48 protein-coding genes and 2 pseudogenes (1 of these 50 running past the window's edge) are annotated in these 57,671 nt (G+C 65.8%); 30 read left to right on the plus strand and 20 right to left on the minus strand.

Annotated features, from left to right (window positions below):
- Positions 1–150, plus strand: a pseudogene (locus BN1263_RS20920) (adenine phosphoribosyltransferase); the annotation flags it as partial.
- 78 nt (positions 151–228) lie between these two features.
- On the opposite strand, the gene dbpA reads toward BN1263_RS20920, so the two are convergent.
- Complete coding sequence (dbpA, locus tag BN1263_RS15690) at positions 229–1,605, minus strand: ATP-dependent RNA helicase DbpA (RefSeq protein WP_058982420.1); 1,377 nt, start codon at positions 1,603–1,605, stop codon at positions 229–231.
- Between the two features lie 108 nt (positions 1,606–1,713).
- Complete coding sequence (locus BN1263_RS15695; RefSeq protein WP_058982421.1) at positions 1,714–2,793, minus strand: YeiH family protein; 1,080 nt, start codon at positions 2,791–2,793, stop codon at positions 1,714–1,716.
- Positions 2,794–2,895: 102 nt separating this feature from the next.
- On the opposite strand from BN1263_RS15695, the gene BN1263_RS15700 reads away from it, so the two are divergent.
- Together BN1263_RS15700 and BN1263_RS15705 are read left to right on the plus strand one after the other, a co-directional pair.
- A complete protein-coding gene (locus BN1263_RS15700) occupies positions 2,896–3,771 on the plus strand; it encodes a LysR family transcriptional regulator (protein WP_058982424.1) in 876 nt (291 codons plus the stop codon).
- Between the two features lie 437 nt (positions 3,772–4,208).
- Positions 4,209–6,086: an ATP-binding cassette domain-containing protein gene (locus BN1263_RS15705; RefSeq protein ID WP_058982426.1), complete on the plus strand. Its 1,878-nt coding sequence runs from the start codon at positions 4,209–4,211 to the stop codon at positions 6,084–6,086.
- A 153-nt stretch (positions 6,087–6,239) separates the two neighbouring features.
- Here BN1263_RS15705 and BN1263_RS15710 read toward each other — a convergent pair whose 3' ends face one another.
- Together BN1263_RS15710 and BN1263_RS15715 are read right to left on the minus strand one after the other, a co-directional pair.
- Entirely contained in the window at positions 6,240–6,701 is a 462-nt protein-coding gene (locus BN1263_RS15710) for a c-type cytochrome (protein WP_058982428.1), read from the minus strand.
- A 9-nt stretch (positions 6,702–6,710) separates the two neighbouring features.
- A complete protein-coding gene (locus BN1263_RS15715) occupies positions 6,711–7,100 on the minus strand; it encodes a c-type cytochrome (RefSeq protein WP_005413034.1) in 390 nt (129 codons plus the stop codon).
- Between the two features lie 205 nt (positions 7,101–7,305).
- Here BN1263_RS15715 and BN1263_RS15720 point away from each other — a divergent pair, with 205 nt between their 5' ends.
- From BN1263_RS15720 to BN1263_RS15730, 3 genes are read left to right on the plus strand one after another with little or no spacing between them, the layout of a single operon-like run.
- A complete protein-coding gene (locus BN1263_RS15720; protein WP_058982430.1) occupies positions 7,306–8,457 on the plus strand; it encodes an efflux RND transporter periplasmic adaptor subunit in 1,152 nt (383 codons plus the stop codon).
- Positions 8,454–11,975 (plus strand): efflux RND transporter permease subunit, encoded by a 3,522-nt coding sequence (locus tag BN1263_RS15725; protein ID WP_058982432.1) that lies wholly within the window; start codon positions 8,454–8,456, stop codon positions 11,973–11,975. Before BN1263_RS15720 ends, BN1263_RS15725 begins: the two co-directional genes overlap by 4 nt.
- Positions 11,972–15,052: an efflux RND transporter permease subunit gene (locus BN1263_RS15730; protein WP_058982433.1), complete on the plus strand. Its 3,081-nt coding sequence runs from the start codon at positions 11,972–11,974 to the stop codon at positions 15,050–15,052. The genes BN1263_RS15725 and BN1263_RS15730 overlap by 4 nt, the downstream gene beginning before the upstream one ends.
- A 336-nt stretch (positions 15,053–15,388) precedes the next feature.
- Here the strand turns inward: BN1263_RS15730 and BN1263_RS15735 are convergent, their stop codons facing one another.
- From BN1263_RS15735 to ykgO, 6 genes are all read right to left on the minus strand, one after another.
- On the minus strand, positions 15,389–16,609 hold the full coding sequence (locus tag BN1263_RS15735) for a TraB/GumN family protein (RefSeq protein WP_144435374.1): 1,221 nt from the start codon (positions 16,607–16,609) through the stop codon (positions 15,389–15,391).
- 4 nt (positions 16,610–16,613) lie between these two features.
- Positions 16,614–17,144, minus strand: coding sequence for a GNAT family N-acetyltransferase (locus BN1263_RS15740; protein ID WP_058982437.1), 531 nt, complete (start codon positions 17,142–17,144; stop codon positions 16,614–16,616).
- A gap of 13 nt (positions 17,145–17,157) precedes the next feature.
- Positions 17,158–18,045, minus strand: a complete 888-nt coding sequence (locus tag BN1263_RS15745; RefSeq protein WP_058982442.1) for a carbon-nitrogen hydrolase — start codon at positions 18,043–18,045, stop codon at positions 17,158–17,160.
- A gap of 161 nt (positions 18,046–18,206) precedes the next feature.
- Complete coding sequence (locus BN1263_RS15750; RefSeq protein WP_058982443.1) at positions 18,207–19,244, minus strand: agmatine deiminase family protein; 1,038 nt, start codon at positions 19,242–19,244, stop codon at positions 18,207–18,209.
- A 39-nt stretch (positions 19,245–19,283) separates the two neighbouring features.
- Complete coding sequence (locus tag BN1263_RS15755; RefSeq protein ID WP_227837998.1) at positions 19,284–19,583, minus strand: hypothetical protein; 300 nt, start codon at positions 19,581–19,583, stop codon at positions 19,284–19,286.
- Between the two features lie 175 nt (positions 19,584–19,758).
- Positions 19,759–19,884 carry a type B 50S ribosomal protein L36 gene (gene ykgO, locus BN1263_RS15760; RefSeq protein WP_005409283.1) on the minus strand — a complete coding sequence of 42 codons (126 nt, stop codon included), beginning with the start codon at positions 19,882–19,884 and terminating at the stop codon, positions 19,759–19,761.
- A 197-nt stretch (positions 19,885–20,081) separates the two neighbouring features.
- Here ykgO and cmk point away from each other — a divergent pair, with 197 nt between their 5' ends.
- From cmk to galU, 8 genes are all read left to right on the plus strand, one after another.
- A complete protein-coding gene (cmk, locus tag BN1263_RS15765) occupies positions 20,082–20,759 on the plus strand; it encodes a (d)CMP kinase (RefSeq protein ID WP_019661298.1) in 678 nt (225 codons plus the stop codon).
- A 198-nt stretch (positions 20,760–20,957) separates the two neighbouring features.
- Positions 20,958–22,643, plus strand: coding sequence for a 30S ribosomal protein S1 (gene rpsA, locus BN1263_RS15770; protein WP_058982445.1), 1,686 nt, complete (start codon positions 20,958–20,960; stop codon positions 22,641–22,643).
- A gap of 87 nt (positions 22,644–22,730) precedes the next feature.
- The gene (locus BN1263_RS15775; RefSeq protein ID WP_005409286.1) at positions 22,731–23,036 is read left to right on the plus strand and encodes an integration host factor subunit beta; all 306 of its coding nucleotides are present in this window, start codon (positions 22,731–22,733) and stop codon (positions 23,034–23,036) included.
- Between the two features lie 77 nt (positions 23,037–23,113).
- Positions 23,114–23,398 carry a LapA family protein gene (locus BN1263_RS15780; protein WP_019661299.1) on the plus strand — a complete coding sequence of 95 codons (285 nt, stop codon included), beginning with the start codon at positions 23,114–23,116 and terminating at the stop codon, positions 23,396–23,398.
- A gap of 6 nt (positions 23,399–23,404) precedes the next feature.
- A complete protein-coding gene (gene lapB, locus BN1263_RS15785; RefSeq protein WP_019661300.1) occupies positions 23,405–24,583 on the plus strand; it encodes a lipopolysaccharide assembly protein LapB in 1,179 nt (392 codons plus the stop codon).
- Positions 24,584–24,586: 3 nt separating this feature from the next.
- The gene (locus BN1263_RS15790; protein WP_058982447.1) at positions 24,587–25,576 is read left to right on the plus strand and encodes an MraY family glycosyltransferase; all 990 of its coding nucleotides are present in this window, start codon (positions 24,587–24,589) and stop codon (positions 25,574–25,576) included.
- Between the two features lie 3 nt (positions 25,577–25,579).
- Positions 25,580–27,493, plus strand: coding sequence for a polysaccharide biosynthesis protein (locus BN1263_RS15795; RefSeq protein ID WP_019661302.1), 1,914 nt, complete (start codon positions 25,580–25,582; stop codon positions 27,491–27,493).
- On the plus strand, positions 27,490–28,368 hold the full coding sequence (gene galU, locus BN1263_RS15800; RefSeq protein ID WP_019661303.1) for a UTP--glucose-1-phosphate uridylyltransferase GalU: 879 nt from the start codon (positions 27,490–27,492) through the stop codon (positions 28,366–28,368). Before BN1263_RS15795 ends, galU begins: the two co-directional genes overlap by 4 nt.
- Positions 28,369–28,931: 563 nt before the next feature.
- Here the strand turns inward: galU and BN1263_RS15805 are convergent.
- The 3 genes from BN1263_RS15805 to BN1263_RS15815 all read right to left on the minus strand — a co-directional run bounded on the left by BN1263_RS15805 (position 28,932) and on the right by BN1263_RS15815 (position 33,280).
- Positions 28,932–30,140 carry an acetyl-CoA C-acyltransferase gene (locus BN1263_RS15805; RefSeq protein ID WP_005409292.1) on the minus strand — a complete coding sequence of 403 codons (1,209 nt, stop codon included), beginning with the start codon at positions 30,138–30,140 and terminating at the stop codon, positions 28,932–28,934.
- Positions 30,141–30,214: 74 nt separating this feature from the next.
- The gene (locus tag BN1263_RS15810) at positions 30,215–32,587 is read right to left on the minus strand and encodes a 3-hydroxyacyl-CoA dehydrogenase/enoyl-CoA hydratase family protein (protein ID WP_058982449.1); all 2,373 of its coding nucleotides are present in this window, start codon (positions 32,585–32,587) and stop codon (positions 30,215–30,217) included.
- Between the two features lie 39 nt (positions 32,588–32,626).
- Entirely contained in the window at positions 32,627–33,280 is a 654-nt protein-coding gene (locus BN1263_RS15815) for a TetR/AcrR family transcriptional regulator (RefSeq protein WP_049453251.1), read from the minus strand.
- Between the two features lie 324 nt (positions 33,281–33,604).
- Here BN1263_RS15815 and ndk point away from each other — a divergent pair, with 324 nt between their 5' ends.
- The 7 genes from ndk (at position 33,605) to der (ending at position 40,234) form a co-directional block, all read left to right on the plus strand.
- On the plus strand, positions 33,605–34,030 hold the full coding sequence (ndk, locus tag BN1263_RS15820; protein WP_005409295.1) for a nucleoside-diphosphate kinase: 426 nt from the start codon (positions 33,605–33,607) through the stop codon (positions 34,028–34,030).
- Between the two features lie 10 nt (positions 34,031–34,040).
- Positions 34,041–35,246: a dual-specificity RNA methyltransferase RlmN gene (gene rlmN / locus BN1263_RS15825; protein WP_019661307.1), complete on the plus strand. Its 1,206-nt coding sequence runs from the start codon at positions 34,041–34,043 to the stop codon at positions 35,244–35,246.
- Positions 35,233–36,018 (plus strand): type IV pilus biogenesis/stability protein PilW, encoded by a 786-nt coding sequence (gene pilW / locus BN1263_RS15830; RefSeq protein WP_058982451.1) that lies wholly within the window; start codon positions 35,233–35,235, stop codon positions 36,016–36,018. The genes rlmN and pilW overlap by 14 nt, the downstream gene beginning before the upstream one ends.
- 18 nt (positions 36,019–36,036) lie before the next feature.
- Entirely contained in the window at positions 36,037–36,909 is an 873-nt protein-coding gene (locus BN1263_RS15835) for a RodZ domain-containing protein (protein ID WP_058982453.1), read from the plus strand.
- 65 nt (positions 36,910–36,974) lie between these two features.
- Positions 36,975–37,613 carry a YfgM family protein gene (locus tag BN1263_RS15840; protein ID WP_019661310.1) on the plus strand — a complete coding sequence of 213 codons (639 nt, stop codon included), beginning with the start codon at positions 36,975–36,977 and terminating at the stop codon, positions 37,611–37,613.
- Positions 37,613–38,821 carry an outer membrane protein assembly factor BamB gene (gene bamB / locus BN1263_RS15845; RefSeq protein ID WP_019661311.1) on the plus strand — a complete coding sequence of 403 codons (1,209 nt, stop codon included), beginning with the start codon at positions 37,613–37,615 and terminating at the stop codon, positions 38,819–38,821. The genes BN1263_RS15840 and bamB overlap by 1 nt, the downstream gene beginning before the upstream one ends.
- 15 nt (positions 38,822–38,836) lie before the next feature.
- A complete protein-coding gene (gene der / locus BN1263_RS15850; protein ID WP_058982456.1) occupies positions 38,837–40,234 on the plus strand; it encodes a ribosome biogenesis GTPase Der in 1,398 nt (465 codons plus the stop codon).
- 138 nt (positions 40,235–40,372) lie between these two features.
- On the opposite strand, the gene BN1263_RS15855 is transcribed toward der, so the two are convergent.
- From BN1263_RS15855 to BN1263_RS15865, 3 genes are all read right to left on the minus strand, one after another.
- Entirely contained in the window at positions 40,373–41,122 is a 750-nt protein-coding gene (locus BN1263_RS15855) for a hypothetical protein (protein ID WP_058982457.1), read from the minus strand.
- Between the two features lie 94 nt (positions 41,123–41,216).
- Complete coding sequence (locus BN1263_RS15860; RefSeq protein ID WP_058982459.1) at positions 41,217–41,852, minus strand: LysE family translocator; 636 nt, start codon at positions 41,850–41,852, stop codon at positions 41,217–41,219.
- A gap of 74 nt (positions 41,853–41,926) precedes the next feature.
- Positions 41,927–42,742 carry an AraC family transcriptional regulator gene (locus BN1263_RS15865; protein WP_058982461.1) on the minus strand — a complete coding sequence of 272 codons (816 nt, stop codon included), beginning with the start codon at positions 42,740–42,742 and terminating at the stop codon, positions 41,927–41,929.
- An 89-nt stretch (positions 42,743–42,831) separates the two neighbouring features.
- On the opposite strand from BN1263_RS15865, the gene moeB reads away from it, so the two are divergent.
- From moeB to BN1263_RS15905, 8 genes and pseudogenes are all read left to right on the plus strand, one after another.
- Positions 42,832–43,968 carry a molybdopterin-synthase adenylyltransferase MoeB gene (moeB, locus tag BN1263_RS15870; RefSeq protein ID WP_058982463.1) on the plus strand — a complete coding sequence of 379 codons (1,137 nt, stop codon included), beginning with the start codon at positions 42,832–42,834 and terminating at the stop codon, positions 43,966–43,968.
- Positions 43,969–44,271: 303 nt separating this feature from the next.
- On the plus strand, positions 44,272–46,104 hold the full coding sequence (locus BN1263_RS15875) for a monovalent cation:proton antiporter-2 (CPA2) family protein (RefSeq protein WP_058982465.1): 1,833 nt from the start codon (positions 44,272–44,274) through the stop codon (positions 46,102–46,104).
- 195 nt (positions 46,105–46,299) lie between these two features.
- Positions 46,300–47,178: a bifunctional methylenetetrahydrofolate dehydrogenase/methenyltetrahydrofolate cyclohydrolase FolD gene (gene folD, locus BN1263_RS15880; RefSeq protein WP_058982467.1), complete on the plus strand. Its 879-nt coding sequence runs from the start codon at positions 46,300–46,302 to the stop codon at positions 47,176–47,178.
- Positions 47,179–47,669: 491 nt separating this feature from the next.
- Positions 47,670–49,127 (plus strand): IMP dehydrogenase, encoded by a 1,458-nt coding sequence (guaB, locus tag BN1263_RS15885; RefSeq protein WP_005416248.1) that lies wholly within the window; start codon positions 47,670–47,672, stop codon positions 49,125–49,127.
- A gap of 103 nt (positions 49,128–49,230) precedes the next feature.
- A pseudogene (gene guaA, locus BN1263_RS15890) lies at positions 49,231–50,795 on the plus strand (glutamine-hydrolyzing GMP synthase).
- 301 nt (positions 50,796–51,096) lie between these two features.
- Entirely contained in the window at positions 51,097–52,353 is a 1,257-nt protein-coding gene (locus BN1263_RS15895; RefSeq protein ID WP_058982470.1) for a tyrosine-type recombinase/integrase, read from the plus strand.
- Between the two features lie 60 nt (positions 52,354–52,413).
- Complete coding sequence (locus BN1263_RS15900) at positions 52,414–52,689, plus strand: hypothetical protein (RefSeq protein ID WP_058982471.1); 276 nt, start codon at positions 52,414–52,416, stop codon at positions 52,687–52,689.
- Positions 52,690–52,693: 4 nt separating this feature from the next.
- Positions 52,694–53,218 carry a helix-turn-helix transcriptional regulator gene (locus BN1263_RS15905; RefSeq protein ID WP_058982473.1) on the plus strand — a complete coding sequence of 175 codons (525 nt, stop codon included), beginning with the start codon at positions 52,694–52,696 and terminating at the stop codon, positions 53,216–53,218.
- A 16-nt stretch (positions 53,219–53,234) separates the two neighbouring features.
- Here the strand turns inward: BN1263_RS15905 and BN1263_RS15910 are convergent, their stop codons facing one another.
- On the minus strand, positions 53,235–53,633 hold the full coding sequence (locus BN1263_RS15910) for a helix-turn-helix transcriptional regulator (protein ID WP_080398844.1): 399 nt from the start codon (positions 53,631–53,633) through the stop codon (positions 53,235–53,237).
- Between the two features lie 173 nt (positions 53,634–53,806).
- On the opposite strand from BN1263_RS15910, the gene BN1263_RS15915 reads away from it, so the two are divergent.
- Positions 53,807–54,613, plus strand: a complete 807-nt coding sequence (locus BN1263_RS15915; RefSeq protein ID WP_058982477.1) for a hypothetical protein — start codon at positions 53,807–53,809, stop codon at positions 54,611–54,613.
- 78 nt (positions 54,614–54,691) lie between these two features.
- Here the strand turns inward: BN1263_RS15915 and BN1263_RS15920 are convergent, their stop codons facing one another.
- The 3 genes in view from BN1263_RS15920 to BN1263_RS15930 are tightly spaced (at most 59 nt apart) and all read right to left on the minus strand, a layout consistent with a single transcriptional unit that may run on beyond the window.
- Positions 54,692–56,647, minus strand: coding sequence for a DUF3732 domain-containing protein (locus tag BN1263_RS15920; RefSeq protein ID WP_058982479.1), 1,956 nt, complete (start codon positions 56,645–56,647; stop codon positions 54,692–54,694).
- A complete protein-coding gene (locus BN1263_RS15925; protein WP_260832976.1) occupies positions 56,644–57,069 on the minus strand; it encodes a three component ABC system middle component in 426 nt (141 codons plus the stop codon). The genes BN1263_RS15920 and BN1263_RS15925 overlap by 4 nt, the downstream gene beginning before the upstream one ends.
- A 59-nt stretch (positions 57,070–57,128) precedes the next feature.
- A protein-coding gene (locus BN1263_RS15930) for an ABC-three component system protein (protein WP_260832977.1) crosses the window boundary here: on the minus strand, positions 57,129–57,671 show its end. It continues 738 nt past the right edge of the window; only the last 543 of its 1,281 coding nucleotides appear in the window; its start codon lies beyond the right edge, outside the window; its stop codon occupies positions 57,129–57,131.

Raw genomic sequence — 57,671 nt, forward strand, 5'->3', positions numbered from 1 at the left:
ACCGGCGGTACGCTGGTCGCTGCCTTGTCGCTGGTGCGCCGCCTGGGTGTCGAGGTGGTGGGTGCCGGCGTGTTGGTCGAACTGGACGGACTCGGCGGCCGCGCGCGCTGGGAAGCGGACCTGCCGCTGCACACCGAACTGGTGTTCTGAGCCTGTCGCCGGGCATGGCCCGGCGCTACGCACGGCATGCGGGTAGCGCCGGGCCACGCCCGGCGACCACCCTGTTCCTTACATCATCCGCACACGGAAACGACGGCCCTTGATCTTGCCGGCTTCCAGCCTGGCCACGGCCTTGTTGGCCTGCTCACGGGCGATCGCCACGTAGGAGCGGGTCGGGAAGATCGCGATCTTGCCGATGAACTTGGCTGACAGGCCGGCGTCGCCGGTCAGTGCGCCGAGGATGTCACCCGGGCGCAGCTTGTCGGTCTTGCCACCATCGATGCGCAGCGTACGCATCGCCGCCTGCGGCAGCTCGGCCGGGCGCGCCGTCGCCAGCGGCGTCTTCTGCCAATCCAGCGGTTGCCCCATCTGTGCTTCGATCGCTTCGGCGCGGGTCTTCTCGCGGCCGGCCACCAGGCTGATCGCCAGGCCACTGGCACCGGCACGGCCGGTACGGCCCACGCGGTGCTGGTAGCTCTCCACGTCGGTCGGCAGCTCGTAGTTGATCACCGCGGCCAGCTCTTCCACGTCCAGGCCGCGCGCGGCCACGTCGCTGGCGACCAGCACGTTGCAGCTGCGGTTGGCCAGCAGCAGCAGCACTTCCTCGCGGTCGCGCTGCTCCATGTCGCCGTGCAGGGCCAGTGCCGAGAAGCCGAACTGCTGCAGCGAGTTCGCCACTTCGGCCACGTCCTTGCGGGTGTTGCAGAACACCACCGCCGATTCCGGCGTGTACTTCAGCAGCAGGCCGGCCAGCGCCTTCTGCCGGTGCGCCGGTTCCACCTCGCAGAACATATGGCGGATGGCCGGAGCCTGGTCGGCACCTTCCACGGTCACTTCCACCGCGTCGCGCAGCAGGTCACGCGCCATGGCGCGGATGCTGTCGGGGAAGGTGGCCGAGAACAGCAGGCTCTGTCGATCCTTGTGGGTACGGCCGGCGATCTCGCGGATCGGTTCCTCGAAGCCCATGTCGAGCATGCGGTCGGCTTCGTCCAGCACCAGCGTGCGCACCGCGCCAAGATTCAGCGCGCGCTTGCGCGCCAGCTCCTGCACACGACCGGGCGTGCCGACCACCACGTGCGGGTCGTGGCCTTCCAGCGACGCCAGCTGCGGGCCCAGCGGCACGCCGCCCACCAGCAGCAACAGCTTCAGGTTGGGGATGCCGGTAGCCAGCTTGCGGATCTGCTTGCCGACCTGGTCGGCCAGTTCGCGGGTCGGGCACAGCACCAGCGCCTGCACGCGGATCAGGCTGGGGTCGATGGCCTGCAGAAGGCCCAGGCCGAAGGCGGCGGTCTTGCCGCTGCCGGTCGGCGCCTGTGCGATCACATCGCGGCCATCGAGGATGGCCGGCAGGCTCTGCGCCTGCACAGGGGTAAGAGTGGTGTAGCCGAGGGCATCCAGGCCGGGCTGCAGGGCCGGGCTCAGCGGCAGGGTCGAGAAGTCAGTCATGGCGCATTGTACCCGTCCGCGAGGCTGGTCCCGCCTGATGGGGTAGGGTCATCCACGCATGGCGTGGATCTACGGGCGGGTGCCGACCGCTGGTCGGCACGCTCTTGCTCAGCCCAGCACCACCAGCACGCCCTGGTGGATCGCCAGGCCACCGAAGAGCAGCCAGGCGAACAGGATCAGCGCCAGCAGCAGCGGCTTCAGGCCCGCCTGGCGCAGCGCCGAGACGTGGGTGGTCAGGCCCAGTGCGGCCATCGCCATCGCCAGCAGCACGGTATCCAGCTGCACCAGCCCGGCCTGCAGGCCGGCCGGTAGCAGGTGCAGCGAGTTGAAACCGGCCACCGCCACGAAACCGAACGCGAACCACGGCACTACGATGCGGGCCTTGCTGCCGCCGGCGCTGGCCTTGCCGCCGCGCGCCAGCCACAACGACAACACGACCAGAAACGGCGCCAGCAGCATCACCCGCACCATCTTGGTGATCACCGCGGTATCGGCGGCGGCTTCGCTGACCGCGCGGCCGGCGGCTACCACCTGCGCCACTTCGTGCACCGTCGCACCAGTGAACAGGCCGTACTGCCGCGCGTCCATCGCCAGCCAGCCGTGCGACTGCACCAGCGCATACAGCGCCGGGTACAGGAACATCGCCAGTGTGCCGAACACCACCACCGTAGAGACCGCCACCGTGACCTGTGCCGCACGGCCACGCACCACCGGTTCGGCGGCCATCACTGCCGCTGCACCGCAGATTGCGCTGCCGGCGCCGATCAACATCGCCGCCTCGCGTTCCATCTTGAACACGCGCACGCCCAGCCAGCAGGCGAGGCCGAAGGTGCTGGCAACCACCAGCACGTCCATCAGCACGCCACTGACGCCGACGTGGCCGATGTCCTGGAAGGTCAGGCGCAGGCCGTACAGCACGATGCCGGCGCGCAGCAGCCAGTGCTTGGAGAAGCCAACACCGGTCGCGCTGCCCGGTGCCAGCCGCGGATAGAAGGTGTTGCCGACCACAATGCCGACCACGATGGCCACGGTCAGCGCGCTCAGGCCATGCACCTGCAGCCACGGCAGCTCGGCCAGGTACAGCGACGCCGCTGCGATCAGGCCGACCAGCAGCAGGCCGGGCAGGCGCGGCTGCCAGCGCTGGCGCAGGGCAGGCAGGGACCAGGAGGAGAGAGCGCGGGCGTTCATGGCAGGGGCGAGGCTGGAGTGATGGGGCAAGCGTGCGCCTGCACAACTGACCTGTAAAACGAATAATATTGGTGAAAACTATCTATAAAACGCATAATCGCCATGCGCCTGACCCTGCGCCAGCTTCAGGTCTTCGTCGCCATCGCCGATCACGGCAGCACCACCGCCGCTGGCCAGGCCATCGCGCTATCGCAGTCGGCCAGCAGTGCTGCCCTGCATGAGCTGGAGGCGCACTTCGGTACCCCGCTGTTCGATCGCATCGGCCGCCGCCTGGCCCTGAACGGCCACGGCCGCGCGCTGCTGGAGCCGGCTCGCACGCTGCTGGTCAACGCCGCCGACCTGGAGCGGCAGCTGGCCGCAGGCGGCGACCCGGCGCAGGGCGCACCGCTGCGGCTGGTGCTGGCCGCCAGTACCACCATCGGCAACTACCTGCTGCCACCGCGCATCGCCGATCTGTTGCGGCAGGCACCACAGGCCGAGGTCGACCTGCGCATCGACAACAGCGCCGGCGTGGTCGCCGCCGTGCAGCGCCTGGATGTGGACGCCGGCCTGATCGAAGGCCCGTGTCACGAGCGCGGCCTGCAGGTCACGGCCTGGCAGGAGGACCCGCTGGTGATCGTGGCTGCCGCCAATGCCCCCGCGCGCTGGACGCTGGACGAACTGCGCCGTGCACGCTGGCTGCTGCGCGAGCCCGGCTCCGGCACCCGCGAAGCCGTGGAACAGGCCCTGCTGCCGCACCTGCGTGGCTTCGCGCAGACCCTGCAGCTGGGCAATACCGAAGCGATCAAGCAGGCCGCCATCGCCGGCCTCGGCCTGGCCTGCCTATCGCGCCACGCGCTGGAAGAGCCGCTGGCCCTGGGCCGCCTGCGCGTGCTGGAGACCCCGCTGCCCGCCCTGCAACGCACCCTGTGGCTGGTACGCCACCCCGGCAAGCAATGGCTGCCGGGGTTGCAGGCGTTGCTGGGAGAGGTGGGGTAAGCCATCAGATTCCCAGTCGATTCCATCCATCGACACTTCTTGTAGCGCTCATCCACGCATGGCGTGGATCTACCGTGTCGACCAAGGTCGACACCCACCGGAGCAGAATGTAGTTCCGGCAGATCGCGAGAAACTGTCAGAGGTGGGGCGGTGTGGGGCTGCAGGACCGTTGGCGCCATGGATGGCGCCATCGAGCCCCCAAGGGTGAGGGCGCTTTGCTTGCGAAGCACTGCTTCGCAAGTGCCCGAACGCACAGCCGCCAGCGGCTGGGCCGGACCCCGGAGGGGGGTACGGCGTGTCCTGCAGACCCACACCGCTCCGCCATCCCACAGGAAACCAGCTTTTGACGTTGCCGTTGAAGTTGCCGGCCAGCGGCCGGCACTACCGCGGGCGCCGGGTGCAACCCGGCCGACGCCCCCAACCCGTACAATAGCCGGATGCCTCTGATTACTCTGCAGAACGTCGACTTCAGCGTCGGCGGCCCGTTGTTGCTGGAAAAAGCCGAACTGTCGATCGAGCCGGGCGAACGCATCGCCCTGATCGGCCGCAACGGCGCCGGCAAATCCACCCTGCTCAAGCTGCTGTCCGGCGACCACAAGCCCGATGACGGCGAAGTCCGCGTGCAGCAGGGCGTGCGCGTCACCCGCCTGGAGCAGGAAGTGCCGCACGGCGCCGCCGGCTCGGTGTTCGACGTCGTCGCCGATGGCCTCGGCGAGCTGGGCCAGTGGCTGGCCGAATTCCACCACCTCAGCCATGCCGAAGTCTTCGATGGCGAAGCCCTCGGCAACGTGCAGGCCAAGATCGATGCCGCCAACGGCTGGGGCCTGGACCAGCGCGTCAGCGAAACCCTGACCAAGCTCGACCTGGACGGCGAGGCCGAGTTCGGCCGCCTGTCCGGCGGCATGAAGCGCCGCGTGCTGCTCGCCCGGGCGCTCGTCTCCAGCCCGGACGTGCTGCTGCTGGACGAACCGACCAACCACCTGGACATCGAAGCCATCGACTGGCTCGAAGCATTCCTGAAGGGCTGGAGCGGCAGCGTGGTGTTCGTCACCCATGACCGCCGCTTCCTGCGTGCGCTGGCCACCCGCATCGTCGAGATCGATCGCGGCCAGGTCACCAGCTGGCCAGGCGACTGGGCCAACTACGAGCGCCGCCGCGAGGAACGCCTCAACGCGCAGGCGCAGGAAAACGCCCGCTTCGACAAGCTGCTGGCGCAGGAAGAAGTCTGGATCCGGCAGGGCATCAAGGCCCGTCGCACCCGCGACGAAGGGCGCGTGCGCCGCCTGAAGGCGATGCGCGTGGAGCGTTCGCAGCGCCGCGACCTCAGCGGCAACGTCAAGATGGAAGCCGCACAGGGCGTCAGTTCCGGCAAGAAGGTCATCGACGTCAAGGACATTTCGTTCGCCTTCGGCGAGCGCACCATGGTCCGCGATTTCACCACCACCATCATGCGCGGCGACCGCATCGGCCTGATCGGTCCCAACGGCAGCGGCAAGACCACGCTGCTCAAGCTGCTGCTGGGCGAACTGCAGCCGGCCAAGGGCGAAGTCAACGCCGGCACCAACCTGCAGATCGCGTATTTCGACCAGTACCGCGCGGTGCTCCGCGAAGACTGGAGCGCGATCGAGAACGTCGCCGAAGGCCGCGATTTCCTCGAGTTCAACGGCAAGCGCAAGCACGTGCATGCCTACCTGCAGGACTTCATGTTCACCCCGGAACGTGCGCGTGCGCCGATTACCCGCCTGTCCGGTGGCGAGCGCAACCGCCTGCTGCTGGCCAAGCTGTTCGCGCAGCCGTCCAACCTGCTGGTGATGGACGAACCGACCAACGACCTGGACGTGGAAACGCTGGAGCTGCTGGAAGAGCTGCTGGGCGAATACACCGGCACCCTGCTGCTGGTCAGCCACGACCGTGACTTCATCGACAACGTGGTCACCTCCACGCTGGTGATGGAAGGCGACGGCGTGATCGGCGAGTACGTCGGTGGCTACAGCGATTGGCAGCGCTATGCGGCCAGCGTGGCGGCGCCTGCGGCAGCTACGGCCGCCAAGCCGGCGGCCGCTGCACCGGCGGCGGCTGCGCCTCCCGCAGCGCCCAAGCGCAAGCTGGCCTACAAGGAAGCACGCGAACTGGAGCAGCTGCCGAAGACCATCGAGAAGCTGGAAAGCGATGTCGAAGGGCTGACCTCGGCGATGAACGATCCGTCGTTCTACACCCGCAGCAGTTCTGAAGTGACGGCGCACACCCAGCAGCTGGCCAAGGTGCAGGCCGAACTGGATGCCGCTTACGCGCGCTGGGAAGAGCTGGAAGGCTGAGCGTTGACCGGCGCCAGCGATCGCGCCGATTGATGTAGAGCCGAGCCCACGCTCGGCTCAGCAGATCCACGCCATGCGTGGATATCCGGAATCTGTGCGGACCAACGGTCCGAACCCACCAACCGACGGTCCGCACCCACCGGGTGCCTGCGGTCATTTGACCCCGTGCAGATCCCGCAGCTGGCTCGGCCGGCTGCCGAAATACGCCGCCAGATCGGCGATGTCCTGATCGCTGAGGTCCTTGGCCTGCGGCGTCATCAGCGCATGCTGGCGATCACCGGCGCGGTAGGCCTGCAGTGCATGCGCCAGGTAGTCGCCGTACTGCCCACCCAGCTTCGGGTAGGTCGGATCGATCGGCGCATTGCCGTCGGCCCCGTGGCAGTCGATGCAGCTCTGGTTGGTGGCCTTGCCCTTCACCTTGGCGCGGGCTTCACCGGCGGCCTCGCGACCTGCAGGCAGGCCAGCCGAAGAAGAAGAGCCGTGTTCGCCACTGGCATGGCCCGGGTCGGCGGCGGATTTCTCGCTGTTTTCCACCTGCGACTGTGAACAGGCCGCCAGCAGCAGGGCAACGGACAGGGCGATGGCGTGACGCAGCGGATGCGCGGCTTTCGACATGGGCGGGCCTTACTTGACGGTGGACAGGTAAACAGAGAGATCGGCGATCTCCTGTTCGCTGAAACTCATCGACTGCGCCTGCATCGTCGGATGCCGGCGCTTGCCCTGGCGGTACTCGGTCAGGGCCTGGGCCAGGTACTGCTGGGTCTGGCCGCCGATCTTCGGCACCCGGTAGCTGGGGTAGGCGTTCTTGTAGCCGGTGATGCCGTGGCACCCCTGGCAGGTGTAGGCCAGCACGCGGCCATTGTCGAAGTTGCCGGTGGGCGCGGCAGGCGCCGGCGCGGCGGCAGGAGCCGGGGCCGGAGCGGGTGTGGCAGGAGCAGGTGCGGGCTGTGCGGCGGCCCCAAGGGGCAGGAGGACGGCCAGAGCGAGACAAGCGGCGAGCGGCTGCGGGCGCATGGTGTCGTTTCCGGGGATTCGGGTCTGGTCGTTCCGGCGTGGGGTACGGAACGCCCCGAGTATAGCCCTAGGTTTCATCTAGCTGAAATGGGGTCGGGCCGACCAGCGGCGTGAAGACACCATGACCTTTGGGATATGGTGTTGCCGTGAAGTGGTGCATTACTTTGCTACCACACCTGTCCACGCATCCTCCAGGGACCTGACGATGTCGCACCCAACCTTCCTGTCCGGCCGTCGCAGCGGAATCTGCGCTGCCGCACTGCTGATCTCCACCTCCCTGCTGCTGGGCGGTTGCGCCGCAGGGCCCAATTCCGAAGCCAAGGCCGCCGAGACCAAGGAGGAGAAGAAGGTCGATGCGGTCCCGGTCGAAGTGGCCGTGGCCAGCCATCGCGCGGTCGCGGCCAGTTACACCGGTACCGCCGCACTGGAGCCACGCGCCGAATCGCAGGTGGTCGCCAAGACCTCCGGCGTGGCACTGGCGGTGCTGGTCGAGGAAGGTCAGCGGGTCACCGCCGGCCAGCCGCTGGTGCGGCTGGACCCGGACCGCGCGCGCCTGGCGGTGGCACAGAGCGAAGCGCAGATGCGCAAGCTGGAAAACAACTACCAGCGCGCACAGAAACTGGTTGGCCAGCAGATGGTCAGTGCTGCCGATGTCGACCAGCTGCGTTTCGATCTGGAAAACGTCCGCGCGCAGTACCGCCTGGCGACGCTGGAACTGTCCTACACCACCGTGGTCGCACCGATTTCCGGCGTGATCGCCTCGCGCTCGATCAAGACCGGCAACTTCGTGCAGATCAACACGCCGATCTTCCGCATCGTCGACAACTCGCGCCTGGAAGCCACCCTCAACGTGCCCGAACGCGAGCTGGCCACGCTGCGTGCCGGCCAGCCGGTGACGTTGGCCGCCGATGCGCTGCCGGGCCAGAGCTTCACCGGCACCGTCGATCGCATCGCGCCGGTGGTGGATTCGGGCAGCGGCACGTTTCGCGTGGTCAGCGCCTTCGATGGCGCCGCGCACGCGCTGCAGCCCGGCATGTTCGGGCGCATCCGCATCGATTACGACCAGCGTGCCGATGCGCTCGTGGTGCCGCGCCTGGCGCTGCTCGACGACGGTGAGCCGGCGGTGTTCCGGGTGCGCGAAGGCAAGGTCGCACGCGTTCCGGTCAAGCTGGGTTACGCCGAGGGCCCGTGGGTGGAGATCCGTGATGGCCTGGCGGCCGGTGATCAGGTGGTCACCGCCGGCAAGGTCGCGCTGCGCGACGGTACCGCGGTGCAGGTGATCGCCGATCCGAAGGCAAAGGCGAAGACGGTCGCAGCGGCCGGCAAGCCGGCAGACAAGGCCGGGAGCAAGCAATGACCGCCCCGGGCCACGACCACGGTGCCTCGCCGGCGAGCGATGGCGCCGCCGCCGGCATGCGCGGCGGGCTGGTGGAGTTCGCCACCCGCCGCCGCGTGACCATCGCCATGTGCACGGTCACCCTGCTGCTGTTCGGCCTGATCGCGCTGGGCAACCTCAAGGTCAACCTGTTGCCCGACCTGAGCTACCCGACGCTGACCGTGCGCACCGAGTACACCGGTTCGGCGCCGACCGAAATCGAAACCCTGATCACCCAGCCGGTCGAAGAAGCGGTCGGCGTGGTCAAGAACCTGCGCAAGCTGAAGTCGGTCTCGCGCACCGGCCAGAGCGACGTGGTGCTGGAGTTCGCCTGGGGCACCAACATGGACCAGGCCAGCCTGGAGGTGCGCGACAAGATGGAAGCGCTCAACCTGCCGCTGGAGGCCAAGGCCCCGGTACTGCTGCGGTTCAATCCATCCACCGAGCCGATCATGCGCCTGGTGCTGTCGAACAAGGTGGCGCCGACCAGCGATGCCGATGCGGTCCGCGAGCTGACCGGCCTGCGCCGCTATGCCGATGAAGACCTGAAGAAGAAGCTGGAGCCGGTTGCCGGCGTGGCAGCTGTCAAGGTCGGTGGCGGCCTCGAGGACGAGATCCAGGTCGACATCGACCAGCAGAAGCTGGCCCAGCTGAACCTGCCGATCGACACCGTCATCAAGCGCCTGAAGGACGAGAACATCAACATCTCCGGTGGCCGCCTGGAGGAGGGCTCGCAGCGCTTCCTGGTGCGTACCGTCAACCAGTTCGCCGACCTGGAGGAAATCCGCAACCTGCTGGTCACCACCCAGGGCTCGAACGGCAGCGCGGCCGACTCGGCGTTGCAGCAGATGTTCAATATCGCCGCGTCGACCGGGTCGGCGGCCGCCATCGCGGCGGCGTCGGCGGCACAGAGCGCATCGTCCGGTAGTGGCTCCAGCGTGGTCGCCAACGGCGTGCCGGTGCGCCTGAAGGACGTGGCCACCGTGCGCCAGGGCTACAAGGAGCGTGAAGCGGTGATCCGCCTGGGCGGAAAGGAATCGGTGGAACTGGCGATCTACAAGGAAGGCGACGCCAATACCGTGTCCACCGCCGAAGCGCTGCGCAAGCGCCTGGAGCAGATCAAGGGCACGTTCCCGTCCGACGTTGAGATGACCACCATCGAGGACCAGTCGCGCTTCATCGAGCACGCCATCGCCGACGTCAAGAAGGATGCGGTGATCGGTGGCCTGCTGGCGATCCTGATCATCTTCCTGTTCCTGCGTGATGGCTGGAGCACGTTCGTGATCAGCCTGTCTTTGCCGGTGTCGATCATCGCCACGTTCTTCTTCATGGGCCAGCTCGGCCTCAGCTTGAACGTGATGTCGCTGGGCGGCCTGGCGTTGGCCACCGGCCTGGTGGTGGACGACTCGATCGTGGTGCTGGAGAGCATTGCCAAGGCCCGCGAGCGTGGCCTGGGCATCCTGCAGGCGGCGATCGTCGGTACCCGCGAAGTGAGCATGGCGGTGGTCGCCTCGACCCTGACCACCATCGCGGTGTTCCTGCCGCTGGTGTTCGTCGATGGCATCGCCGGGCAGCTGTTCCGCGACCAGGCGCTGACCGTGGCGATCGCCATCGCGATCTCGCTGCTGGTGTCGATGACCCTGATCCCGATGCTGAGCTCGCTGAAGGGCCGGCCGCCGCTGGCATTCCCGGAAGAGGCGCCGAACGAACCGTGGCAGCCGCAGAACCGCTGGCAGAAGCCGGTGGCGCTGGGCCGTCGTGGTGCCGTCGCAACCGCGCGCTGGAGCTTCTATGCGCTGGCCTGGCTGGTCGTACGTGCGTGGCGGGGCGTCGTGGCAGTGGTCGGCCCGGTGATGCGCAAGGCCAGCGACCTGGCAATGAAGCCCTACGCCGGTGCCGAGCGCGGCTACCTGCGCCTGTTGCCGAGCGCGCTGGCCCATCCGGGCAAGGTGCTCGGCGTGGCCACGATCATCTTCATGGCGACCATGGCGCTGGTGCCGATGCTTGGTGCCGACCTGATTCCGCAGCTGGCGCAGGACCGTTTCGAAATGACGGTGAAGCTGCCGGCCGGCACGCCGCTGAAGCAGACCGATGCGCTGGTGCGCGAGCTGCAGCTGGCCCACGGCAACGGCGAGGGCGTGGCCTCGCTGTATGGCGTCAGCGGCAGCGGCACCCGCCTGGATGCCAGCCCAACCGAGAGCGGCGAGAACATCGGCAAGCTGACCGTGGTGATGGAAGGCGGCGGCAATGCACGCACTGAAGCCGAGATCACCGAGCGCCTGCGCGACAGCATGGGCCAGCACCCGGGGGCACAGGTCGACTTCGCGCGGCCGGCGTTGTTCAGCTTCTCCACGCCGCTGGAAATCGAGCTGCGCGGGCAGGACATGGCGACGCTGGAAGTGGCCGGCCAGCGCCTGGCGGCGATGCTGCGTGGCAATGCGCACTACGCCGACGTGAAGTCCACGGTGGAAGAGGGCTTCCCGGAAATCCAGATCCGCTTCGACCAGGAACGTGCCGGTGCGCTGGGCTTGACCACCCGCCAGATCGCCGACGTGGTTGTGAAGAAGGTGCGCGGCGACGTGGCCACCCGCTACAGCTTCCGCGACCGCAAGATCGACGTGCTGGTGCGTGCCCAGGAAGGCGACCGTGCCAGCGTGGAGAGCATCCGCCGGCTGATCGTCAATCCGGGCAGTACCCGCCCCGTCACCCTGGACGCAGTCGCCGACGTGGTCGCCACCACTGGCCCCAGCGAGATCCATCGCGCTGACCAGACCCGGGTGGCCGTCGTGTCGGCCAACCTGCGCGATATCGATCTGGGCGCGGCCATGCGCGAAGTGCAGCAGATGGTGGCCGAGCAGCCGCTAGGCGCGGGTGTCGGCCTGCACATCGGTGGCCAGGGCGAGGAACTGGCGCAGGCGGCGAAGTCGCTGATCTTCGCCTTCGGCCTGGCGATCTTCCTGGTCTACCTGGTGATGGCCTCGCAGTTCGAATCGCTGCTGCATCCGTTCGTGATCCTGTTCACCATCCCGCTGGCGCTGGTCGGCGCGATCCTGGCACTGATGCTGACCGGCAAGCCCATCTCGGTGGTGGTGTTCATCGGCCTGATCCTGCTGGTCGGCCTGGTCACCAAGAACGCGATCATCCTGATCGACAAGGTCAACCAGCTGCGCGAGGCCGGCGTGGCCAAGCACGAGGCGCTGGTGGAAGGTGCACGCTCGCGCCTGCGGCCGATCATCATAACCACGCTGTGCACGCTGTTCGGCTTCCTGCCGCTGGCGGTGGCGATGGGCGAGGGCGCCGAAGTGCGCGCGCCGATGGCGATCACTGTGATCGGTGGCCTGCTGGTGTCGACCCTGCTGACCCTGCTGGTGATCCCGGTGGTCTACGACCTGATGGACCGCCGTGGTGACGCCTATTACCGCGAGCGTGGCCGCAAGCACGCCGCCGAGATCGAGCCGGGTGCAGCAGGCAGCGCGGCGGGTGCGGAGGAACCGGCATGAGTGTTGCCGAGTTCTCCATCCGCCGTCCGGTCACCACCATCATGTGTTTCGTGTCACTGGTGGTGATCGGCCTGATCGCCTCGTTCCGGCTGCCGCTGGAAGCGCTGCCGGACATCTCCGCGCCGTTCCTGTTCGTGCAGATTCCGTACACCGGTTCAACCCCGGAGGAAGTGGAGCGGACCATCATCCGCCCGGTGGAGGAATCGCTGGCGACGATGACCGGCATCAAGCGGATGCGCTCGTCGGCGACCTCCGAGGCGGCGCTGATCTTCATCGAGTTCAGCGACTGGGACCGCGACATCGCCATCGCCGCGTCCGATGCACGCGAGCGCATCGATGCGATCCGCAGCGACCTGCCCGATGACCTGCAGCGCTACAACGTGTTCAAGTGGTCCAGCAGCGACCAGCCGGTGCTGAAGGTGCGCCTGGCCAGCACCACCGACCTGACCACCGCTTACGACATGCTCGACCGCGAGTTCAAGCGGCGCATCGAGCGCATCCCCGGCGTGGCCCGCGTCGACATCACCGGCGCGCCGCCGAACGAGGTGGAGATCGCCATCGATCCGAACCGGCTCAACGCGCATGGGTTGAGCATCAACGAGCTGAGCGAGCGCCTGCGCACGCTGAACTTCTCGATCTCGGCCGGGCAGATCGACGACAACGGCCAGCGCGTGCGCGTGCAGCCGGTGGGCGAGATCACCGACCTGCAGGAAATGCGCGACCTGGTGATCAACGCCAAGGGCCTGCGCCTGGGCGACATCGCCGACGTGCGCCTGAAGCCGGCGCGGATGAACTACGGGCGCCGCCTGGACGGCAACCCGGCGGTCGGCCTGGATATCTTCAAGGAGCGCAGTGCCAATCTGGTGGAGGTATCGCGCGCGGCGCTGGCCGAGGTTGAAGCGATCCGTGCCGAAGCGTCGATGCGCGACGTGCAGATCAAGGTGATCGACAACCAGGGCAAGGCGGTGACCTCCTCGCTGCTGGAACTGGCCGAGGCCGGTGCGGTCGGCCTGATCCTGTCGATCACGGTGCTGTTCTTCTTCCTGCGCCATTGGCCGTCCACGCTGATGGTGACCCTGGCCATCCCGATCTGCTTCACCATCACCCTGGGCTTCATGTACTTCGTGGGGGTGACGCTGAACATCCTGACCATGATGGGCCTGCTGCTGGCCGTCGGCATGCTGGTCGACAACGCCGTGGTGGTGGTGGAGAGCATCTACCAGGAGCGCGAGCGCATGCCCGGGCAGCCACGGCTGGCCTCCATCGTCGGCACCCGCAACGTGGCCATCGCGCTCAGTGCCGGCACGCTGTGCCACTGCATCGTGTTCGTGCCGAACCTGTTCGGCGAGACCAACAACATCAGCATCTTCATGGCGCAGATCGCGATCACCATCTCGGTCTCGCTGCTGGCCTCGTGGCTGGTCGCGGTCAGCCTGATCCCGATGCTGTCCGCGCGCATGGCCACGCCCAAGCTGGTGCACTCGCAGACCGGCCTGATCGCTCGGCTGCAGCGCCGCTACGCCAGGCTGCTGGACTGGTCGCTCCACCATCGCGGCTGGAGCCTGCTCGGCATCGTGCTGGTGGTGCTGGTCAGCCTGGTGCCGATGAAGCTGACCAAGGTCGACATGTTCGGCGGTGATGGCGGCAAGGACATCTTCATCGGCTACATGTGGAAGGGCGCCTACACCTACCGGCAGATGTCCGAGGAAGTGGCGCGCGTGGAGAACTGGATCGACCAGAACCGCGAACGCCTGCATGTAAAGCAGGTGTACTCGTGGTACAGCGAGCAGGAAGGCAGTTCGACCGTGGTCACCCTGGACGAGAAGTACGCCAAGGACATCAAGGCGCTGCAGGAAGAGCTGCGCAAGGGCCTGCCGAAGTCGGCCCGCACCGACTACTTCGTCGGCAACCAGGGCGGTGATGGCGGCGGTGGCGGCAACCAGGGCGTGCAGGTGCAGCTGGTGGGCGACTCCAGTTCGATGCTGCAGGAGATCGGCCAGGAAGTGGTGCCGCTGCTGGCCCAGCGTGCCGAGCTGCGCGACGTGCGCATCGACAACGGCGAGAAGGGCGGCGAGCTGAAGGTGCGCGTCGACCGCGAGCGTGCCGCCGCATTCGGCTTCAATGCCGAGCAGGTCGCCAGCTTCGTCGGCCTGGCCCTGCGCGGTGCGCCGATGCGCGAGTTCCGCCGCGGCGACAATGAAGTACCGGTATGGGTGCGCTTCGCTGGCGCCGAGCAGAGCAGCCCGGAAGACCTGGCCGGCTTCAGCGTGCGCACCGGCGACGGTCGCAGCGTGCCACTGCTGAGCCTGGTCACCGTTGACGTCGGTTCATCGGCGACCCAGATCGGTCGCACCAACCGCCAGACCACGCTGACCATCAAGGCCAACCTGGCCGAGAAGGTCACCGCACCGGATGGCCGCAAGGCGATGGAGTCGGTGCTCAAGCCGATGAACTTCCCGGCCGGCTATGGCTTCACCTTCGATGGCGGCGACTACGGCAACGACGACGAAGCGATGCAGCAGATGGTGTTCAACCTGCTGATCGCGCTGGTGATGATCTACGTGGTGATGGCGGCGGTGTTCGAGTCGCTGCTGTTCCCGGCGGCAATCATGAGTGGCGTGCTGTTCTCGATCTTCGGCGTGTTCTGGCTGTTCTGGATCACCGGTACCTCGTTCGGGATCATGTCCTTCATCGGCATCCTGGTGCTGATGGGGGTGGTGGTGAACAACGGCATCGTGATGATCGAGCACATCAACAACCTGCGGCGCAGCGGCATGGGCCGTACCCAGGCGCTGGTGGAGGGCTCACGTGAGCGATTGCGCCCGATCATGATGACGATGGGTACGGCGATCCTGGCGATGGTGCCGATTTCGCTGACCAACACGCAGATGTTCGGCAATGGTCCGGAGTACGCGCCGATGGCGCGCGCGATTGCCGGCGGCCTGGCGTTCTCCACCGTGGTCAGCCTGCTGTTCCTGCCGACCATCTATGCAGTGCTGGATGACCTGCGCAGTGCGGTGACGCGGCTGATCCGCCGTGCGCGAGGTGTGGAGGTCGTGGCGGGGACCGCGGTGTAGTGGTCGAGCTTGCTCGACCGTAATACGCGCCAACGTGTTGTGGTGTGGGGGAGGCCGGTCGTAGTGGGGCGGCCTCCCCCTTTTTTTCTGCTCGCCGCGTCTGTTTGTCTCTGTAGAACCGATGGCAGCGGCAGGAGCCGCTGCCAACGTCGCTTGCGACGGCCCGGAGGGTGTCGGCCAGGACGGCCGGCATAGCCATGCTCGGCTGCTGTTCGCCGCGTCGCCCGAGCATGGGGCTAAGGCATAGCCAGGCCCGGCCGATCTTCGCGACCGGAAGCACAGTGCCAACCAAGGTTGGCACCTACCGGTAGCGCCGGGCCATGCCCGGCGGAACCATCAACCCGCCACCTTGCCCCACACCTTGAACGTGGTCAGCCACAGGCCGAGCATGCTGCCGATGTTGGTCAGCATGAACGTCAGCACCACGCGCGTGACCCGATTGCGGTACCAGCCCTTCAGGCTCTGCGCGTCGTCGCGCAGCTTGAGGAAGTCTTCGTACGCCGGCTTGCGCAGCCGCGCTTCCACCAGCGCCGAGAAGGCGCCGGTCGGGATGCTCAGGCGGAACGGCTTGAACGGGGCCACCGCGATCGCGGTGAGGATGCTCAGCGGGTGGCCGCCTGCCAGCAGGCAGCCCAGGCCCGCCAGGCCGCCGGTATACATCGCCCAGGTCGCCAGCAGTTCGGTGCCCACGCCCAGCCCGCCGCGGTAGAAGCCCACGCCGATGCCGGTGGCCACGATGGCCAGGATGCCGAGCGTGAACCACGGAATGTTGCGCTTCTTCGGCACCGCCTCCAGCGCGGCGCGCAGCGGTGCCGGGGCCTCGGTGTCGGTTTCCAGGTAGCACGCGAGACCCGCAAGATGGCCGGCACCGACCACCGCCAGCACTTCACGCTGCTGCGGGGTGTGTTCCTCGCGCAGGCGCGTGGCCATGTAGCGGTCGCGCTCGCCGATGATGGTTTCGTACAGCGCCGGGCTCTCGCTGGCGAACTCGCCAAAGCTCGACTCCAGCATGTCGCCCTGCTTGAGCTTCTCGATCTCGTTCTCGCCCACTTCTTCCGACGAGAACAGGCCCGCGCCCAGCCCGGCAACCAGCTTCAGCTTGCCGAAGAAGCCCAGCCGTTGCGACGCACGACGGAAGGTCAGGCCGACCTCGCGGTCGATCAGGTGCACCGGCAGGTTGCGCTCGCGCGCCAGGTCCACCGCGCGCTTCAGCTCGGCACCGGGCTCGATGTCGAGCTGTTCGGCCAGGCGGCGCTGGTAGGCGGACAGGGCCAGGTTGGCGGCGAACAGGGCGACGCGGCCCTTGCGGATCACCTCGACCAGGTCGAGCTTGGCCAGCGTATCCGGGTCGCTCAGCGCCTGCAGGCGCTGCGGGTCCAGTTCAACGGCAACGGCATCGAAGCGGCCGCTGTCGATGGCTTTCTCCACTGCTTCGACGCTGGCGCGTGAAACGTGGGCGGTGCCCAGCAGGGTGTAGCGCACGCCGTCGCGTTCGACGACGCGCACCGGCTGGCCGGCGAACAGATCGTCGCCGGTCTCGGGAAGGGTTTCGGTCATGGGTTCATTCATTGAAAGGTGCGGTGTCGGCGCCATCGCCGAGCGCGCGCTGCATCTGCACGGTGTCCAGCCAGCGGCCATGCTTGCGGCCGAGGCCACGGAACACGCCCACCAGCTCGAAGCCGAAGCGTTCGTGCAGCTTGATCGAGGCGGTGTTGGTCGGTTCGCCGATCACGGCCACCATCTGCCGGTAGCCACGCGCCACGCAGGCATCGATCAGGGCCTGCAGCAGGCTGGTGCCGACGCCCTTGCCCTGGAACGCGGCATCGACGTAGACCGAGTTCTCCACGGTCCACTGGTAGGCAATGCGGGTGCGGTAGGTGTTGGCGTAGGCGTAGCCGGCCACCTGGCCGTCGATTTCGGCGACCAGGTAGGGAAAGCCGCGATCGACAATGTCGCGCATGCGGCGCAGCATCTCGGTCGCGTCCGGAATGTCGTACTCGTAGGTGTTGACGAAGTCGGTCACTTCCACCGCATAGATCGCGGTGATCGCGTCGATGTCGGCCGGGCCGGCATCACGGATGAGGACGGCCATGCGCGGCTCCGGCTCAGTCGATGTAGCGCTTGAGCAGGTCACCGTACGCGTCGATGCGACGGTCGCGCAGGAACGGCCAGATGCGGCGCACGTGCTCGCTGCGCTGCAGGTCGACATCGCACAGCAGCACGGTGGCGTCCGTGCCGGCCTCGGCCAGGAACTCGCCCTGCGGGCCGAGCACGTGGCTGTTGCCCCAGAACTGGATGCCCGAGGCACCCAGCGGCGAGGCTTCGTGGCCGACGCGGTTGCAGCTCAGCACCGGCAGGCCGTTGGCCACGGCATGGCCGCGGTGGCTCAGCACCCAGGCGTCACGCTGGCGGGTCTTCTCGTCCTGCACGTCGTCCGGGTCCCAGCCGATCGCGGTCGGGTACAGCAGCAGCTCGGCACCGGCCAGCGCCATCAGGCGCGCCGCTTCCGGGTACCACTGGTCCCAGCACACCAGCACGCCAAGGCGAGCCACCGAGGTATCGATGGGCTTGAAGCCGATGTCGCCCGGGGTGAAGTAGAACTTCTCGTAGAAGCCCGGGTCGTCCGGGATGTGCATCTTGCGGTACTTGCCGAGCAAGGTGCCGTCCTTTTCGAACACCACCGCAGTGTTGTGGTACAGGCCGGCGGCGCGGCGCTCGAACAGCGAGCCGACCAGCACCACGCCATGCTGCTTCGCCAGCGCGCCCAGACGCTCGGTGCTCGGTCCGGGAATCGGCTCGGCCAGGTCGAACTCGTCCACCGACTCGTGCTGGCAGAAGTACGGACCGTTGTGCAGTTCCTGCAGCAGCACCAGCTTGGCACCCTGCGCAGCCGCCTCGGCCACGCGTGCTTCGATCACCGCCAGGTTGGCGGCGGCGTCACCGTGGTTGCGCTCCTGGATCAGGGCGACGGTAAGGGGGCTGCGCGAGTTCATGCGGGGCGTTCCTGCGGGAGAAAACCTGCATGTTAGCGCGGATGGGCGGCCGCAGCGTGTTGCGCGCTGAATGGGTGCGATCGGTAGTGCCGGCCGCTGGCCGGCAATCCCGTGGATCCATCAGGCAGTGCAGGGTTGCCGGCCAGCGGCCGGCACTACCGTCAGACCTTCAACAGCCCTTCCGGCAGCTGCATGGTGATGCAGTGCAGGCTGCCGTTCTGCCAGATCAGCGAGCGGCAGGGCACCTGCACGATCTCTCGGCCCGGGTGCGCCTGTGCCAGCACGTCGCGGGCCAGGTCATCGGCCGGGTCGCCATAGGCCGGCATCAGCACCGCGCCATTGACGATCAGGTAGTTGGCGTACGAGGCAGCCAGGCGACGGCCTTCGTCGATCACCGGCCGGGCCCACGGCAGCGGGAACAGGCGGTACGGCTTCCCATCCCTGGTACGCAGCGCGGCCAGTTCGTTGCCCATCGCCTGCAGTTCGGCGTAGTGCGAGTCGCTCGCGTCGTCGCAGGCCTGGTAGACGATGCTGTCAGGCGAGGCGAAACGGGCCAGGGTGTCGATGTGGGCGTCGGTGTCGTCGCCTTCCAGGTAGCCGTGGTCCAGCCACAGCACGCGGTCCTGCTGCAGCCAGTTGGCCAGGTCGGCGCTCAGGCTTGCACGGTCGCGGTCCGGGTGGCGCTCGTGCAGGCACTTCCAGGTGGTCAACAGGGTGCCTTCGCCATCGGTCTCGATGCCGCCGCCTTCCAGCGCGAACGGAATGCTGCGGACCGGCGCATCGTTGAATACGCCGGCCTGGTCGAGCACGCCCACCAGCTGGTCATCCAGGGTGGCGTCGAACTTGCCGCCCCAGCCGGTGAAGCGGAAATCCAGCAGCTGGAAGCCGCCGTCGGCACGGCGCAGGGTGATCGGGCCGGAGTCGCGCAGCCAGGTATCGTCGTAGGCCGCCGTGGTGAAGTGGACCTTGTCCATATCGATGCGGTTGGAGCGCAGCCGCATCTCGGCGTAGGTCTCCACATCGTCGTCGGCCACGCAGATCAGCACCGGCTGGAAGCGGGTGATGGCCGCGACCAGGGCAATGTAGGTCTCTTCCACCTGGCCCAGGCGGTCGGCCCAGTCGGTATCGGCGGTGGGCCAGGCAATCAGGACGCCGCTCTGGGCTTCCCATTCGGCAGGAAAACGAAGGGTCTGGTTCATGGTCTCGCTACACAGGCCCGCCCGCGGCGGGTAATGGGATCAACGGATCGGCGGTTTCGGGCCGATTTCGTTCGGGTCCGCCTGGTTGGCCACCACGTCGATCACCTTCTGCTTCTCGAAGTAGACGGTGAACTGCGGGTACACCCAGCGGTTGATGGTCGGCCATTGCCGCTTCTGCCCGCCACGCGGCTGCAGTTGCTCGCTGGGCGCGCCGAACTGCGCCTGCACCTGCTGCATGCTCTGGCCGCGCACGGGCAGGGCACCGGCCGGCTTCTCGCGGGCGCGGTCGACAAGCAGGGTATCGGCCAGTGCCGGTGTGGCGGCGGCCAAGGTGGCCATCACGGCCAGGGCGGACAGGTAACGCTTCATCTCGATCTACTCCCCAGTGGTCAAGAAAGGCGATTACAGCAAAAACGGCAGGAAAAAGCCGCATAAACAAAAAACCGCCCGAAGGCGGTTTCTTGCATCGGGTCGGCCCCGCGTAGGGCCAGCCGCAGCCGGAAGGCTGTGAGGCTTAGCGCTGACGCGCCTTGAAACGCGGGTTCGACTTGCAGATGACGAAGATCTTGCCGCGACGACGGACGACCTTGCAGTCGCGGTGACGGGCCTTCGCCGACTTCAGGGAGGACAGGACTTTCATGGCATACCTCGGCGTAAACAGTAGTTGTTCGGGTGGAGCGTGGCCGCGATATGCGAAAGACAATCGGCAGTTGACGCTCGTTCAAGCCCGCCATTCTACCGGGCTTTTCCTCGTGGTTTCAAGTGGTTGCACAAAAGATCCCGCTGGGGGCGTCTGGCAGGGGCTAGAATGGCCTCTTCACACGCTCTGGGACCCCCATGAATCCACTCGCTCCCGTCCTGACCATCGACGGCCCATCCGGGGCCGGCAAGGGTACCATCAGCCGCATCATCGCGCGCCGCATGGGCTGGCATTACCTGGATTCGGGTGCGCTGTACCGGGCGGTGGGCGTGGCCGCAAGCTGGGCCGACATCGACACCTCCGACGCCTCGGCGCTGGTGCGCTGCACCTTCGATACCCATGTTCAGTTTGTCGAGCAGGGCGATGCCATGCGGGTCATGGTCAACGGCACCGATGCCACCGACGAGCTGCGCCTGGAGACCACCGGCGCCCTGGCCTCTGCCATCGCCGCCATCCCCGAGGTCCGGGCCGCCCTGAAGGAGCGGCAGCGCGCATTCAGGGAGCTGCCGGGCCTGGTCGCCGACGGCCGCGACATGGGCACGGTGATCTTCCCGGATGCCCCCCACAAGGTCTTCCTGACCGCCAGCGCCGAGGAGCGCGCCGAGCGCCGGCATAAGCAGTTGAAAGACAAGGGGGTTTCTGTTAACTTTGATGACCTCCTGCGCGAGATCATGGCCCGCGACGCCCGTGATGCCCAGCGTACCGTGGCGCCCCTGAAGCCGGCAGACGATGCTGTCCTCATCGACACCACAGGCATCGGCATCGATGATGTCGTTGCCCGAGTGATGGATCTGCTTCCGGTTCCGGCTGCCTGATCCGTTCGCGCGGGAGCACTGCCAGCCGCATCGGCAGTGGTCGCGCAAAGCAGTGCTGTACCCGCTCCGTCGCGCACTGATGCGTGGCGGTTTTCCTACTACACACGACCTGCGTTTCCGGGGTCGACCAACAGGCGGGCGGTCGCCATTCCCCTGAAGGGGACGCCACCGACCCATGTGTCCAACAGAGTAAATCTAATGACCGAATCATTTGCCGAACTGTTTGAAGCCAGCCAGGCCAACCTGGCCAAGCTGAAGCCGGGCGCCATCGTCAGCGGTACCGTTGTTGAAGTCCGCGGCGACGTCGTGGTGATCAACGCTGGCCTGAAGTCCGAAGGCATCGTGCCGATCGAACAGTTCCGTAACGACGCTGGCGAAATCGACGTCGCCGAAGGCGACATCGTCAAGGTCGCCCTCGACTCGATCGAGAACGGCTTCGGCGAAACCGTCCTGTCGCGCGAGAAGGCCAAGCGCGCGATGGTGTGGGACGAGCTGGAAGAAGCGTTGGAAAAGAACGAAACCATCACCGGCCGCATCAGCGGCAAGGTCAAGGGTGGTTTCACCGTGGACATCAAGGATGTCCGCGCCTTCCTGCCGGGTTCCCTGGTCGATGTGCGCCCGGTGCGCGATCCGGCCTACCTGGAAGGCAAGGAACTCGAGTTCAAGCTCATCAAGCTGGACCGCAAGCGTAACAACGTCGTGGTCTCGCGCCGCGCTGTCGTCGAAAGCGAGCACTCGGAAGAGCGCGAGCAGCTGATGGACAAGCTGCAGGAAGGCGCGATCCTGAAGGGTGTCGTCAAGAACCTGACCGATTACGGCGCGTTCGTGGACCTGGGCGGTATCGACGGCCTGCTGCACATCACCGACATGGCGTGGAAGCGCGTGCGTCACCCGTCGGAAGTCGTGAACGTCGGCGACGAGCTGGACGTCCGCGTGCTGAAGTTCGACCGCGAGCGCAACCGCGTTTCGCTGGGCCTGAAGCAGCTGGGCGAGGATCCGTGGGACAACATCGGCCGTCGTTACCCGGCCAACAGCCGCGTCTTCGGCAAGGTCTCCAACGTCACCGATTACGGTGCGTTCGTTGAGATCGAGCCGGGCGTCGAAGGCCTGGTGCACGTCTCGGAGATGGATTGGACCAACAAGAACGTCAACCCGTCCAAGGTTGTGCAGGTTGGTGATGAAGTCGAAGTGATGGTGCTGGACGTCGATGAAGAGCGTCGCCGCATCTCGCTGGGCATGAAGCAGGTTGCCGCCAACCCGTGGGAAACCTTCGCTGCCACCCACAAGAAGGGTGACAAGGTGTCGGGCCAGATCAAGTCGATCACCGACTTCGGCATCTTCATCGGCCTGGACGGCGGCATCGACGGCCTGGTCCACCTGTCCGACATCAGCTGGAACACCACCGGCGAAGACGTCGTTCGCAACTTCAAGAAGGGCGATACCCTGGACGCCGTCGTCCTGGCTGTCGATCCGGAGCGCGAGCGCATCTCCCTGGGCGTGAAGCAGCTGGAGCAGGATCCGTTCGGCCAGTACATGGCTGCCAATCCGAAGGGCTCCAAGGTCGAAGGCGTGGTGAAGGAAGTTGACGCCAAGGGCGCGACCATCGAGCTGGCTGACGGCATCGAAGGTTACGTCTCGGCCCGCGACATCGCCAACGAGCGCGTTGACGACGCCACCCAGCACCTGAAGGTCGGCGACAAGGTCGAAGCCAAGTTCGTGGGCATGGACCGCAAGGGCCGTACCCTGCAGCTGTCGATCAAGGCCAAGGACGACGCGGAAATGCGCGAAGTGCTGGAGGAATACCAGTCCTCTTCGGCTTCCAGCGGCACCACCCAGCTGGGCGCACTGCTGCGTGCACAGCTGAACGGCAACAAGTCCGAGTAATCGGCCTTAGGCTGTTCGTTGTTTCCTGGACGGCCCGGGCATTGCCCGGGCCGTTTCAGGCTGAGATACCCCTGATGTGAGCCGGTAATGACCAAATCCGAACTGATCGAAATCCTTGCGCGCCGCCAGGCGCACCTGAAGGCCGATGATGTCGATCTGGCGGTGAAGTCGTTGCTGGAAATGATGGGCGGATCGCTGTCCGCCGGGGATCGCATCGAAATTCGTGGTTTTGGCAGCTTCTCGCTGCACTATCGGCCGCCGCGCCTGGGTCGCAACCCGAAGACCGGCGAGTCGGTTGCCCTGCCGGGCAAGCACGTCCCACATTTCAAGCCGGGCAAGGAACTGCGCGAGCGGGTCAGCAGTGTGCTGCCGCTGGACGCCGATCCGGCCTGAGCCTCCCGTCGCGCCACCGCGTGCGAATCCAGCCGCGAGTCGGATAAGCTACGGACTCCTGCCACTGGAGCTGTCGCATGAAGGTTTTTCGTCTGCTGGTCCTGCTGGCGGTACTCATTGTTGGGTTGATCATCGGTGCCATGAACATGGACGAGATGACCATCAACCTGCTGTTCACCCAGCTCAAGACCTCGGTCGGCGTGGCCATCATTGCCGCGTTGCTGATCGGCGTCATCGTTGGCGCTGGCCTGGTGCTGGTGAGCGTGGTCATTCCGCTCTACAGCCAGCTGCGCCGCGCCAACAAGTCCGCTGCCGCCACGCCGGCACCGGTTGCCTCCCCTCAATCTTTTGATGGACGCTGATCGAAGATGGATTTCGTCACCGAGTGGTTCTGGTTCTTCCTGTTCGTTCCGCTGGCTGCACTGGCCGGGTGGGTGATCGGACGGCGTGGTGGTCAACGCCACGGTGACAACCAGGTCAGCCGCCTGTCCAGCACCTACTTCCGTGGCCTGAACTACCTGCTCAACGAGCAGCCGGACAAGGCCATCGAGCTGTTCCTGCACATCGCCGAGCTGGACAAGGAAACCTTCGAGACCCAGGTCGCGCTGGGCCACCTGTTCCGCCGCCGCGGCGAAGTCGATCGCGCCATCCGCCTGCACCAGGGCCTGGTCAACCGGCACGACCTCAGCGACGCGCAACGCGTGCAGGCGCTGCTGGCGCTGGGCGAGGACTACATGAAGTCCGGCCTGCTGGACCGTGCCGAGACCGTGTTCACCGAACTGGCGCAGCTGGACCAGCGTGCCCCGCAGGCACTCAAGCACCTGATCGGCATCTACCAGGCCGAGCGTGACTGGGAAAAGGCGATCGACAACGCGACCCGTTTCGAGGACGTCACCGGCGAGCCGATGGGCAAGCTGATCGGGCAGTTCGAGTGCGAACTGGCCGAACGCTTCCGCGGTGCCGGCAAGCTGGAAGAGGCGAGGGCGGCGATCGCCCGGGCATACCAGGCCGATGCGATGTCGGTGCGTGCCGGCATCATCGAAGGGCGCCTGGAAACCGACGCGGGCAATCCGGAAGCGGCCGTACGCGCGTTCGAGCGTGCTGCGCGCAATGATCCGGAGTACCTGCCGGAGCTGCTGCCGGCGCTGATGCAGAACTACCGCAAGGTGGGTGATCTGGCAGGCGCGCGCGCTTTCCTGTCGGAGATGACCGAGCATTACCGTGGCATTGCCCCGGTGCTGGCGCTGACCCGCCTGATGGAAGAGCAGGAGGGCGTCGCCCCGGCCCGTGCCTACCTGGGCCGCCAGCTCAAGGACCGCCCGTCGGTGCGTGGCGAGTCCGCGCTGATCGACCTGACCCTTGCTGAAGGCGCTGATTCCACGGCGACCCTGCACGACCTCAAGCACATCACCGACCAGTTGCTGGTACGCAACCCGGCCTATCGCTGCACCCGCTGCGGTTTCGGGGCGCGCACCCATCACTGGCAGTGCCCGAGCTGCAAGGAGTGGGGTACGGTCAAGCCGCTGTTGAATTACGCGGTGCTCTGATCCATGCCGTGGCTCGTGATGGGCGCGCTGCTGGGCCTGGCCCTGCTGAGTGCGGCACTGACCTGGGCGGCGCGGGGCTATGCGCTGCGCCGGCAACTGTTTGACCAGCCGGGCGAGCGCCGCAGTCACAGCGTAGCGACCCCTCGAGGTGGCGGCATCGCCATCGTCATCAGCCTGCTGGTGACCGCCGGTGTTGCCATGTGGGCCTGGCCCGCAGCGCTTCCGAGCCTGCTCGTGGCCGCCCTTGGCCTGGCGCTGGTGGCGGGTATCGGCTGGTGGGATGACCATCGGCCGCTTCCGGCCATGCGCCGCCTGATGGTGCATTTCATCGCCGCCGCGCTGCTGGCCGCGCTGGTCAGGGTGCATGGTGGCAGCTGGCTGCTGGCCGTGTTGGTCCTGCTGTTCACTGCCTCTCTGATCAACATCTGGAATTTCATGGATGGGATCAACGGCATGGCGGCCAGCCAGGCCGTTGTGGTGGCCCTGGGGCTGGCGCCGTTGCTGCCCTGGCCGTACTCGCTGGCGGCCATCGCGTTGGGCTTGGCATGCCTGGGCTTCCTGCCGTTCAACTTCCCACGGGCCCGGATCTTCATGGGCGATGTCGGAAGTGGCGCGCTGGGTTACGCGGTTGCGGCGGTGCTGGCACTGGCCAGTGTCAAGACCGACATCAACTGGATACTGCTGCTTGTGTCGGCATCGCCGTTCATTGTGGACGCGGGCTTCACACTGCTGGCGCGCATCATTTCAGGACAACGCTGGATGGAACCCCACACCCAGCATGTCTACCAGCGCGCGGTGCAGGCAGGAGCCAGTCACGCCCGGGTAACAGGGATGTACTTTGCTTTGGGCCTGTTCAGTATTACAGTGCTTAATGTCTGCTCCAACTTGCAGCCGAGGTGGGAGGCTGCCGTGGCGATCGCGTGGTTCATTGCGCTGAGCGTCCTCTGGCTCCTCCTGCGCAATGGATTGCGCCACCGAAAAGGAAATACCTGACTTATGGCTTCACCCTGGCGGGACAGAATCCTCGGCCTGATGCCGCGTTCGGCCATCGTCTGCCACGACCTGTTCATGGTCTGGGCATGCTGGCAGCTGCTGCATGCAGGGCGGTACTCGATCCTGGCCAACGCCCCCGAGCTCCCTCTCTGGAACGTCGACACCACGCTGGTGCTGCTGCTGCAGGGCCTGGTGTTCTGGCGCGTGGGCCTCTATCGGGGGCTGTGGCGGTTCGCCAGCGTCAGCGACCTGCTGAACATCTTCAAGGCCAGCTTCATCGGCATGGTGGCCATCGTGCTGGTGCTGATGTGGAAGCGCTTCGATGGCGTGCCGATGTCGGTGCTGGTGATCTATCCGTTCGCGCTGTCGGCGCTGCTGGGCGCGCCGCGCCTGCTGTACCGGGCCTGGAAGGACTACCAGGCGCTGCAGTCGGACTCATCCGCGCGTCGCGTGCTGATCCTGGGTGCCGGCCAGGCCGCCGAGACCCTGGTCCGTGACCTGCGCCGTTCAGGCAATTTCGAGCCGGTCGGCCTGCTGGACGATGCGCCGCACCTGCGCGGTGCCAAGCTGCAGGGCCTGCCGATCCTCGGCACCCTGGACGATGCGCCGACCGTGGTCCGTGAGACGGCGGCCAAGCTGCTGGTGATCGCCATCCCCTCGCTGGACGCCGCAGGCATGCAGCGGATCGTGGCCATCTGCGAAAGCACCGGCGTGCCGTTCCGCACCGTGCCCAAGCTCAGCGACATCCTGCAGGGCCAGTCGCTGCCGGGGCAGTTGAAGGAAGTGGCGATCGAGGATCTGCTCGGCCGCAAGCCGATCATGCCGGACTGGAACCTGATCCGTGGCTGGTTGGGCGGGCGTACGGTGATGGTCACCGGCGCTGGCGGCTCGATCGGCTCCGAGCTGTGCCGCCAGTGCGCGCGTCACGGTGCCGGTCGCATCATCCTGCTCGAGATCAGCGAGCTGCTGTTGCTGACCATCGAGGGTGAGCTGCGACGCAGCTTCCCGGACGTCGAGGTTGAAGCAGTGCTGGGCGATTGCGGCGACCCGGCGGTGATCCGCCATGCGCTGTCGCTGCATCCCGTCGACACTGCCTTCCATGCCGCCGCCTACAAGCATGTACCGGTGCTGGAGCGGCAGCTGCGCGAGGCGGTGCGCAACAACATCCTGGCCACAGAGAACGTGGCCCGCGCCTGCCTGGAAGCGCGCGTCGAGCACTTCGTGTTCATTTCCACCGACAAGGCCGTCGACCCGGTCAATGCGCTGGGCGCCAGCAAGCGCTATGCGGAAATGATCTGCCAGAGCCTGGACCAGAAGTCCACGCATACCCGTTTCGTCACGGTGCGCTTCGGCAACGTGCTGGCCTCGGCCGGCAGCGTGGTGCCACTGTTCCGCGAACAGATCCTGCGGGGTGGGCCGGTGACCGTCACCGACCCGGAAGTCAGCCGCTACTTCATGACCATCCCGGAGGCCTGCCAGCTGATCCTGCAGGCCGCCGCTTCGGCGTCGCACGGTGCGATCTATACCCTCGACATGGGCGAGCCGGTGCCGATCCGCGTACTGGCCGAGCAGATGATCCGCCTGGCCGGCAAGCAGCCGTACAAGGACATTCCGATCATCTACACCGGGCTGCGTCCGGGCGAGAAGCTGCACGAGACGCTGTTCTATTCGGACGAGGACTATCGTTCCACCGCGCACCCGAAGATTCTCGAGGCCGGTGTGCGCGCGTTCTCACGTGACCTGGTGCTGGGCAATGTTCCGCGCCTGCGCGATGCCGTGGCTGGTTACGACACCACCAGCATCCAGGAGATCCTGTTCGCGACAATGCCGGAGTTCTCGCCAATCGAACAGGATGCTTACATTTCATCCGCTAAAGTCGTGCCCTTTCCGGCACGTGAGGCCAACAGGCACCAATGAGCAAGCGAATTCGAAAGGCAGTTTTTCCAGTGGCAGGGCTCGGGACGCGCTTCTTGCCGGCAACCAAGACGGTTCCGAAGGAAATGTTGCCGATCATTGATCGTCCGCTGATCCAGTACGCGGTCGATGAGGCAATCGAAGCTGGTTGCGACACGCTGGTGTTCATCACCAACCGCTACAAGCATGCCGTGGCCGACTACTTCGACAAGGCTTACGAGCTGGAGCAGAAGCTCGAGCGCGCCGGCAAGCAGGAGCAGCTGGAGATGATCCGTCATGTGCTGCCCAATGGCGTGCGCGCGATTTTCGTGACCCAGGCCGAAGCACTGGGCCTGGGCCACGCGGTGCTGTGCGCCAAGGCCGTGATCGGCGACGAACCGTTCGCGGTGCTGCTGCCGGATGACCTGATCTGGAACCGCGGCGACGGCGCACTGAAGCAGATGGCCGACCTCAACGAGGCCAGTGGCGCCAGCGTCATCGCTGTTGAAGACGTGCCGCATGACAAGACCGCCAGCTACGGCATCGTTGCCACCGAGGCGTTCGATGGCCGCAAGGGCCGCATTTCGCAGATCGTGGAGAAGCCGAAGCCGGAGGACGCGCCCAGCGACCTGGCTGTGGTCGGCCGCTATGTGCTGAGCCCGAAGATCTTCGAGCTGCTGGAGCAGACCGGCAGCGGTGCCGGTGGCGAGATCCAGCTGACCGATGCGATCGCGCAGCTGCTGAAGACCGAAGAAGTCGATGCCTATCGTTTCGAGGGCACCCGCTTCGACTGTGGCACGCACCTGGGGCTGGTGGAGGCGACGATCCGCTTTGCGCTGGACAACCCGAAGCTGGCAGGGCCGGCGCGGGAGAAGCTGACGGCGATGTTGGCGGAATAAGGGTTTTATCAAGCGCTCCGTGCAGCGCCTTGATTGATACGTGATGGGCGGGGCGGGTGGGCCTTTGCAGGACACGCCGTAAACCCGTCCATGGGGGCTCGATCGCCGCATCCATGCGGCGAACGGTCCTGCAAAGGCCCACCCGCCCCGCCTGTCAGGTTTCCTGCGGGCGCGGACGGGCGGAATCAAAGGCAGAAGCACAAGCACAAGCAAAAAAGGCAGCCATAGGCTGCCTTTTTTGCTTGTTGGGGTCGGATCCCTTTGCGTAGCAAAGGGCTCTGACCTCAGCTCTTGATCCTGCCTTTGCTCACCCTTCCGCCGCGCGGAATGATGGATGGCGCGGGTGGATGAGGCTGACCGGGACTGTCAGCGGCATGGATGCCGCTGCCAAGCCCCCATGGGTGAGGGCGCTTTGCTTGCGAAGCACTGCTTCGCAAGCGCCCGGATGCACAGCCGCCAGCGGCTGGGCCGGACCGCGGAGCGGGGTTCACAGCGTGTCCCGGGCAGTCTCACCCACCCGGGCCCCACAGCCAACCAGCAATCAGCCGGCAACGCTCTGAACCTTACAGCGCCTCGAAAATTCCCGCCGCGCCCATGCCGGTGCCGATGCACATGGTCACCATGCCGTACTTCTGCTGGCGACGACGCAGGCCGTGCAGCAGGGTCGCGGTACGGATCGCGCCGGTCGCGCCCAGCGGGTGGCCCAGGGCAATCGCGCCGCCCAGCGGGTTGACCTTGCTCGGGTCCAGGCCGCAATCGCGGATCACCGCCAGCGACTGCGCGGCGAAGGCTTCGTTGAGCTCGATCCAGTCCAGCTGGTCCTGGGTCAGGCCGGCCTGCTTCAGTGCCTTCGGGATCGCGGCGATCGGGCCGATGCCCATCACTTCCGGGCGCACGCCGGCCACCGAGAAGCTGACGAAACGCGCCAGCGGGGTCAGGCCGTAGTCCTTGATCGCCTGTTCCGAGGCCAGCAGCACGGCACCGGCGCCATCGCTCATCTGCGACGAGTTGCCAGCAGTGACGGTGCCGCCGAACTGGCCGTTACGGAACACCGGGCGCAGCTTGGCCAGGCCTTCAGCCGAGGAATCCGGGCGCGGGCCTTCGTCGGTGTCGGCGATCTTGTTGCGGGTGATGATGCGCTGGCCGTCGGCCAGGTCCGGCAGGTGCGAGACGATCTCGTACGGGCTGATCTCGTCCTTGAACTCGCCGTTCTGGATCGCGGCCATGGCCTTCTGGTGCGAGGCGAGGGCGAAGGCGTCCTGGTCTTCACGCGAGACCTTCCACTCTTCGGCGACCTTCTCGGCAGTGATGCCCATGCCGTAGGCGATGGCCACGTGGTCGTTGTCGAACACGCTCGGCGCCATGGCGATCTTGTTGCCCATCATCGGCACCATCGACATCGACTCGGTGCCACCGGCCAGCATCAGGTCGGCGTTGCCCAGGCGGATCGCGTCGGCGGCCTGCGCCACGGCCTGCAGGCCGGAGGAGCAGAAGCGGTTCACGGTCTGCGCGGCGATGGTGTTTGGCAGGCCAGCCAGCAGCACGCCGATGCGCGCCACGTTCATGCCCTGCTCGGCTTCGGGCATGGCGCAGCCGATGATCGCGTCATCGATGCGGTTGACGTCCACGCCCGGGGCCTGGGCGACGACGCTGCGCAGCACGTGCGCAAGCATGTCGTCGGGGCGGGTGTTGCGGAACATGCCCTTGGGCGCCTTGCCCACCGGGGTGCGGGTGGCGGCGACGATGTAGGCGTCCTGGATTTGCTTGGTCATTGCAGTGATCTCTTGAATTTTTTAGCCGGAGTGCCGACCAACGGTCGGCACCCACCGGAAGCAGGGATGGGCGATCAGTTACGCAGCGGCTTGCCGGTCTTCAGCATGTGCGCGATGCGAGCCTGGGTCTTTTCCTGCTGGGCCAGTTCGACGAAGTGCTTGCGCTCCAGGGTCAGCAGCCACTCTTCGTCGACCAGGGTGCCGCGGTCGACCTTGCCGCCGCACAGCACGGTGGCGATGCGCTCGGCGATCTCGTAGTCGTACGGGCTGATGAAGCGGCCTTCCAGCATGTTGACCAGCATCATCTTGAAGGTGGCGATGCCCACGTCACCGGCGACCTGGATGCGGCGTGCCGGCAGCGGCGGGCGGTAGCCGGCTTCGGCCAGGGCGCGTGCTTCGGCCTTGGCGATGTGCAGCGCCTCGTAGCTGTTGAACACCACCTTGTCGGTGCTGCGCAGCAGGCCCAGCTCCTTGGCGTTGACCGCCGAGTTGGACACCTTGGCCATCGCCACGGTCTCGAAGGTCTTCTTCAGTTCGGCGAACACGTCGCCGCCCGGGCCCGCGGCCTGCGAGGCACGCACGGCCAGTTCCTTCAGGCCGCCACCGGCCGGCAGCAGGCCGACACCGGCCTCGACCAGGCCGATGTAGCTTTCCAGGAAGGCCACGGTCTTGGCGCTGTGCATCTGGAACTCGCAGCCGCCGCCAAGGGCCAGGCCACGCACGGCGGCCACCACCGGCACCAGCGAGTACTTGATGCGCTGGCTGGTGCGCTGGAAGTTGGCGACCATTTCTTCGAACTGGTCGACCTTGCCGGCCTGCAGCAGGCCGAGCGCACCGGCCAGGTCGGCACCGGCGGAGAAGGGTTCCTTCTGCTGCCAGATCACCAGGCCCTGGAAGTCCTTCTCGGCGCGGCTCACGCATTCCTGCAGGCCATCCAGCACCTGGTCGGACACGGTGTTCATCTTGGTCTTGAAGCTGACCACGGCGATGCCGTCACCGTCGTGCCACATGCGCAGGCCGTCGTTCTCGAACACGGTTTCGCCCGGCGCGAACTGCTCGCCCAGCAGCGGATCCGGGAAGCGCTGGCGCTGGTACACCGGCAGCGACGAACGCGGCAGCTTGGCGTTGCGCGACGGGCTGTAGCTGCCTTCGGCGGCGTGCACACCGTCGCGGCCATCGAACACCCAATCCGGCAGCGGGGCGCTGCTCATGCTCTTGCCGGCCACGATGTCATCGGCGATCCACTGTGCCACCTGCTTCCAGCCGGCAGCCTGCCAGGTCTCGAACGGGCCCAGCGACCAGCCGTAACCCCAGCGGATGGCCAGATCGACGTCGCGCGCGGTCTCGGCGATGTCGGCCAGGTGGTAGGCGCTGTAGTGGAACAGGTCGCGGAAGGTCGCCCACAGGAACTGCGCCTGCGGGTGCTGGCTTTCGCGCAGCTTGGCGAACTTCTCGGCCGGGTTCTTGATCTTCAGGATCTCGACCACTTCCGGCGCGGCAGCGCGATCGGCCGGGCGGTAGTCCTGCTTCTCCAGGTCCAGCACCACGATGTCCTTGCCGACCTTGCGGAAGATGCCGGCGCCGGTCTTCTGGCCCAACGCGCCCTTGGAAATCAGCGCGTCCAGCCACTTCGGCGACTTGAAGAATTCATGCCACGGGTCGTTCGGCAGGGTGTCGCCCATGGTCTTGATGACGTGGGCCATGGTGTCCAGGCCGACCACGTCCGAGGTGCGGTAGGTGGCCGACTTCGGGCGGCCGACCAGCGGGCCGGTCAGGCCGTCCACTTCATCGAAACCCAGGCCGAACTGCTGGGTGTGGTGGATGGTGGACAGGATCGAGAACACGCCGATGCGGTTGCCGATGAAGTTCGGGGTGTCCTTGGCGTACACCACGCCCTTGCCCAGGGTGGTGACCAGGAACTCTTCCAGGCCTTCAAGCACGGCGGCGTCGGTGGTGGTGGCCGGGATCAGCTCGGCCAGGTGCATGTAGCGCGGCGGGTTGAAGAAGTGCACGCCGCAGAAGCGGTGGCGCAGCTGTTCGGGCAGCACGTCGGCCAGCTTGTTGATGCCCAGGCCCGAGGTGTTGGAGGCCAGCACCGCGTGGTCGGCCACGAACGGCGCAATCTTCTTGTACAGGTCCTGCTTCCAGTCCATGCGCTCGGCGATGGCCTCGATGATCAGGTCGCAGTCCTTCAGCTGCTCCAGGCCGGAGTCGTAATTGGCCGGGGTGATGGCTTCGGCCAGCGACTTGCTGGCCAGCGGCGCCGGGCTCAGCTTGCCCAGGTTGGCGATCGCCTTCAGCACGATGCCATCGGCCGGACCTTCCTTCGCAGGCAGGTCGAACAGCACGGTGTCGACGCCGGCGTTGGTGAGGTGGGCGGCGATCTGGGCACCCATGACGCCGGCACCCAGCACGGCGGCGCGGCGGACTAGCAGGGAATTGGACATGGTGTAGGGCCTTTGTTGGTCAGCAGTTACTGGGTGGAATCAAAGGGAAGCGGGCAGGGCGCTGGCACGTGCAGCGGCGCGGAAGCCGGCTTCGGCGAAATGGATCAGTTCGTGGGCGGCATGGGCACGATGCGCCGCTTCGGTGACACCGGCGGGACGCTTGATCAGCCCGAAGTCGGCCATGGCATAGGTGAGCGAGCCGGCCAGGAAGTCCAGGCGCCAGTACAGCTCTTCCTTGCTCAGGCCGGGCACGCACTCGCCGATGGCCTTGCCGAACGCACGCAGCACGTGGCCGTAGTGGTCGGACAGGAACTTGCGCAGGTTGTCGTTCTTCTCGGCGTAGGCGCGGGCGATCACGCGCACGAAGGCGCCGCCGTTCTGGCGGTCCTGGGCCAGCGCCAGCGCCGGTTCGACGAAGGCGGCCAGCACCGGGCGCAGTTCGCCGGGGTGTTCGCTGCGGGCCCGCTCCAGCTGCGCCAGGCGCGCGCCGGTCATCTCGTCCATGCGGCGGCGGAAGACCTCATTGACCAAGTTTTCCTTGGAACCGAAGTGGTAGTTGACTGCGGCGATGTTGACGTCGGCCTGGCTGGTCACCTGGCGCAGCGAGGTGCCGGCGAAGCCGTGCTGGGCGAACAGCTCCTCGGCCGCGCCGAGGATCCGGTCCTTGGTCGAGAAGTGGGCGGGCTTGGCCATCGGCGGGCAGACCTTAATCAAACGATTGTTTGATACTAGGACCAGACGGTAGCGCATGGCATTTTGCAGTGCAGCAAAATCGGCCGCTCCGGTCAGATTTCACTCAGGTGGGTGAATGGGCGCGAATGGTAGTGGCGGCCGCTGGCCGGCAACCTCGGGCAGCCCAGGGGCGCCTGCCTGCCGGCCAGCGGCCGGCACTACCATGCTGCCGCTTTATCTTTTACAATTCGCCTACGTTTATCAGGCTAAGCCCGCGTCCCGACGCGGGTTTTTTTCATGTTACCCTTCGGGCCATCAGCGGCCCGATTCCATTGGAGACATCCCATGGCGCTGGAGCGCACCCTTTCGATCATCAAGCCGGACGCCGTTGCCAAGAACGTCATCGGCGAAATCTACGCCCGCTTCGAGAAGGCCGGCCTGAAGGTCGTGGCCGCCAAGTACAAGCAGCTGTCGCGCCGTGAAGCCGAAGGCTTCTATGCCGTGCACCGCGAGCGTCCGTTCTTCAACGCGCTGGTCGAGTTCATGATCTCCGGCCCGGTGATGATCCAGGCCCTGGAAGGCGAGAACGCCGTCCTGGCCCACCGCGACCTGCTGGGCGCCACCAACCCGAAGGAAGCCGCGCCGGGCACCATCCGCGCCGACTTCGCCGAATCCATCGATGCCAACGCCGCACACGGCTCGGACTCGGTCGAGAATGCCGCGATTGAGATCGCCTACTTCTTCGCCGCCACCGAAGTCGTCTCGCGCTGAGAGTAATGCCGTGAACGAGGTCGTACAGTCCCCCGCCATCCAGCCGCTGCCGAAGTCGGCACCTACGGCTGGCAAGCAGAACCTGCTCGACCTCGATCGCGCGGGCCTGGAGAAGTTTTTCGTCGAGGTTCTCGGCGAGAAGAAGTTCCGTGCCCATCAGGTGATGAAGTGGATCCACCATCGCTACGTCACCGATTTCGATGAAATGACCGACCTCGGCAAGGTCCTGCGCGCCAAGCTGCAGGCCCATGCCGAGGTGCTGGTTCCGAACATCGTGTTCGACAAGCCGTCCGCCGACGGCACCCACAAGTGGTTGCTGGCGATGGGCGTGGATGGCAAGAACGCCATCGAGACCGTGTACATCCCGGACAAGACCCGCGGCACGTTGTGCGTGTCCTCGCAGGTCGGTTGCGGCCTGAACTGCACGTTCTGCTCCACCGCCACCCAGGGCTTCAACCGTAACCTGACCACCGCCGAGATCATCGGCCAGGTGTGGGTTGCCGCACGCCACCTGGGCAACGTGCCGCACCAGATGCGCCGCCTCACCAACGTGGTGATGATGGGCATGGGCGAGCCGCTGATGAATTTCGACAACGTCGTGCGCGCCATGAGCGTGATGCGCGACGACCTGGGCTACGGCCTGGCCAACAAGCGCGTGACCCTGTCGACCTCCGGCCTGGTGCCGCAGATCGACCGCCTGTCTGCCGAAAGCGACGTGTCGCTGGCGGTGTCGCTGCATGCGCCGAACGACGCACTGCGCGAGACGCTGGTGCCGCTCAACAAGAAGTACCCGATCGCCGAGCTGATGGCCTCGTGCGCACGCTACCTGCGCGCCAACAAGCGCCGCGAATCGGTCACCTTTGAATACACCCTGATGAAGGGCATCAACGACAAGCCCGAGCACGCCCGCGAGCTGGCCCGCCTGATGCGCCAGTTCGACAACGCGGTGCAGGCCAAGGATTCGGGCAAGGTCAACCTGATCCCGTTCAATCCGTTCCCGGGCACCCGCTACGAGCGTTCCGAGGAGGCCAACATCCGCGCCTTCCAGAAGATCCTGCTCGACAGCAACGTGCTGACGATGGTCCGCCGCACCCGTGGCGACGACATTGACGCCGCCTGTGGCCAGCTCAAGGGCCAGGTGATGGACCGCACCCGCCGCCAGGCGGAGTTCAACAAGACGCTGCAGGCGGGGAAGGGGAGCGATGCCGCGGCCTGACCGCCTCTGGCTCGCGCTTCTCGCAGGCGTGCTGGCCGTTGCGGTCGGCGGCTGCAAATCCCAACCCAAGGCCAAGCTGGGCCCCAGCGAAGCACCGGTCTATTCGGTGCGCGATCCGGACAGCGTGCGGCGCCAGGTGCGCCTGCAGGATCTGTTGGCGCTGGCTGCCCGTGACATGCAGGTCGGCAACCTGGATGCGGCCGAACGCAAGGCGCGCGAGGCGCTGAAGCTGGCGCCCGACTCGCCGGATGCGCTGGTGCTGCTGGCCGGCATCGATGAGCGCCGTGGCCGGAGCCAGCAAGCGGGCGAGAGCTTCCGCAGGGCGGCCGAACAGGCGCCGCAGCGCGGTGACATCCTCAACAATTACGGGGCGTGGCTGTGCCAGCAGGGGCGGCCGGCCGAGTCGCTGGCGTGGTTCGATCGAGCGCTGCAGGCGCCGGGCTACGCCACACCGGCCGAATCCCAGGCCAATGCGGGCAGCTGTGCACTGGACGCTGGCCAACTTGAACGTGCCGAAGGCGACCTGCGCGCGGCGCTGTCGGTGCTGCCGGGAAACCCGGTCGCGCTCGAGGCGATGGCCCAGCTCAGCTTCCGCCAGGGCCGCTTCATGGAGGCGCGGGCCTTCGCCGAACGTAGGATTGCGGCTGCACCCGCAACGCGTTCCGTGTTACAACTTGCGTCTCAAATCGAAGCGCGGCTGGGTGATCGGGCGGCATCTGATCGCTATCTTCAGCGGATTCGACAGGAATTTCCGCAGGAAGCGGGCTCCTAACTCCAGGGTTGATGCATTGTGATTGATGACCAGACTGTGAGCGCTCTCGAGACTGCGGCCGGCTGCGGCACCCGCCTGCGCCAGGCCCGCGAGGCGGCCGGACTGACCCTCGAAGATGTCGGCTCGCGCCTGCGCATGCCGGTCCAGGTGGTCAGGTCGCTGGAAGAAGAACAATGGCAGAAGCTTGGCGCGCCGGTGTTCGTGCGCGGCCAGCTGCGCAGCTACGCGCGGCTTCTGGACGTGGACGTGGGAGAGCTGCTGGAGCAGGCCCAGGTCGGCCCGGTGGTGCCGCCTACCCTGGTCAGCCATACCCATACCCCGCGTGCGCGCCGCATTGCCGAGAATCTCGGCCGTCGTGTGCTGTACGTCGGCATCACCGCGGTGCTGGCAGTGCCGGTGTGGTTCGCCACCCGTGGTCATTTCGATGGCAGTGCGACGCCGTCGCCGAACACCGCCTCGCTGGACGCGATTCCGGCCGCCGTGCCGGTGGCCCCCTCTGCCGCCGGCGTCGAGCCGGCCGCGGTGGCGGACGTGGCGAGCGCTCCGGCCAGCAAGCCGGCCGCCACTCCGTACGTGGCCTCGCTGGCCCCGGTGCCGCGTCCAGCCCCGGCACCGGCCGCTGCCGCCAATACGCTGGACATGCAGTTCAGTGGCGACAGCTGGGTCGATATCGGCGGCCCGGACGGCAGCACTGTCGAGAAGGCGCTGATCAAATCCGGCGAGAGCCGCAGCTTCACGCCGGGCCAGGTGACCCGGGTGACCCTGGGCAACGCCTCGGCGGTCCAGGTTCAGCAGAACGGCGCTATCGTCGATCTGACCCCCTACCAGCGAGCCAACGTGGCACGCTTTCAGGTATCCTCTGAAGGCTCCGTAGTCCCGGTTTCGCACTGAGGCGCGGTTTCACCACCTTCGATTAATTCCAATGGTCCCTCCCGATGGGCGGGGCGAGAGTACGCATGGCGATCGACGATCTGCTCGACGAGCACGAACAAAGTGAACGCGTCCGCAGCTGGCTGCGGAAGAATGGCGCCAGCATCCTCGGTGGCGTGGTCATCGCCATCGGTGCCATTGCCGGCTGGCAGTGGTACCAGAAGGATCAGGGCGGCAAGCTGGCCTCGGCCAATGTCGAGTACCAGAAGGCGCTCGTTGGCCTGCAGCAGAACAAGCTCGACGACGCCGCCAAGGCGGTCAAGGCGCTCGAAGCCGGCCCGTCCAGCATCTACGGCGACCTGGCGGCGCTGCAGCTGGCCAAGGCCCAGGTCGACGCCGGCAAGAACGAAGAAGCCCTGGCTACCCTGCGCGGCGTGAAGGTTGAAGGTGACCTGCAGCGCGTGGTCGACCAGCGCGTGGCCCGCCTGCTGGTGGCCACCGGCAAGAGCGACGAAGCGATCAAGCTGCTGGGCAGCGCCACCGACAGCAGCAGCCTGGAAATCCATGGCGATGCGCTGATGGCGCAGGGCAAGCGCGATGAGGCCCGTGCACAGTACGAGAAGGCGCTGAAGACGCTGGACGTGGCAGCGCCGCAGCGGCGCCTGCTGGAAACCAAGGTTATGGACGCCGGCGGCACCGTCGCCGCCCCTGCGGAGTCGGTTTGATGAGTCAGAAGGTCATGATCACCCGCGTCGCCACCGTGCTCCTGATGGGCATGGCCCTGACCGGCTGCAGCACCATGAAGGGCTGGTTCGCCGGCAAGGACGCGGCCGCGAAGAAGGCACAGGAACCGGCTGAGCTGGTCAAGTTCGAGCCGACCCTGAAGGTCAACAAGGCCTGGTCGGTCAACCTCGGCAAGGGCGAGCGCCGCATCGGCGTGCGCCAGGGCCCGGCCGTGGCCAACGGCCACGTGTTCGCTGCGGCGATCACCGGTGGCGTGCACGCCATCGACCTGCAGACCGGCAAGAAGGTCTGGACCTGGGAGCCGCAGAAGGAAAAGAAGAAGGCCAAGCTGCGCCTGTCCGGTGGCCCGGGTGTCGGTGAGAACCTGGTCGTGATCGGCACGCTCGATGGCCAGGTCATCGCGCTGGACATCAACGACGGCAGCGAAAAGTGGCGCGCCCGTGTTCCGGGTGAAGTCATCGCCGCGCCGGCCATCGCCCAGGGCGCGGTCTACGTGCGCAGCAACGACGGCCGTATCACTGCGTTCGATGCCGGCAACGGCACCCAGAAGTGGTTCAACCCGAGCGAGCTGCCGGCGCTGACCGTGCGTGGCAACGCACCGGTGGTGACCGGCCCGGGCGTGCTGTTCATCGGCAAGGACGAGGGCGCGGTTGCCGCCCTGGCCCAGCAGGATGGCCGCACCCTGTGGGAACAGAATGTGGGCAACGGTGAAGGCCGTACCGAGCTGGAGCGCATGGCCGATGTGGACGGCGCGCCGGTGCTGGATGGCAACACCCTGTTCGTGAGCAGCTTCAAGAACCAGACGATGGCCATTGAAGGCCCGACCGGTCGCCCGCTGTGGGCGCGCGACCACGGCGGTGCGGGTGGCGTGGCGGTGTCGTCGGGCAATGTGTTCGTGACCGACAACAAGGGCGGCGTGTTCGGCCTGGACAAGGCCAGCGGCGCAGCCATGTGGTCGCAGACGGCACTGGCCCGTCGCTCGCTGACCGGCCCGGCGCTGCATGGCGACTACGTCGTGGTCGGCGACTACAAGGGATACGTGCACTGGTTGCAGGCCTCCGATGGTGCGATGGCGGCACGGGCAAAGAGCGGTGGTGATGCCCTGCTGGCCCAGCCGGTCGTCGCAGACGGGGTGCTGCTGGTGCAGAACGTGGATGGCAAGCTGACCGCCTTCCGGTTGGCAAATTAATACGGAGTACTCGCGATGCTGCCTTTGGTCGCCCTGGTTGGACGGCCGAATGTCGGCAAGTCGACCATTTTCAATGCGTTGACCCGCACCCGTGACGCCCTGGTCCATGACCAGCCCGGCGTCACCCGTGATCGCAACTACGGCGTCTGCCGCCTCGACGAGGACAATCATTTCCTCGTCGTGGATACCGGCGGTATTGCCGGTGAGGACGAAGGCCTGGCCGGTGCCACCCCCCGCCAGGCGCGTGCGGCGGCTGCCGAAGCGGACCTGATCCTGTTCGTCGTCGATGCCCGCGAGGGCACCTCGGCGCTGGACGACGAGATCCTGGCGTGGCTGCGCAAGCTGTCGCGCCCGACGCTGCTGCTGATCAACAAGATCGACGGTACCGACGAGGACAGCGTCCGCTCCGAGTTCGCCCGCTACGGTTTCGGCGAAATGCTGACCGTCTCGGCCGCGCATCGCCAGGGCCTGGACGACCTGCTGGACGAAGTGATCCAGCGCCTGCCGGAAGAAGGTAGCGGCGAAGAGCTGGACAACGATCCGAACCGCATCCGCATCGCCTTCGTCGGCCGCCCGAACGTGGGCAAGTCGACCCTGGTCAACCGCATCCTCGGCGAGGAGCGCATGATCGCCTCCGACGTGCCGGGCACCACCCGCGACTCGATCGCAGTGGACCTGGAGCGCGACGGTCGCGAATACCGCCTGATCGATACCGCCGGCCTGCGCCGTCGCTCGCGCGTGGACGAGGTCGTCGAGAAGTTCTCGGTGGTCAAGACCATGCAGTCGATCGAGCAGTGCCAGGTGGCCGTGCTGATGCTCGACGCCACCGAAGGCGTGACCGACCAGGACGCCACCGTGCTCGGTGCCGTGCTCGACGCCGGCCGCGCGCTGGTGATCGCCATCAACAAGTGGGATGGCCTGACCGAGTACCAGCGCGAACAGGCTGAAACCATGCTGTCGCTCAAGCTGGGCTTCGTGCCTTGGGCCGAATCGGTGCGCATTTCGGCCAAGCACGGCTCGGGCCTGCGCGAGCTGTTCCGTGCGGTGCACCGCGCGCACGAATCGGCCAACAAGACCTTCACCACCAGCGAAGTGAACAAGGCCTTGGAAGTGGCCTACGAGACCAACCCGCCGCCGACCATCCGCGGCCATGTCTCCAAGCTGCGCTACGTGCATCCGGCCGGTTCCAACCCGCCGACCTTCATTGTGCACGGCACCCGCCTGAAGGAACTGCAGGAGTCGTACAAGCGCTACCTGGAGAACTTCTTCCGCAAGCGCTTCAAGCTGATCGGAACGCCAGTGAGCTTCATCTTCCGCGAGGGTACCAACCCGTACGAGGGCAAGAAGAACGTCCTCACCGAGCGGCAGATCAAGTCCAAGCGGCGCTTGATGAAGCACGTCAAGGGCAAGTGATTCACGGGAAGGCGGCCGCAGGGCCGCCTTTCTTGTCTGTGGTAGTGCCGGCCGCTGGCCGGCAACCCGATGATGCCTGGCGTGTTCACGAGGTTGCCGGCCAGCGGCCGGCACTACCTCTACGTCAACAGTCCTCAATCATGGCGAACTGTTGCGACGAGCGCGGCAATGCGGCAACGCGCATGGGGCGCTGCGGGGCGCGGCCATCATCGATTCGGACAGCTGTGCCTGCCCCGTGAGGCTTGCCCAGACCAGGGTGGTAGCCAGTACTCCTGCCAGGTACGCCACCGATACCGCGCCGATCACCAGACCCGCGGCATGCTCCAGCCACGGAAGCAATCGGCAACACCCCTCTGCCCGGCGCGGGTGGCTGCCAAGCCACGCCATCAGCAGGCCGAGCGACAGCGCGACGCCGGCCAGGCAGGCCACGTAAGCGGCCTTGGTATCCATGTCGGCAACGAGGCCGCTGACCAGGGCTGCAACCGCGGACTGCAGCGTCCAGTTGTTGATGCTGGCGAGCGCCGACAGGCATCCAGCCTCGGCATGCGGCCAACGGGAGCGGGCCTTCAGGCCCCAGGGCATCTGCAGGGAAAGCGGAGAGAGGGAGGTCAGCCCGGCGTCGCGCAGGCACATGCCCGCCAGGCGCAGCAGCAACAGGCAGCCCGCGCACTCCATCGCCAGCGTCCACAGGCCGCGGTTTCCCAGCATGCCCGCCGCAACGAAGGCCGTGGCGCAGATGATGCCCGTGCCGATGGCGATACCGAACGATGCGGCCGCGGCGGCGTGCCCGCCAGCGCCCATCGCGGTGCGCAGGATCTTCGCGTGATTCGACGCAGGCAGGAGCATGGCGAAGCCGTACAGCACCGCGACGATGAAGAACTGCTGCACGAAAACCTGCCACCAAACTACAGAAAGTGCCAAGTGTGGGCCGCGGTGGATGCGCCGTATTGAATGCTATTGCGACAGGCGCGAATTACCGGCATCAGCCCAGCCACAGCGACACGGCGATCCATAGCGCCAGCGCAACCATCAGGAGCCCTGCGGCCCGTTCCAGCCAGGGCAGGGCACGCGCGAATCGACCGAGCACCCACGGGTGGCCGACCAGCGCGGCAACCAGCAGATCCCATAGCAGGACGATGCCGAACATCCACGCGCCATAGAAGAACTTCGTTGCGGCGCTGGCCTGCGGACCGTTGAGCATTGCCGCCAGCGTTGCGTAGAACAGCGCATTCTTCGGGTTCAGCAGCGCAGACAGGGCGCCCAGCCCAGCCGCCCTCCACCATCCGTGGGCACCACCCGCTGGCGATCCGTCGGCAGCTTCAGGTGCCTGCAACGTCGTCGAACCCGCATGGCGCAGGAACAGCGTGCCGAGGTACAGCAGGAACCCGCAGCCCGCCAACTGCACCGCGATGAACCCTGCGCTGCCTGGGCGCAGCATGGCCGTTCCGGTGAAAGCGGCCACGATGAAGACGCCATTGCCGAGGGCGATGCCTGCGCAGGCGCCACTGGCGGTGCGCCAGCCAGAGGCGATCGCAGTGCGCGCAACAAGGAAGAAGTCGGGGCCGGGTGAGAGCAGGGCGAGAAAATGTACGGTGGCGATGACCAGGAACTGTTCCATCGGGTCCGGCGGCGGCTGGCGGGGGCGCCAGTGTGGGGATGCGCCGCGCGATGGTATTGAACGTTATTGCAGGCTCAGCGCCGGTACTGGCCCGGGGTCGCACCGGCGTGGGCCTTGAAGACCCGCTGGAAATGGCTCTGGTCGGCGAACCCCAATGCATGGGCGACCACGGCCAGTGCCTGCCCTTCGCACAGCCGCCGCCGGGCCTCCTGGATGCGCTGGTCGATCTGCCAGGCGTGCGGGGTCAGGCCCGTGGCACGCCGGAAGGCGCGGATCAGCTGGTAGCGGCTCATGCCTGCCAGCGATGCCAGCTCCTGCAGGGCCGGGGTGTGTTCGAGCCGCTGGCGCAGAACGTCCATCACCGGCTGCAGCCGCTGCTGTAATGCGGCATCTTCAGGCGGGCCAGCGACGGCTACACCATCGTGTTCATCCAGATCGCCGACGAACGCGATCAGGGCCGCTTCCTTGACGCTGAGCGGATCGTCGGAGAACAGCGTCTGGTTGAGCTGGCAGTACTGCTGGTAGCGCGCGCGATGGTTGGAAATCCGGATCGGTTCCTGCTGCCAGTCGGGTTCGGGCAGGTCGTCATACTCGGCGCGAACCTCGGCCATCCAGCGCGCGTCCAGATGCAGCATCTGGTAGCTCCAGACCTGGCCGGGCAGGGGGTTGCAGGCATGCACGCGGCCTGCAGGTACGCCGACCAGACTGCCGGGCTGCAGCAGGCGCGGTCCTTCTGCGGCGCCGGTGAACACGCTGCTGCCGGCGTCCACGGCGCCGATCGAGAAGGTGTCATGGCTGTGCGGGCGATGGCAGGCGCGGCTGTCGCACGCCCGTCGGCTTTCGACGAAGGGCATGCGCGGGTCACGCCAGAATTCGGTGGCAGAGCGCATGCAGCGGTTCCGGGATGCAGGGGGTGACGCCCGCATGGTGCCACGTTCGGGGCAGGGCACGTCGAGGGTGTCTGCGCGATAATGCCGCCATGAGCATCCAAGAGCTTTCCCCCGCGCAGGCACGCGAGCGCCTGGCCCATGGCGCGGTGCTGATCGATGTGCGCGAAGCGCACGAACGGGCCGGCGGGATGGCCGAGGGCGCGCGCGGCGTGGCCAAGGGCGAGCTGCAGGCCGACCCGGCCGCACACCTGCCGCGGCACGACCAGGAGATCCTGCTGATCTGCCAGAGCGGCAAGCGCTCGGCCGATGCCGCGCAGTTCCTGCTGCAGGCCGGCTACACCCACGTCGCTTCCGTGACCGGCGGCACCGTGGCCTGGCGCAAGCAGTCGCTGCCGCTGGTGCAGCCGCTGGCCAGCGCTGCCGACCGCGATTTCTACGACCGTTATTCGCGCCACCTGCTGCTGCCGCAGGTGGGCGAGGCCGGCCAGCGCCGGCTGCAGCAATCGCGCGTGCTGGTGCTGGGTGCGGGCGGCCTTGGTGCGCCGGCCGGCTTCTATCTGGCCGCCGCCGGGGTAGGGCACCTGCGCTTCGCCGACCACGACCGCGTGGAGCGCAGCAACCTGCATCGGCAGATCGTGCATACCGAAGCCAGCGTCGGCCAGCTGAAGGTCGATTCGGCGCGCGAGCGGCTGCTGGCGCTCAACCCCTCGATCGAGGTCGAGGCGGTGCCGGAGCGGGTCACCTCCGAGAACGTGGATGCATTGCTGGACGGCGTGGACGTGGTGCTGGACGGCTCGGACAACTTCCCGCTGCGCTACCTGCTCAACGACGCCTGCATCAAGCATGCCAAACCGCTGGTGTATGCCGCCATCGAGCGCTTTGACGGCCAGGTCAGCGTGTTTGACGCCGGCCGCCAGCGCGGCGTGGCGCCGTGCTACCGCTGCCTGTTCCCCGAGCCGCCACCGCCGGAGTTCGCGCCGAACTGTTCCGAGGCCGGGGTGCTGGGTGTGCTGCCCGGCCTGGCCGGCGTGCTGCAGGCCATCGAGGTGCTGAAGCTGCTGCTGGGCATCGGTGAGCCGCTGGTGGGGCGGCTGCTGCGCTTCGATGCGCTGGGCATGCGCTTCCGCGAGACCGGCATCCGGCCGGACCCGCATTGCCCGGTGTGCGCGCCGGGCATGCCGTTCCCGGGGTATATCGATTACGTCGCGTTTTGTCGGGGCGGGTAACAGCGTCGGGGCGTTATCCACGCATGGCGTGGATCTACCGGGGCGCGGCGGCTGTGCGTCATCCACGCATGGCGTGGATCTACTGTAGAGCCGAGCCCATGCTCGGCTGCTTCTGGCCTCGGCACGAAGAGCAGCCGCGTGGGCTCGGCTCTACAGCGACTTGCAACGGTTTCGGGATGATGCCGGGGCGGGCGCCCATCATCGTTCCACCTCCAAGACAATCCGGCGCAACATGCGTGCTATTGCCGTCATCGGCATTGCTCTATTGTTGAACTCGATTCTGGATCTTGGGGAAAACACCGCATGGCGGTAGAAGCAGCGACCAGCGAGCTGGTCAAGGTCGTCGCCCTGTTGGGCGCGGCGGTGGTGATGGTGCCTTTGTTCCGCCGGGCCGGCCTGGGCTCGGTGCTGGGCTACTTCGCTGCCGGCCTGGCGATCGGACCGTTCGGACTGGGCTGGTTCTCCGACCCGCAGGCGATCCTGCATACCGCCGAACTCGGCGTGGTGATGTTCCTGTTCGTGATCGGCCTGGAAATGCGGCCCTCGCACCTGTGGAGCCTGCGCAAGGAGATCTTCGGGCTGGGCACGCTGCAGATCGTCACCTGTGCGCTGGTGCTGACCAGCATCGCCAAGCTGTTCGGCCTGCCGTGGCAGGTGGCCTTCATCGGCGCCACCGGCTTTGTGCTCACCTCCACCGCAGTGGTGATGCAGCTGTTGGCCGAGCGCGGCGACATCGCACTGCCGTCGGGGCAGAAGATCGTCTCCATCCTGCTGTTCGAAGACCTGCTGATCGTCCCGTTGCTGGCGCTGGTGGCCTGGATGGCGCCGGGCGCGGGCAGTGCCGATGGCGAGGGTTCGCGCTGGCTGTCGGTGGTGATCGGCGTCGGTGCCATCGTCGGCCTGGTGCTGGTCGGCCGCTTCCTGCTCAATCCGCTGTTCCGCGTGCTGGCCGAATCGAAGGCGCGCGAGGTGATGACCGCCGCCGCGCTGCTGGTGGTGCTGGGTGCGGCACTGCTGATGCAGCTGTCCGGCCTGTCGATGGCGATGGGCGCGTTCCTGGCCGGCGTGCTGCTGAGCGAATCGACCTTCCGCCACCAGATCGAAGCGGACATCGAACCGTTCCGCGGCATCCTGCTCGGCCTGTTCTTCCTCAGCGTCGGCATGGCGCTGGACCTGGGCGTGGTGGCTGGCAACTGGCAGCTGATCCTCGGCCTGGTGCTGGCGTTGATGGCGGCCAAGGCGCTGTGCATCTACGTGGTCGCGCGCATCATGGGCAGCGACCACGCGCAGGCGCTGGACCGTGGCGTGCTGATGGCGCAGGGCGGCGAGTTCGCCTTCGTGCTGTTCTCCGCCGCCGCCTCGGCCGGCGTGATCAACCTGGAGATCAATGCCAACTTCACTGCCGTGGTGGTGCTGTCGATGGCGCTGACCCCGCTGGTGGTGCTGCTCTACAAGCGCATCGCGCCGAAGCCGACGGTAAACATGGACGGCGTGGACGAGGCCGAGGGCCTGTCCGGCAGCGTGCTGCTGATCGGCTTCGGCCGCTTCGGCCAGGTTGCCAGCCAGTCGCTGCTGGCGCGCGATGTGGACGTGACCATCATCGACAACGATGTGGAGATGATCCAGAGCGCCGCGCGGTTCGGCTTCAAGATCTATTACGGCGACGGTACGCGACTGGACGTGCTGCATGCCTCGGGCGCGGCCACCGCGCGTGCGATTGCGGTGTGCGTGGACAAGGCCGAGGCGGCTGATCGCATTGTTGAGCTGGTGTCGCACGAGTTCCCGCAGGCCAAGCTGATGGTGCGCTCGTTCGACCGCGAGCATTCGCTGCGGCTGATCCATGCCGGTGTCGATTTCCAGATCCGCGAGACGTTTGAATCGGCGGTGCTGTTCGGCCAGGCCGCGCTGGTGGAACTGGGTGCGGATGAAGACGATGCGGTGGAGATTGCCGAGCAGATCCGTCGCCGCGATGCCGAGCGTTTTGAGCTGGAGATTGCCGGTGGTGGCTTGAATGCCGGCGCCAAGATGGTGTTCGGCAACTCCGGCCAGGGCGTGCCGACGCCGACGCCGTTCACCGCGCCGAAGCGCGAGAGCAAGACGCTGAACCCGCAGGATGTGCCGGAAGAGGAAGAATAAAGCCCGGTAGTGCCGGCCGCTGGCCGGCAGATACGGAAACGTTCCGACGTCATGGGGTGCCGGCCAGCGGCCGGCACTACCGTGTGGGGAACGGAAACGCTCCGACGTCATGTACCGCTTGGGGTCGCATCCTGCGGTGGGCGAGGGGGCCTGAATCAGGGACAATAGCGTCCCCGCCGCCCCACGCCTGCCCCGATGACTGATTCCGCCGCCCCGCATCCTGCCCGCATCCTTGATGGCCGCCGCATCGCCGAGGACCTGCTCGACAGCCTGAAGGTGCGCGTCGACGCCCGCGTGGCCGCCGGTGGCAGCCGCCCGGGCCTGGCCGTGGTGCTGGTCGGTGGCGACCCGGCCTCGACCGTGTACGTGCGCAACAAGCGCCGTGCCGCCGAGAAGGTCGGCATCGAGGCGCATGACTACGACCTGCCGGCCGGTACCACCGAGGCCGAGCTGCTCGACCTGATCGACCAGCTCAACGCCGATCCGAAGATCAATGGCATCCTGATCCAGCTGCCCCTGCCGGGCATCCCCGATGCGCGCCGGCTGATCCAGCGCATCGACCCGCGCAAGGACGTGGACGGCTTCCACCCGGAAAACGTTGGCCACCTGGCCCTGCGCGAGTTCGGCCTGCGCCCGTGCACCCCGCGCGGCATCACCACGCTGCTGGGCCACACCGACCAGCCGGTGCGTGGCCGCAACGCCACCATCGTGGGCGTGAGCAACCACGTCGGCCGCCCGATGGGCCTGGAGCTGCTGATTGCCGGGTGCACCGTGACCAGCTGCCACAAGTTCACCCCCAAGGACGTGCTGGAACAGGCCGTGCGCAACGCCGACATCCTGGTGGTGGCGGTGGGCCGCCCGGGCATCGTGCCGGGCGAGTGGGTGAAGCCGGGCGCGGTGGTGATCGACGTCGGTATCAACCGGTTGGATGACGGCCGGCTGGTGGGTGATGTTGGATTTGAAGCGGCCGCCGAGCGGGCCAGCTGGATCACCCCGGTGCCGGGTGGTGTGGGCCCGATGACCGTGGCCACGTTGATGCAGAACACGCTGGAAGCGGCGGAAGCGCTGAGCTGACCTGCGATTGGGGAGATCTGCTGTTGGTGGGTGCCGACCGTTGGTCGGCACAATGCCGGGGCAGGCCGATGACCCGCTCCTGGTAGGTGCCAACCTTGGTTGGCACGATCCGTCCGGCACCTGGACCCCAGGTGGGGTGAAGGCCTCTGGCTGTTTGTGCCAACCAAAGTTGGCACCTACCAAAGGCGCTCCAGGGCTGGCCCGAGTGATCCTCTTAAGGTGGGTGCCGACCGTTGGTCGGCACAATGCAGGAGACACAGGTGTCTGAAGGGTAGTGCGGACCAACGGTCCGCACCCACCAAAGGCAGGCCGATGACTCGCTCCTGGTAGGTGCCAACCAAGGTTGGCACCTACCAAAGGCAGTATGCCGCCGGCCCGGATGGCCCCCTGAACCAATCGCCGCCCGCGCGACACTGCGTCGCATCTACCCCCTGCCACGCGGCGCGAAAAAGGGGTAAAATGTCGCGCTTCCCCACATCTCGGGTATGCCGATGCTGCGCATCCAGGCTGAAGCACTCACTTACGACGACGTCTCGCTCGTCCCCGCCCACTCGACCATCCTGCCCAAGGACGTCAACCTCGAAACGCGGTTGACCCGAGACCTGAAGCTGAAGCTTCCGATCCTGTCCGCCGCGATGGACACCGTCACCGAAGCCCGCCTGGCCATCGCCATGGCCCAGCTCGGCGGCATGGGCATCATCCACAAGAATCTCAGCCTGGAACAGCAGGCCGCGGAAGTGGCCAAGGTCAAGAAGTTCGAGGCCGGTGTCATCCGCGACCCGATCACCGTCGGCCCGGAAACCACCATCCGCGACGTGCTGGCCCTGACCCAGGCGCACAACATCTCCGGCGTGCCGGTGGTGGGCAGCGACGGCCAGCTGGCTGGCATCGTGACCCACCGCGACATGCGCTTTGAGACCGAGCTGGACGATCCGGTCCGCCACATCATGACCAAGAAGGATCGCCTGATCACGGTCAAGGAAGGCGCCGCATCCGACGAAGTGCTGCAGCTGCTGCACCGCAACCGCATCGAAAAGGTGCTGGTGGTCAATGACTCGTTCGAACTGCGTGGCCTGATCACCGTCAAGGACATCCAGAAGAACACCGACTTCCCGAACGCTGCCAAGGATCTGTCGACCCGCCTGCTTGTCGGCGCTGCCGTCGGCGTGGGTGGCGATACCGATCGCCGCGTGGAAGCGCTGGTCGCCGCCGGCGTGGACGTGATCGTGGTTGATACCGCGCACGGCCACTCGCAGGGCGTGCTGGACCGCGTCAGCTGGGTCAAGAAGAACTTCCCGAACGTGCAGGTCATCGGTGGCAACATCTGCACCGGCGAAGCCGCACTGGCGCTGCTGGACAGCGGCGCGGACGCAGTCAAGGTCGGCATCGGCCCGGGCTCGATCTGCACCACCCGCGTCGTCGCCGGTGTCGGCGTGCCGCAGGTCACCGCCATCGACCTGGTGGCCGAAGCGCTGCAGGACCGCATCCCGCTGATCGCCGACGGTGGCATCCGCTACTCGGGCGACATCGGCAAGGCGCTGGCTGCCGGTGCCTCGACCATCATGGTCGGCGGCCTGCTGGCCGGTACCGAGGAATCGCCGGGCGAGACCGAGCTGTACCAGGGCCGTTCGTACAAGAGCTACCGCGGCATGGGTTCGCTGGCTGCCATGGAGAAGGGGTCGAAGGACCGCTACTTCCAGGACGCCGCCACCGCCGACAAGCTGGTGCCGGAAGGCATCGAAGGCCGCGTGCCGTACCGCGGCCCGGTGGGCGGCATCATCCACCAGCTGATGGGCGGCCTGCGCGCCACCATGGGCTACGTGGGCTGCGCCACCATCGAAGACATGCGCAGCAAGCCCAAGTTCGTGAAGATCAGCGGCGCCGGCCAGCGTGAGAGCCACGTCCACGACGTGACGATCACCAAAGAGCCGCCGAACTACCGCGCCTGACGCGGGCCGAGCAAAGAGGAACGGGGAAGCACTTCCCGTTCCTCTTTCTCCATCTGCCGCCGTAAATCTGATTTCGTTTTCCCTACTGCATTGCCGGGGCGCCATGACCAACATCCATAACGACAAGATCCTCATCCTCGATTTCGGCGCGCAGTACACGCAGCTGATCGCCCGCCGCATCCGCGAGCTGGGCGTCTACTGCGAAATCTGGGCGTGGGACCACAACCCGGCCGAGATCGCCGCGTTCGGCGCCAAGGGCATCATCCTGTCCGGTGGCCCGGAATCGACCACGCTGCCGGGTGCCCCGGCCGCGCCGCAGGAAGTGTTCGACAGCGGCCTGCCGATCTTCGGCATCTGCTACGGCATGCAGACCCTGGCCGCGCAGCTGGGCGGCGCAACCGAAGCCGCTGACCAGCGCGAGTTCGGCCACGCCGAAGTGAACGTGATCAACCCCGATGCACTGTTCAAGGGCCTGAGTGACCACGGCGGCGAGCCGAAGCTGAATGTCTGGATGAGCCACGGCGACCACGTCTCCGTTGCGCCGCCGGGCTTCACCATCACCGCCACCACCGACCGCATTCCGGTGGCCGCCATGGCCAACGAAGAAAAGCGCTGGTACGGCGTGCAGTTCCACCCGGAAGTGACCCACACCCTGCAGGGCCAGGCGCTGCTGCGCCGCTTCGTGGTGGATGTGTGCGGCTGCCAGACCCTGTGGACCGCCGCTAACATCATCGACGACCAGATCGCCCGCGTGCGCGAGCAGGTGGGCGATGATGAAGTGATCCTGGGCCTGTCCGGCGGCGTCGATTCGTCCGTGGTGGCTGCGCTGCTGCACAAGGCCATCGGCGAGAAGCTGACCTGCGTATTCGTGGATACCGGCCTGCTGCGTTGGCAGGAAGGCGACCAGGTGATGGCGATGTTCGCCGAGCACATGGGCGTAAAGGTGGTGCGCGTGAATGCCGCCGACCGTTACTTCAAGGCGCTGGAAGGCGTGAGCGACCCGGAAGCCAAGCGCAAGATCATCGGTAACCTGTTCGTTGAGATCTTCGATGAAGAATCGAGCAAGCTGAAAAACGCCAAGTGGCTGGCGCAGGGCACCATCTACCCGGACGTGATCGAGTCGGCCGGCAGCAAGACCGGCAAGGCGCATGTGATCAAGAGCCACCACAACGTGGGCGGCCTGCCGGAGCACATGAAGCTGGGCCTGGTGGAGCCGCTGCGCGAGCTGTTCAAGGACGAAGTGCGTCGCCTGGGCGTCGAGCTGGGCCTGCCGCGCACCATGGTCTACCGTCACCCGTTCCCGGGCCCGGGCCTGGGCGTGCGCATCCTGGGCGAAGTGAAGCGCGAATACGCCGAGCTGCTGGCCAAGGCCGATGCCATCTTCATTGATGAGCTGCGCAAGGCGGACCTGTACGACAAGACCAGCCAGGCGTTTGCCGTGTTCCTGCCGGTGAAGTCGGTAGGCGTGGTGGGTGACGCGCGTGCGTATGAGTGGGTGATTGCGCTAAGGGCCGTAGAGACGATTGACTTCATGACAGCGCATTGGGCGCATCTGCCGTATGAGTTCCTGGGGACGGTGAGCAACCGGATCATCAATGAGTTGCGGGGGTGTCGCGGGTTGTTTATGACATCTCGGGGAAGCCGCCGGCGACTATTGAGTGGGAGTGAAATCAGGTCCTTCGGGGACTATCGCCAGCCATCGAAAATCTGTCATAACGTTTTGATTTAGAAAGAAATACGTTACGGCAGCTATCGGCGACTATCGCCGGCCAGCAGAACAGGCTGGCGGTAGAACTGACGGTACGAACCGGAGGCCGGATCAAGACCCTCCCGTTCACTATTCAGACCTAAACCGTCTTTGACGGTAAAAGTCTCCTCGGGAAAGCTGGTTTTATGCGGCTTTCCGAGCATCAGCAGGTCTCCTGGCCCCTGACGGTAAAAGCCGTCACGAACAGGAGGAAAAACCTCGATGCTTACCGACACCGCACTGCGCAATCTCAAGCCTAGGTCCAAGACTTACAAGGCTTCCGACCGCGATGGGATGTACGTGACGGTATCGCCTACCGGTACCGTCACCTTCCGCTACGATTACCGTCTCAACGGTCGCCGCGAGACGTTGACCATCGGCCGCTACGGGCCGTCCGGCATTTCACTGGCCTTGGCCCGTGAAAAGCTGATCGATGCCAAGAAGGCCGTCGCCCAGGGCAAGTCCCCCGCGCTGGAGAAGCAGCGCGAGAAGCGCCGCCTGACCGCCGCCAAGACCTTTGGCGAGGTGACCGAGAAGTGGCTGGCGGGCGCACGGATGGCCGACAGCACGAAGGCGATGCGCAAGAGCATCGTCGATCGGGACATCCTGCCGGCCTTCCAGAACCGGCAGCTCAACGAAATCACCGCCGATGACCTGCGTGCCCTCTGCAACAAAGTGAAAGGGCGTGGTGCGCCTGCCACCGCGGTCCACATTCGTGACATCGTGAAGCAGGTCTACGCCTTCGCCATCCTGCACGGCGAGAAGGTGGACAACCCGGCCGAGAACGTGGGGGCCGCCTCCATTGCGACCTTCGTGCCGAAGGATCGCGCCTTGTCGCCGCTGGAGATCCGGCTGATGGCACGACAGATGGAATCCGTGGCGACCTATCCGACCATCCGGCTGGCGCTGCGCATGATCCTGTTGACGCTGGTGCGCAAGAGCGAGCTGATTCAAGCCACCTGGGACGAGCTGGATTTCGTGAACGCGACCTGGACAATTCCGAAGCAGCGGATGAAGGGGCGCAATCCTCACGTGGTCTATCTGTCGCGCCAGGCGCTCGACATCTTCGTGGCGCTGCACACCTGCGCGGCTGGCTCCAAGTTCGTGCTGCCGTCGCGCTATGACGCCGACCGCTGCATGTCGAACGCGACCCTGAACCGGGTGACGCAGATCGTCGCGGAGCGGGCGAAAGCTGCGGGCCTGCCCTTGGAACCGTTCACCGTACACGATCTGCGCCGCACCGGCTCGACGTTGCTGAACGAAGTCGGCTTCAACCGCGATTGGATCGAGAAGTGCCTGGCGCACGAAGACGGCCGTTCCTCGCGCTCGATCTACAACAAGGCCGAGTACGCCGAACAGCGGCGTCACATGCTGCAAGAGTGGGCCAACATGGTCGATGCCTGGATCGACGGGCAGACCTACGTACCCAAGCTGATGCCGGAGAACGTGGTAGTGCCGGCACTAAGTGCGACGGCCTGATATGGCGGATGGGTTGTCACTTGACAACCCGTCCAGACATCCCCATACTGGAGATCATTGATGGCCCGTCCCTCTCATCCGAAGAAAGAGGTCGAGGAAGCTCTCAGGCACGCCGAAGGGCAGGGCTGGCGCGTCGAAGTCGGTGGCAGCCACGCCTGGGGGCGGATTTATTGCCCGTACAACGATGAGGAGTGTCGCTGCGGCGAGTTCTGCATCACCAGCGTATGGAGCACGCCGAAAAACCCTGGCAACCACGCACGCGCTCTTCGGCGCGTCGTGGACAACTGCACCACGCATCGCGAGCAGCACGAGGCTGATGGCGGCGCCGAGGAGTAGCAAGATGGAATACACCTTCACCCTGAAATACCAGCTCACCGAAGACGACAGCGACCCGGATAGCCTGGTCGAGCGTCTGGGCGAGGCCGGCTGCGACGATGCCCTGGTCGGCATCGGCCAGCCGGGGCGGCTGGCGTTGGAGTTCACCCGAGAGGCGGACAGTGCGGACGCGGCCGTGCGCAGCGCGTTGGCCGACGTGCGCAGCGCCGTGCCGTCGGCCAGGTTGATCGAGGTGGCGCCGGATCTCGTCGGGTTGACCGATGTGGCCGAGATCGTCGGCGTGTCGCGGCAGAACATGCGCAAGCTGATGTTGGCCCATCCGGGCAGCTTTCCGGCGCCGGTGCATGAGGGTAGCGCGTCGATTTGGCATCTGGCCGACGTGTTGGCGTGGCTGCAGGCCAAGGGCGGTTACTCGCTGACCAAGGACGTATTTGATGTGGCGCGGGTGGCTTTGCAGGTTAACGTGGCAAAGGAGGGACAGCGGCTGCCGCGCTCGGCTTCCAAGGCACTGGAAGCCTTGGTGGGATAGGCGCGGTCGCTCGGCTTCATTCCTCACTCGAGCCCGCTCGAACAGGGCGGGCTTTCCGTAGGTGGACGTCGGGCTTCGATACGCCGCTGCGAGGAGCTTGCTTGCGCTGCTCGATCCACGCTTCCACCTCGGCCAAGTCCCATACGACGCAGCGCGGCGTCAAGTTGAAACGACGCGGGAACTCGCCGCGGCGCTCCATTTCGTAGATTGTCGTTTCGGCCAAGGGGACGATCTGCCGCAGCTCCTGGCGGCGAATGGTGCGCCGGAAGGGCAAAACCACGCGCTGGGGGTACTGTGGAAGATCATCGTAACCCTCAGAGCCAGGCAGAGAGCCAGGTTTCCCTCGGGTAGTGCCTTCGGCATCGCGGTTTCGGCTATTGGGTTGAAGTAGGTTACTCTCCATACTGAACTCCATGAGAACTCAGCGCTTCGGGCTTTCGGCGCATGGAGTGATGGTGGCTTTCACGGACTATCGTGAAAACTCGCTGGAGCGTAGTGGGGCGTATTGATTAAGAAAGAGCATAAGTAGGGGCAGGGCGCGGCAACCGTGATGGGCTGCGCCGATGTTTCGGTTGACTCAGGGTAAGAATGGACAAGGCGACCGTAGTCGTCCACAGCCAGGTCGCAATCGCGAATGAGGTGAAGGCCATCTCCCGTCATCAAGATCCGTTGAATCCAAAGGAACTGGCGCTGGTGTCAAACATGGAGACTACCGCCTTGGACGAGTTGGAAGTGGCAAGTAAGTATGGGCTCTTTTGGGCGAACGCATTGGTTGAAGACGAAGACGGCACCTTGCTCGCGGACGGTTTTTACCTATCCGAACCCCAACGATTTTCCGATACGTTCTTTACCATCTTCGACAAACTGAGGCAGCTCAACGATTACTGCTTCAATCAGCTTTTGGCGTCTGAGGCACGGTTGCGCTCGCTCACGAGTCAAAGGACCTCTACGGCGGCAAACAAAAACTGCAGAGCCGAAGAGTTCGACTACCTTGATGATCAGATACCTTTGTGGGAGGACAATGTTGAAGTAGTTGGTAGGACCACGCCGATCATCCTTCTTTGCAGTTTCTTAGAATGGGGTCTAAAGCTTGTGGCAAAGGAACTTACTGGCGTCGTTCCTCGTAATCGCGGGCATGCCATAAGCGATTTTGAGTTCCTCCTGAAATATATCAGGGAGAAAGCTGGGCTAACTCTTGTTATCGATGCCGAGTTAACCGACAACGTCCATGTTTTCCGTGACATACGAAACGCGTTCGCCCATGGGCAATGGGTCGCATTGAGCGAGCGTTTGGATGGAATTCCTCTTCGTGTCTGCTTCGAAACAGTCGCCCAAGTCTTTCAGCGCATCGAAGAGGCGGCATGGCAGAGTCCGTGGGGAGAGACTTCTTCTTAATCTAAGTGGTGGGGATGAGTGCGAAGCAATGTCGCTCCGGCAGTTTCCGACACTGGCATCGCACATCGGCTTGATCGATCAATTCGCTGTTTCAGGCGGCCAGTCCTCGGGGACTAGTGCAGGCGGCTTGGTCCACGGCTCTTCGACCAGCGCCTCCTGGAACCACTGCTCGCGCAGGTTCGCATGCTCAGTGACGATCAATTGGAAACCTGGGACATCTTCCTGCGTGAACTTCAACAACAACTCGAAGAGCCTACGCACCGCATCGAGATCGGCGTCCTTTTCCGTCTTCTGCACTGAGCCGTCGGCATCCTTGTAGAGTTGCTCGGATGGGAAGTAGACCTGGGTTGGTTGGTCGATCAGCAGGAAGCGTGGAATCGGACGGTGGTTCTGCGCCGCGAACAGATGGAGGGCGAGCAGTGCTGCCAGGTGGTAGGCCAAATGGTTCTCGCCGCCGCCGGTTCGGCCCATCGGCACGGGGCGCTCGGGCCGATCGAAGATGATCGTCAGCTGCGGCAGGTTTAGCCGCGCGGGGTAGGGGGCGAACTCGGCGTCGAACTTCTGAATGTATCGTGACACCTGTGCGGAAATGTTGTTGAGGATCGAGGTCAGGCGTTCATTGCTATCGTCGGCGCCAACCTGTTCCTCAAGCTGCTTGACTTTGTTGCTGAGACGGCGATTCTCTGCTTCCAGTTTGGCAAGATCTTCGTTCGGGAGCAGCGTCTCCAGGAACATGCTGATACGGCCGACTACGCGCGCGGCCGCGTTGTTTCGGGTACCCATCTGAGCGATGACTTCGTTGGCCGATATCGCCGCGGACAATTCCGCTTCCTTCTGCCTGATATCGCTCGCGATCCCGTCCACCCTGCCGGTCAGTTCAGCGAGGTAGGCTTCGAGCTTGGGGCGCTGGCCAGTGGCGATGCGCAGTTCTTTGTCGAGGGATTCCAATTCCTTGAGCAGGACGACAGCGACCGGCGACTCCAGCGCTAGGTTTCGTTCACTGAACGGCCATTGCCATTCGCCGCTGTCCGGGTTCTTCGGTAGTGCCTTGATTGACGCCAGCCGGTCTATCTGCTCGGCGGCCTCGTTCTCGTAGCCGCCCGCCCGCTTGGCGAACTGTCGTGCCGCGTCGATCCGAGTCTGAGTGTCACGCCGATCCCGACGCAGCTGGGCCAATTCGTCCTCCAGAAGCGAGACTCGGCTGGCATCGTCGTCCGGCACCGTTTCAGGCTTCCACGACAGCGCTGACCTCAATGCGTCGATGATCCCGTCGGCCTTCGGGTTCTCTTCGATGTTGCCGATGACCCCGACTGTCTTTGCTTCCGAGTAGAGGCCGATCGCCTGTTCGTGCGACGTGTCGACAGCGTCGCGCGCCTGCTCCAGCTTCTTGTTGCTGATCCTCAGATCGCGCTGTGCTAGGCGAAGCTTCGATTCCAACTCGTAGCGATCGTTGGATGAGACGCCGAGCAGGATTGGCAACGTGTCGCGGATCGCCTGGGGCTGAAACTGCTCGTTCTGGCGATAGAAAAGTTGATCCTTGTTGGCGACCAGCCCCTGTTTCTGGAACAGGTAGTAGAAAGTATGTTTGACGTTCGCGTCGTAGCTATCTCGGCTGTGCTCAAGCGCGACTTCGGTGCGATTCTCGGGAATGCCAAGTAGGCGCGACAATAGTTCGACGACGCTGTCGTCGTCCGTGTTGACCACCAGATCCTTGAACTCGGGAACCTGCAATTGGGCCCCCCTTCGCAGCATTGCCGTGCTGCAACTGGCGCCGCCGCCGGGCGGGGTCGGCTTGGCAATCAGAACCTGTTCTTTCTCGAACTGGTAGATCACGGCGAACCAGGCCACTTTGTCGCGGATGATTCCCTCGGGGACGTTGAACGAGGAGCGTCCCATGCAGTATTCGATGATCTCGGAGAGCGCAGACTTGCCGGTGGAGGAGCGCCCTGTGATGACGTTGAGTCCGTCAACCTTGAACTGGAGGTCACGGCGCTGGCCGTCATGGCTGTAGATGTGGATGGACCTGATCTTCATGGACGGATCCCGAAAGTCGTGTAAACGGTCGCGCGGTCGGCAATGCGTGCAAATTCCTTTCCGACGATCCGTGCCACCTTCTGGCAGGAGACGGTTTCGGCGGTTCCATCGATGGTCTTACGTACCTTCCTGGCTACGGTTTGGATGCGACCGTCGTCAGCGACGGCGATGCAGCCCCTTTCCATTAGCAGACCGAAACCCTCGAAGGCGTACGGCAGCATCTGTGTGACCCGGTCGGTAAATCCCACCATGATTTGCTGGTTCTTCTCCGCAGTTTTGAGTAGATAGCTGCGTGGACTGCTGGCGATCACCTCGCGTGAATCCTTATGCAGGCACAAAGGCAGCACAAGCAGAGACAGCGAGAATGGCATGCCGCGAGCGTCTTCTTCCTCGTAGCCATGCAAGGCGCGGAACAGGACCAAGCCGCAAAATGCTGGGTTGAACAGGTTCCGAATTTCAAAGGGGCGCTGATCCCATCGTTTCACGAGGCCACCCCCAGCACAGCGCCAAGGCGGTCGAGGAATCTGGGATGCCAGTAGACCTTAGGCTCGGGCGTGGCATCCGCTAGGATGTGGAAGCTGCCGCGAAGGACATAGGGCTCCGTCACCCGCGCGCGAATGCGTAGGGATTCGATCTTCCCAGTCTCAAATTCTGCCCAGTTGTAGAGGGTCGCGCCGGCTTCGCGCAGTGCTTCTTCCCCGCTGTCGTCCTTCAGCTTCTCGAAAGCGACATCCTTGTAACGACCCCATTCATCGGTGAGGCGATCTTCGTACTCTTCGACCTCTCCCAACACAAGCAGGTTCTCGCGCGCCCAGGCCGATCGTTGTTCAAACGCTCGGTAGTAATCCAGAATCGCGCTCCTGATCCGATTGGAGGAAATGCCGATCTCGCGCAGTTGCGCCACGAACAGGCGTGGGTCGGCATCAGTATCGATCTCGTCGGAGGGCATCTTTCCACGGAAGGTGATAGGCAGATTGTCTGCCTTGTATTCTTCGGCGAAGTTTGAGAGCTTGTCCGAAACTTC

The organism is Stenotrophomonas thermophila (assembly GCF_001499715.1).
GTDB lineage: Bacteria > Pseudomonadota > Gammaproteobacteria > Xanthomonadales > Xanthomonadaceae > Stenotrophomonas > Stenotrophomonas hibiscicola.

Coding starts and splice junctions, on each gene's coding strand:
- BN1263_RS15810 (WP_058982449.1), bottom strand. CDS start 32,587: ATGTCCAATTCCCTGCTAGTCCGCCGCGCCGCCGTGCTGGGTGCCGGC.
- BN1263_RS15795 (WP_019661302.1), top strand. CDS start 25,580: ATGGCTTCACCCTGGCGGGACAGAATCCTCGGCCTGATGCCGCGTTCG.
- BN1263_RS15865 (WP_058982461.1), bottom strand. CDS start 42,742: ATGCGCTCTGCCACCGAATTCTGGCGTGACCCGCGCATGCCCTTCGTC.
- rpsA (WP_058982445.1), top strand. CDS start 20,958: ATGACCGAATCATTTGCCGAACTGTTTGAAGCCAGCCAGGCCAACCTG.
- BN1263_RS15710 (WP_058982428.1), bottom strand. CDS start 6,701: ATGTCGAAAGCCGCGCATCCGCTGCGTCACGCCATCGCCCTGTCCGTT.
- BN1263_RS15725 (WP_058982432.1), top strand. CDS start 8,454: ATGACCGCCCCGGGCCACGACCACGGTGCCTCGCCGGCGAGCGATGGC.
- lapB (WP_019661300.1), top strand. CDS start 23,405: ATGGATTTCGTCACCGAGTGGTTCTGGTTCTTCCTGTTCGTTCCGCTG.
- BN1263_RS15805 (WP_005409292.1), bottom strand. CDS start 30,140: ATGACCAAGCAAATCCAGGACGCCTACATCGTCGCCGCCACCCGCACC.
- dbpA (WP_058982420.1), bottom strand. CDS start 1,605: ATGACTGACTTCTCGACCCTGCCGCTGAGCCCGGCCCTGCAGCCCGGC.
- BN1263_RS15695 (WP_058982421.1), bottom strand. CDS start 2,793: ATGAACGCCCGCGCTCTCTCCTCCTGGTCCCTGCCTGCCCTGCGCCAG.
- folD (WP_058982467.1), top strand. CDS start 46,300: ATGACTGATTCCGCCGCCCCGCATCCTGCCCGCATCCTTGATGGCCGC.
- BN1263_RS15730 (WP_058982433.1), top strand. CDS start 11,972: ATGAGTGTTGCCGAGTTCTCCATCCGCCGTCCGGTCACCACCATCATG.
- BN1263_RS15895 (WP_058982470.1), top strand. CDS start 51,097: ATGCTTACCGACACCGCACTGCGCAATCTCAAGCCTAGGTCCAAGACT.
- guaB (WP_005416248.1), top strand. CDS start 47,670: ATGCTGCGCATCCAGGCTGAAGCACTCACTTACGACGACGTCTCGCTC.
- BN1263_RS15840 (WP_019661310.1), top strand. CDS start 36,975: ATGGCGATCGACGATCTGCTCGACGAGCACGAACAAAGTGAACGCGTC.
- galU (WP_019661303.1), top strand. CDS start 27,490: ATGAGCAAGCGAATTCGAAAGGCAGTTTTTCCAGTGGCAGGGCTCGGG.
- BN1263_RS15705 (WP_058982426.1), top strand. CDS start 4,209: ATGCCTCTGATTACTCTGCAGAACGTCGACTTCAGCGTCGGCGGCCCG.
- BN1263_RS15780 (WP_019661299.1), top strand. CDS start 23,114: ATGAAGGTTTTTCGTCTGCTGGTCCTGCTGGCGGTACTCATTGTTGGG.
- BN1263_RS15860 (WP_058982459.1), bottom strand. CDS start 41,852: ATGGAACAGTTCCTGGTCATCGCCACCGTACATTTTCTCGCCCTGCTC.
- ndk (WP_005409295.1), top strand. CDS start 33,605: ATGGCGCTGGAGCGCACCCTTTCGATCATCAAGCCGGACGCCGTTGCC.
- pilW (WP_058982451.1), top strand. CDS start 35,233: ATGCCGCGGCCTGACCGCCTCTGGCTCGCGCTTCTCGCAGGCGTGCTG.
- BN1263_RS15790 (WP_058982447.1), top strand. CDS start 24,587: ATGCCGTGGCTCGTGATGGGCGCGCTGCTGGGCCTGGCCCTGCTGAGT.
- BN1263_RS15910 (WP_080398844.1), bottom strand. CDS start 53,633: ATGGAGTTCAGTATGGAGAGTAACCTACTTCAACCCAATAGCCGAAAC.
- BN1263_RS15815 (WP_049453251.1), bottom strand. CDS start 33,280: ATGGCCAAGCCCGCCCACTTCTCGACCAAGGACCGGATCCTCGGCGCG.
- BN1263_RS15740 (WP_058982437.1), bottom strand. CDS start 17,144: ATGGCCGTCCTCATCCGTGATGCCGGCCCGGCCGACATCGACGCGATC.
- moeB (WP_058982463.1), top strand. CDS start 42,832: ATGAGCATCCAAGAGCTTTCCCCCGCGCAGGCACGCGAGCGCCTGGCC.
- BN1263_RS15920 (WP_058982479.1), bottom strand. CDS start 56,647: ATGAAGATCAGGTCCATCCACATCTACAGCCATGACGGCCAGCGCCGT.
- BN1263_RS15905 (WP_058982473.1), top strand. CDS start 52,694: ATGGAATACACCTTCACCCTGAAATACCAGCTCACCGAAGACGACAGC.
- cmk (WP_019661298.1), top strand. CDS start 20,082: ATGAATCCACTCGCTCCCGTCCTGACCATCGACGGCCCATCCGGGGCC.
- BN1263_RS15720 (WP_058982430.1), top strand. CDS start 7,306: ATGTCGCACCCAACCTTCCTGTCCGGCCGTCGCAGCGGAATCTGCGCT.
- BN1263_RS15915 (WP_058982477.1), top strand. CDS start 53,807: ATGGACAAGGCGACCGTAGTCGTCCACAGCCAGGTCGCAATCGCGAAT.
- BN1263_RS15900 (WP_058982471.1), top strand. CDS start 52,414: ATGGCCCGTCCCTCTCATCCGAAGAAAGAGGTCGAGGAAGCTCTCAGG.
- BN1263_RS15755 (WP_227837998.1), bottom strand. CDS start 19,583: ATGGCCACCTTGGCCGCCGCCACACCGGCACTGGCCGATACCCTGCTT.
- BN1263_RS15745 (WP_058982442.1), bottom strand. CDS start 18,045: ATGAACTCGCGCAGCCCCCTTACCGTCGCCCTGATCCAGGAGCGCAAC.
- ykgO (WP_005409283.1), bottom strand. CDS start 19,884: ATGAAAGTCCTGTCCTCCCTGAAGTCGGCGAAGGCCCGTCACCGCGAC.
- BN1263_RS15775 (WP_005409286.1), top strand. CDS start 22,731: ATGACCAAATCCGAACTGATCGAAATCCTTGCGCGCCGCCAGGCGCAC.
- BN1263_RS15875 (WP_058982465.1), top strand. CDS start 44,272: ATGGCGGTAGAAGCAGCGACCAGCGAGCTGGTCAAGGTCGTCGCCCTG.
- BN1263_RS15715 (WP_005413034.1), bottom strand. CDS start 7,100: ATGCGCCCGCAGCCGCTCGCCGCTTGTCTCGCTCTGGCCGTCCTCCTG.
- BN1263_RS15735 (WP_144435374.1), bottom strand. CDS start 16,609: ATGACCGAAACCCTTCCCGAGACCGGCGACGATCTGTTCGCCGGCCAG.
- BN1263_RS15750 (WP_058982443.1), bottom strand. CDS start 19,244: ATGAACCAGACCCTTCGTTTTCCTGCCGAATGGGAAGCCCAGAGCGGC.
- der (WP_058982456.1), top strand. CDS start 38,837: ATGCTGCCTTTGGTCGCCCTGGTTGGACGGCCGAATGTCGGCAAGTCG.
- bamB (WP_019661311.1), top strand. CDS start 37,613: ATGAGTCAGAAGGTCATGATCACCCGCGTCGCCACCGTGCTCCTGATG.
- BN1263_RS15700 (WP_058982424.1), top strand. CDS start 2,896: ATGCGCCTGACCCTGCGCCAGCTTCAGGTCTTCGTCGCCATCGCCGAT.